We start from the raw sequence: 54,444 nt of genomic DNA on the forward strand, positions 1-54,444 counted from the left end.
CGCACCCGACGAGGAGGACGTGCGCCGGGCGCGCACCCTGGCGGTGGCGGCGGCGCTGCGCGTCCCGGTCGCCGTGGCGAGCGCGGCCGGCCCGGCGACGACCTACCCGCTCACGCGGGGCGGCTCGACCGTGCACGCCGCCGACGGGCGGCTGCTGGCGCGGGCCGGCCGCCGACCGGGCGAGGTCGTCGGCGCGACGCTGGTCCGCCCGGTCCGGCCGGTCCGCCCGTAGCCGGGGGCGGGCCGCTCAGTGCCAGAGCGGCGGACCGGCGACCTGGCGGCCCCGGCGCCGGTGACGCTTCACCACGACGAAGGCCACGACGAGCAGGAGGACCAGCAGGACCGGGACCTCGGAGAGCACCACGACCGCAGCGACGACCGCGAGCACGAGCAGCCACGGGTTCGGCCCGGAGCGCGACGGGCGCCCGGCACCCCGGGCCACCGTGGCCGGGGGCGGGGTCGGGCGGAAGCCGGCGACCGGCAGGTCGTGGAAGAGCAGGTCGAGGTCGGCCCGGGTGCGCGCGGACCAGGCCGCGTCCAGGCGGTCGGCGTGCTCGCCGTGGGAGAGCCGGCCGTGGGCGTAGTGCTCCCCCAGCGCAGCGGCGGCCTGCTCCCGCTCCTGGTCGCCGACCCGCAGCCGGGACGGGTGCTGCGGCCGGTCGGCCGGCCGGCTCATCGCGGGCCCTCGGCCTGCTCGCCGGCGATCTGGTCGGCGGTCCGGTCCGCGGCCGGGTCGGCCGGGTCGGCGGTGGCGTGCTCGCCGTCGGCGAGGATCCCGTACAGCTTGCGGCGGGTCTCGACGAGGACCGCGGCGGCGGCCGTCTTCTGCGTCTCCGAGCCGCTGGTGACGATCTGCCAGACGGCGCTCATCATCTGCCCGATCTCGGGCTTGAGGTCGCGCCACGACGCCCCGCTGCCGTCGCCGGCCGCCGCGTCCTGGTCGGCGCCGGGCCGGTGCTGCTGGAAGGGCGTCCAGACGGCCGCCAGCTCGGCGACGTGCTCGGCGACGTAGGCCTCGCCGGCCGCGGTGAGCCGCAGGCTCTTGCGGCCGAGTGTCTCGTCGGTGACGAGCAGGCCCTCGTCCTCGAGCTGGCTGATCGTCGGGTACACCGAGCCGGGGCTGGGGCGCCACGCCTCCTCGCTGCGCTCGGCGATCTGCTGGATCACCTGGTAGCCGTTGACCGGCTCGCCGCGCTCGGCGGCGGCGCGGACGACGTCGAGGATGGCCGAGCGGACGTCCCCGCGGCGGGCGCGCGGCTTCGCCTCGGGGCCGCCCTGGCCCATCCCGAAGAGGCCGGCGAGCCACGGCGGCGGTCCGCCGGCCGGCCCGCCGCCGGGCCCGAACGGCCCGCCCGCCGTACGACGCTGCTGCGCGCCCCACACGGCGTCGATGTGCTTGGCCCACTGGCCCGGGAATCCCTGGCTCATGACTGCTCCTCCGTCTCGGCGTCACGCTCTGCGTGCGGTCGCGACATTCGGTGAGTCAGTCGCGATATATCGTGAGCGTACGCCGACTGTCGAGCGGGGACAAGGGGAAGCCCGCGGCCGGGACAGGTGGGACAGGGGGCGGACCGTCTAGCGCGCGAGCCACTCCGCGTACGCGTCGAACGTGTAGGTCCGGCCGAGGAAGTCGGAGACGAGGTCGGCGGCGTCCTTGGCGCCGCCCGGGGCCAGCACGCGGTCGCGGTAGCGCGCCGCGACGACCGGGTCGGACATCGAGGCCGCGTCGAAGGCCGAGAACAGGTCCTTGGCGATCACCAGCGACCACATGTAGGTGTAGTAGGCCGACGAGTAGCCGCCGAGGTGCCCGAAGCTGGCGAAGAAGTGGGTGTCCTCGACGTAGGGGAAGGGCGAGTACCGCTCCTGCAGCTCGCGCATCCGGACGGTGAGGTCCTCGGGGCGGTCCTGGTGGAACCAGTAGGACACCGCGGCGTAGAACATCTGCGTCCGCGCGTGGTAGCCCTTGCCGAAGTCGTCGCCGGCGCGCATCCGCTCGACCAGGTCGGCCGGGATCGGCTCGCCCGAGGCGTCGGTGGCGAAGGTGCGCAGGACGTCGGCGTCCCACGCCCACTCCTCGAGCATCTGGCTGGGCGCCTCGACGAAGTCCCACTCGGTCGCCACCCCGGCGAAGCGGGTCCAGCGGCCGCGGCCGCCCAGGACGTGGTGGACCAGGTGCCCGAACTCGTGGAAGAGCGTGACCACGTGGTCGTGCTCCATCAGACCGCGCGAGAAGTTGCAGACCAGCACGCCCTCGGGCAGCTGCCTCCCCGCGACGCCCTCGGCGAGGGTGAACTGCGCGGCGTGCTTGTACTTGCCCTGGCGCGGGTGCAGGTCGAGGTAGATCCGGCCGAAGGGCTCGGTCACGTCGTCCCCGCCCCCGGCCGTGGTCGCGTCGTAGACGTCGTAGCAGGTGACGTCTTCGGCCCACACCGGCGCCGACGGGACGTGCTCGTAGCGCAGCCCGAACAACCGCCCGGTCACGTCGAGCAGGCCCTGGCGGACCTTGGCGGCGTCGAAGTAGGTGCGGACCTGCTGGGCGTCGACCTGCAGCTGCTCGCGACGCACGGCCTCCTCGTAGTACGACGCGTCGGGCTGGGCGACGACCTCGGCTCCGGGGTGGTCCTCCTGGTAGCGGGCCAGCAGCACCGCCAGGTCGCGGCGCATCGGCCCCTCGGCGGCCTCGGCGATCCGGTCGATGAAGGCCGGGATGGCCGCGCCTTCGCCGATCATCTTGACCGCCGCGTCGTACGATGCCCACCCGTCGAAGCCGACCAGGGTCGCCAGCTCGTGGCGCAGCGAGAAGAGCTCGTGCAGCAGCGCCTCGTTGGCGGGCCAGCCCCGGTTCAGGAACGCCTGGGTCATCTCGGCGCGGACGCCGGCGTCGTGGGCGAACATCCGCACCGGCACCGCGTCCGGGTAGTCGGTGGTGACGGTGACCAGGCCGTCGGCGTCGGCGGGGTGCTCCTCGAGCCAGTCCTCGGGCAGCCCGGCCAGCCGCTCGGGAGCCACCCGGACGGTCCGGACGTCGTCACGGATCTGCTTGCCGAAGGCCTGGTCCAGCTCGGTCAGCCGCTCGTTGATGGCGGTGATCCGCTGCCGGGTGGCCTCGTCCTGGTCCACGCCCGCACGACGGAAGTCGTCGAGGGTCTTCTCCAGCAGGCGGGAGGCCTCGGCGTCGAGGCCGGAGCCGTCGAGGCCGGCGAAGACCTCGTAGAGCTCCCGGTCGAGGCCGAGCCGGGTCAGCATCCGCATGACCTCCTGCTCGGCCTGCTCGGCGGCCTCGCGCACGCCCTCGAGGGGGTGCACGTTGCTGAACAGCGAACCCGTCGCGGCCACGCCGGACAGCGCGAGGTGCACCTCGTCCCACTGCCGCAGCGTCTCGAGCGCGTCGGTGGGCGGGGCGGCGCGGAGCGCGTCGACGAGGCCCCGTGCGCGTTCGAGGCCGGCGGTGGCCTCGGCCTGCACCCACTCCTGGGCGACCTCGACGGCGGGCAGGGACAGCGGGGCGGGGGAGCTCACCGGTTCACCCTGCCACGGCCGGGCCCCACCCCCGCGTCGGGGAGACGTCAGGGGTTGCGGCGCACGATCGCGACGTTGAGGGCCGTCGCGAACGCGTTCCAGCCGACGTACGGCGCCAGCGCCAGCGCGGCCCGGTCGTCACCGGCGGCGCGCGCCCGGCGGACGAGGTCGAGGGTCGAGGCCTGCAGCAGCACGATCTCGGCCAGCGCCCACCTCGGCTTCTCGGCGGTGAAGAACAGCCAGCACCATCCGGCGTTGAGGCCCATGTTCAGCCACAGCGCGCGCTCGACGTCGTGCCGGTCGTCGACCGGGACCCGCTCGAGCATCGAGGCGCCTGCGACCGCGGCCGCGGCGTAGAGCGCGGTCCACACCGGCCCGAAGACCGCGGCGGGAGGCTGCCAGGACGGCTTGCGCAGCGCGCGGTACCAGGGCGAGCCGGGCCTGGTCCCCAGCCCGCCGACGACCGCGCCGGCCAGGACGGGCGGGACCGTCCGCGCCAGGCGCCGCGGCAGGGCGAGGTGGTCGATCGAGGTCGTGGCGGGGGCGATCACGCAGGGGTCCTGACGGTGGTGGGGCGGGGGCGGGGGCGGTGGTGCGTCACCAGAACCGGCTCCCGGGGATGCCCTTGAACGGGCCGACGACGCGCGAGGTGATCCAGCCGCCGTAGAAGTCCCCCGGCTGCGGCACCACGACCTCGCCGTCGACCGAGCACAGGTCGACCGCGCCGGGCATGACCGCGACCATGCCGAGCAGGTCGCGGAAGCCGGGCGTCGGCTCGGGGTAGGTCCACGCGGCGCGCGGCGCGACGACCTCGCCCCGCTCGTCGCCGACCAGGTCGAAGTACGAGGCGACGCCCTTCCACTCGCAGAAGCTGGAGCCGACGGTGGGCCGCAGCGCGCCCTCGACGAAGTCGAGGACCGGGACGTAGTAGGTGGGCGGGTGGCTGGTCTCGAGCACGCGTACGGAGTGTGTCGTCGAGGCCACGGTGCGCCCGCCCAGGACGATGTCCACGCGCTCGGTGCTGTGGTCCAGCGCCGGCGGCCGGGGGTAGTCCCACACCGACTCCTGGCCGGGTCCGGGGGTCTCGGGCACAGGTCGACTCATGGCGCGGACGCTACCCCGCACCTCTCACCCACCGGTCTCGTCACCAGGCGGTGCGGGCGGCGACGAGCCCGGACGCGGCGACCAGCCGTCGTACGCCCTGCTCGTGCGCGGGGTCGGTGAGCAGCAGCAGCCCGCGACCCGGCGGCGCGGCCAGCGCGGCCACGAGGTCGGGGAGCGGCACGCCGCGGCAGCCCGGGGGCCAGCCGTGAGCCCCGGCCTCGACGTAGCTGTCGGCGACCCCGACCTCCGCGTCGTCGTACGAGACCAGGACGACGAAGTGGCCGACGTCCCACCCGGCGAGCGGGTGGTCGCGCGGCCAGGTCGGACCGGTGCGCAGGTTCGCCACCACGGCCACGGGGTCCCCGGCCTCGCGCAGGCCGACCAGCAGCCGGCCCCACGGGGCGGGGTCGGCACCGCGGCCGGCGGCGGGGACGGGCACGACGGCCACCGGCGCGACGTCGGGGAGGCCGGCGGCCAGCGGCGCGGCGTCGGTCCCGCTCCGCCCGGGGTCGTCGGCGCGGGGCAGGCCCTCCCAGGCGTCCGTGCGCAGCGGCGCCCCGACCGGACGCCAGGCCGGCTCGTCGTGGGGCCAGACCCGGGTCCCGGCCGCGAGGGCCAGGTCACCCAGGTCCGCGACGTCCGTGCCGTCGAGGAGGGCGTGCAGCGCCGAGCGGGCCGCGAACGGCCCGCAGAGCTGGTCCGGCTGGGGCAGCTGGGCGGGGTGCGCGGCCAGGACCCGGTCCGCGCCGGGCAGCAGCGCGGCCGGGTCGGGCCGGTCGGTGCCGGTCAGTACTGCCACCGCAGCGAGGCCACGACGTCCTCGACCCCGCGGTCGGCGGCCCAGGCGGCGTCGGCGGCCCGGCAGGCCGCGAAGGCGCCCAGCAGCTCCGCGCCGAGCACCTCGCGGACGAGGTCGCTGCCGAGCAGGTCGGCCTGCTGCTGCTCGAAGGACGTGGCCAGCGGTCGGATCCCGGCGGCCTCGCGGCGGGCCCCGTCCCAGGTGCCGACGTCCTCCTGGACCGGCGCCGGCGGCTCGAGACCGTCGCGGACCCCGGCCAGGCCGGCCGCGATCGTCACCGCGAGGGCGAGGTAGGGGTTGGCCGAGGCGTCGCAGGCCTTGAGCTCGACGTTAGTGACCTCGCTGCCGAGCAGCCGGCTCGCCGGCACGAGTCGGAGCGCGGCCTCGCGGTTCTCGACGCCCCAGAAGCCGTACGCGCCCGCCCAGTAGCCCGGCCGTCGCCGGAGCAGGGAGCCCGTGCTCGGGGCGGTGACCGCCGTGACACCGGGCAGCTCGCGCAGCAGCCCGGCCAGGTAACCGCGACCGACCGGGGACAGCCCGTGCTCGTCGCCGCCCGCGGCGGGGTCGCCGGTCAACGCGTTGCGGCCGGTCGCGGCGTCGACCAGGGAGGTGTGCAGGTGCCAGCCGTTGCCGGCGCCCGTGGTGCTGGCCAGCGGCGCGAAGCTGGCCCGCAGTCCGTGGGCCCGGGCGGCGGCGTGCACGGTCTGCCGGGTCAGCACCTGCGCGTCGGCCATCGTCAGCGCGTCGGCGACGTCGAGGGAGAGCTCGAGCTGCGCCTCGCCGTACTCCGCGTGCAGCTGCCCGACCCGCACGCCGTTGTCGCGCAGGTCGCGCAGCAGGGTCTCGACGAGGTCGTGGACGTCGAGCACCGCGTTGGCGGAGTACGCCGGGCCGCGCCGCGCGGGGTGCCAACCGCCGTCGTCGGTGTCGTGGGTCAGCACCATCTCGACCTCGAACCCGGCGCGCACCTCGAACCCGGCCTCGGCGGCCGCGGCCACCTGCCGCTCCAGCACGGCCCGCTGGTCGTACGGCCAGGGGTCGCCGTCGGCCGTGAGCTGGCGGCCGGGCACCCACGCCAGGCCGGGCTGGCCGGCCAGCGCCACGATGCTGTCGAGGTCCTCGACGACCGGCACCAGGCGTACGTCGCCGGACGGTGTGGCCAGGCCCTCGTGGGCGAAGGTGATGCCGTCGTGGGAGTCGAAGACGCCGAACGCGGCGGTGATCCCGACACCCCTGGTCAGCGCCGACGGCAGCTGCTCGAGCGGGACGACCCGCGAGCGCACGATGCCGTTGTTGTCGACCCAGCCGATGCTCACCCCGAGGACGCCGAGGCCCTCCAGCCGGGCGACGAGGGAGGCGGCATCGGGAGGCTGCGGGGCGGCGACGGGAGGCGTCATGCGGCGAAACTACCGCCCTGCGGTCACTGCGGGACGGCGCCGACCACGAGGCGTACATTCGCGCCACGTGCACCTCCGCGGACTCGTGGCCGACACCCGGCCCCTGCGCAACGACCACTTCCGGCGGCTGTGGCTGGCCAACATCGTCACCGTCGTCGGCGCCCAGCTCACCGTCGTGGCGGTGCCGGCGCAGATCTACGCCCAGACCGGCTCGTCGGCCTACGTCGGGCTGACCGGCGTCTTCGGGCTGGTGCCGCTGGTGGTCTTCGGTCTCTGGGGCGGGGCGCTGGCCGACGTCTTCGACCGCCGCACGCTGCTGGTGGTCACCACGACCGGGCTGATCGTGACCAGCGGGCTGTTCTACGTGCAGGCCGCGCTGGGGTCGACGGACGTGTGGCTGCTGCTGTCGCTGTTCGCGGTGCAGCAGGCGTTCTTCGCGGTCAACCAGCCCACCCGCAGCGCGGTGCTGCCACGCCTGCTCGAGCCCGGCCTGCTGCCGGCCGCCAACTCGCTGAACATGACCGTCATGCAGGCCGGCGCGATCGCCGGGCCCCTGGTGGCCGGCACGCTGATCCCGGTGGTCGGGTTCTCCTGGCTCTACCTGGTCGACACCATCACCCTGCTCGCGACGCTGTCCGCGGTCGTCCGGCTGCCGCCGCTGCCGATCGCGCGCGAGGAGGGGGCGGGGCCAGCCCGGACCCCCGGGCTGCGCTCGGTCGTCGAGGGCGTGGTCTACCTGCGCTCGCAGCCGGTGCTGATGATGTCGTTCGTCGTGGACGTCATCGCGATGGTCTTCGGGATGCCACGGGCCCTGTTCCCCCAGATCGCCGACGAGTCGTTCGGCGGACCGGCCGGCGGTGGGCTGGCCTTCGCGCTGCTGTTCGCGGCCATCCCGATCGGCGCGGTGCTCGGCGGCGTGTTCTCGGGGTGGGTCTCCCGGGTCGAGGCCCAGGGCCGCGCCGTCGTGGTCTGCATCCTGGTGTGGGGCGCGGCGATGACCGGCTTCGGCGTCGCGGTCGGCGTCGCGGGCCTCGGTGGTGGCTGGCAGCGCCCGATGCTGCTGGCGGCCGTGCTGATGCTGGTGGTCGGCGGCGCCGCCGACATGGCCTCCTCGGCGTTCCGCAGCTCGATGCTGCAGAGCGCCGCCTCCGACGCGGTGCGCGGGCGTCTGCAGGGCATCTTCATCGTGGTCGTGGCGGGTGGACCCAGGATCGCCGACGTCGGGCACGGCGTCGCGGCGGCGGCGGTCGGCACCGCGGTGGCCTCGGCCGGCGGGGGCCTTCTGGTGGTGGTGCTGACCGTGGCCGCCTCGCTCGCGGTGCCGTCGTTCGTGCGCTACCGGGTCACCCGGGCGCCGGTGGGCTGACGCCGGTGGGCCGAGGCGGCCGCACCCGCGCCCGGTCGAAGGTCCCGCCACCTCCCCGGGTGGGGCCCCCACCCTGTCGACTGCCTAGCGTCGGAGGATGACGAACTTCGGCTACACCCTGATGACCGAGCAGAGCGGACCGCGGGAGCTGGTGCGGTACGCCGTGGGCGCCGAGGAGGCCGGGTTCGACTTCGAGGTCAGCAGCGACCACTTCTCCCCGTGGTTGAAGGAGCAGGGTCACGCGCCGCACGCCTGGACGGTCCTCGGGGCGGTCGCCCACGCCACCGAGCGGGTCGGCCTGATGACCTACGTGACCTGCCCGACGATCCGCTACCACCCCGCGATCGTGGCCCAGAAGTCCGCGACGCTGCAGCTGCTCGCCGAGGGGCGCTTCACCCTCGGCCTCGGCAGCGGGGAGAACCTCAACGAGCACGTGGTGGGCGAGGGCTGGCCCGCGGTGAAGCAGCGGCTCGAGATGCTCGAGGAGGCGATCGAGATCATCCGGGCGCTGCACACCGGCGAGGTCGTCGACTTCAAGGGCGAGTACTTCGACGTCGCCTCCGCCCACCTCTGGGACGTGCCCGAGCAGGGCGTCCCGATCGGTGTCGCGGCCGCCGGCCCGCGCGGCATCGCGACCTTCGGACCCGTCGCCGACCACCTGATCTCCACCGACCCGTTCCCGAGCCTGATCGAGACCTGGAACGCCACCGAGGGCTGCGCCCGCATCGGGGACGGCGCCCGCGCCGTCGGCCAGATCCCGATCTGCTGGGGCCCCGACGAGGCCGAGGCCACCCGGGTGGCGCACGAGCAGTTTCGCTGGTTCGCCGGCGGGTGGAAGGTCAACGCCGACCTCCCCACCCCCGCGGGCTTCGCCGGCGCCACCCAGTTCGTCCGCGAGGAGGACGTCGCGCAGAACATCCCCTGCGGTCCGGACCTGGACAAGATCGTCGAGTCGGTCTCGGCCTTCTGGGAGGCCGGCTTCACCGACATCGCCCTGGTCCAGGTCGGCGACGCCCGCCAGGAGCAGTTCCTGGCCGAGGTCGCCGGGCCGCTGCTGGACAAGCTCCGCGCCGCCGCCCCCTGACCGAGGGCCTCAGCCCGGCTCGGTCATCCGCTCCAGCCGCTGTCGCAGCAGGTCGCGCCGCCGGGCGTTGCCGGTCAGGTCGACGTAGCGCTCCCGGTACGCCGCGAGCAGCGCGTCGTCGAGCCGCCGGACCGCGCCCGGCGGAAAGCGGTAGCCGAGCCGCTCGTTCAGGTCGTCGAGGACGCCGTCGCGCAGCACCTCGGCGAGCTCGTCGAACCGGGTGATCCCGAGCTCGAGCAGCAGCCCCGAGATCCACGCGTAGTGGTCGGTGCGCGACCAGCCGGCGTCGCCGTACTGCCCGGCGAGGAACGCTGCGAGCTCGCGGGGGTCCAACCGGGGGTCGTGCGGCTCGACCTCGACGACGCCGGCCCCGAGGGTGCCGCCCGTGCCGCCGGCGGTCCCGGCCGCGGGGTCCGCCGGCTGGGGCGCGGGGGTCCGCAACCGGTCGCGGATCGTCGAGAACTCCTGGTCGGCGAGCTCCAGCAGGCCGGCGGCCAGGGTGAAGCGACGGTCCAGGTCGCTGGCGTGCTCGGCGGGCACGCTGCCCTTGTAGCGGGCCTCGTGCTCGAACTCGGCCCACGCGTGCTGCAGGACCGTCCGCACCTGCACCTGGGCGACCAGCCCGCGCAGCTGCGCCCACTGCGGGTGGCTCTCCCGGGCCGCGTCCAGGCCGATCAGCAGGTGCCGGCTGGCGTAGCCGAACCGGCCCTCGCGCGCGGTGGCCAGGCCCATGTCGCGGTCGTCCTTCACGACGACCTGGTCGTCGAGCAGGTCGGCGACGGCGGCGACGTCGCCGCGGACGTAGGTGACGACGCGGACCCCGAGCTGGTCGGTGATGTCGTGCAGCGGCTCGGGGTAGGCAGCAGCCCCGCCTACCCGGCGCTCGGCCTTCTCGGCGAACGACGCCACGCTCTTGGTCCGTCCGGTGACCGAGAGGTAGTTGATCCCGGCCTCGTCGAGCACGGAGGTGACCAGCTCGACGAACGCCTGGCCGGCCTCGACCAGGGCGGGGCGGCGCTGGGCGTACTCCTGCACCGCCGCGCGGACCGGGTCCTCGAGCCGCCAGGTCCGTCCGCCCGGCGACCCGGACCCCCCGGGTGCCCCGGCGGGGGCCGGCAGCCGCTCGGGAGGCAGCGCCGGGGTGACGATGGTGCCCGTCTCGAGGTCGCCGTAGGTCGTCGTCCGCGTCGGGTGGTGCTCGGCGAACCACGCGACGTAGGCGCAGAGGACCGCGTCGACCTGGTCCTCGACCACCCGCAGCTGGCTCTTGCGGGTGGCGGTCTCGACCTGGCCGCGCAGGGTCGTCCAGGCCTCGTCGACCGTGACGACGGTCTCGACGTGCCCGACGAGCAGGAGCAGCTCGCGGCGCAGCAGGTCCAGGTCGCGACCGGGCTTGGCCTTGTACTTCAACGTCTTCGCGAGCCCGAAGAGCGCCACGCTCGCGGCGTGGGGGTAGACCTCGATCGCCCGGCGCGCGCGGCGGCTGCGCGGGTTGACGTCGAGCCCCAGCCTCTTGGAGACCCGGGCCGCGCGGGTGCCGTCGGCGAACTCCGGCTTGCCGGTGTTGGCCGGGTGCGCGCCGGCCTCGAAGCGCCGGAAGTCGCGACCCAGCGCCTGCTCGGCCGGACGCGAGCCCGTCGGGTTGACGACCACGATCGGGGCGTCGATCCCGACCAGGCACGGTCCCTCGACGTACGGCGCCAGCGCCTCGGCCACCTCGTCGTCGGTGCGCACCGTGCTGACGTGCAGCAGGCGCGCGTCGGCGTCGAGGACGGCCAGCCCCGTGGGGCTCTTCTCGCCCCAGGCCAGGTCGACGCCCACGAAGTGCACGTCCACACCCTGCCCTACCTCGCCGACAGGGCGGCCGACGCGTCCTAGCAGCCGGCGTACTCCCGGGCGATCGCCGCGCCGAGGCGGGCGTTGTGCCGCACCAGCGCGATGTTGGTGGTCAGGCTCGCGCCGTCGGTGAGCTCGACGATCCGGCCCAGCAGGTACGGCGTGACCTCCTTGCCGCGCAGGCCGCGGTCGTCGGCGTCGGCCAGGGCCCGGGCGATCACGCCGTCCATCTCCGCGGCCGGGATCTCGTCGGCCACCGGCACCGGGTTGGCCACCACGACACCGCCGGCCAGGCCGAGGTCCCACTTCGCGCGCATCACCGCGGCGACCTCGGCGGCCCCGTCGACGCGCATCGGGGCGCCGTGGCCGCTGCTGCGGGAGTAGAAGGAGGGGAACTCGTCGCTGCCCTCGACCAGGACCGGCACGCCCAGGGTCTCGAGCGCCTCGAGGGTCAGGCCGATGTCGAGGATGCTCTTGACCCCGGCCGAGACCACGGCGACGTCGGTGACGGCCAGCTCGGTGAGGTCGGCGGACAGGTCGAAGGTCTGCTGCGCCCCACGGTGGGCGCCGCCGAGGCCGCCGGTGACGAACGTGCGCACGCCCGCCAGCGCGGCCAGCCGCATCGTCGCGGCCACCGTCGTGGCCCCGTGCAGCCCGCGGGCCACGACGTACGGCAGGTCGCGGCGACTGACCTTGGTGACGCCGGGGTCGCTGGCCAGCAGCTCGAGGTCCTCGGGGGTCAGCCCCACCCGGGGCCGGCCGCCGAGCACCGCGACGGTGGCCGGGGTCGCGCCGGCGTCGCGGACGATGCCCTCCACCTCGACGGCCATCTCCACGTTGCGGGGGTACGGCATCCCGTGGCTGATGATCGTGCTCTCCAGCGCGACGACGGGCCGGCCCTCGGCCAGGGCTGCGGCCACCTCGTCGGACAGGGTCAGCATCGGGTGCGGGGTGCTCACAGCAGGCTCCTCACGAGGGCGTCGGACAGGTCGGGGCGCACGGTGTGGGGGCCGGCGACGGTCAGCGCGGCGGCGGCCTGGCCGTACGCCGCGGCCTCCTCGGGCGCGGCGCCCGCGAGCAGGGCGTGGCAGTACGCCGCCAGCAGGGCGTCGCCGGCGCCGGTGGCGTCGACGACCTCGACGTCGACCGACGCGTGGTGGGTCAGCCCGTCGGGCGTGCTGAGCAGGGACCCCTCCGGGCCCATCCGGACCCACACCTGCTCCACGCCCCGGGCGTGCAGGGAGGCCACCTGCTCCTCCAGGCCGGGCGGGTCGGGGTCGTCCTCGGGGACACTCAGCGCCGCCAGCTCGGCGATGTTCGGGGTGACGGTCCGCACGGGCCACCGGTCGAGCACCGGCGCGAGCACGCGCGCCTTCGGGACGCTGACCGGCTCCAGCACCACGGCGGTCCCGTGCCGCGCGGCGAGCCCCAGCGCCGCGTCGACCGCGGCCGCGGTCAGGTTCCCGTCGACGACGACCAGCGCGGCACCGGCCACCGCCGTCTCCGCCGCCGCCACGTCCGCGGGCCCGAGCAGCTCGGTGGCGCGCATGTCGGAGACCGCCACCACAAGCTCGCCGTCGCTGTCGACCACCGCGGTGTAGCTGCCGGTGGCGGCACCCACCCGGCGCACCAGGTCGACATCCACCCCGGCCGCCCGGGTCTGCTCCAGCAGGCGGGCGCCGCCGTCGTCCTGGCCCACGGCGGCGACCAGGCGGACGGGCGTGCCGAGGCGGGCGAGGTTCTCCGCCACGTTGCGGCCCACGCCGCCGGGGGTGCGCACCACGCGGCCCGGGTTGCTCGTGCCGGCCACCGCCCGGGTGGTGCTGCGGGCCAGCACGTCGAGGTTGGCGCCACCGAAAACCACTACGCCGCGACGGTCCACCTGCGTCACCCTAGGGCTGCCGATGACTACGGCTGTCGGCGGCGGTCCCTACGCTTGCCGTGCCTCGCGGGAGGCGCCGACGTGACACCGAGGAGAGCGATGACCGACATGATCCGGGCCGAGGGCCTGGTCAAGAGCTACGGCAAGGTCAAGGCCCTGCGCGGGCTCGACCTGGTCGTGCCCGAGGGCACCGTGCTGGCCCTGCTGGGCCCCAACGGCGCCGGCAAGACGACCGCGGTCAAGCTGCTGGCCACGCTGCAGAAGCCGGACGAAGGCCGGGCGGAGGTCGCCGGGGTCGACGTCGTGGGCGACCCGGACGGGGTACGCGCCCGGATCGGCCTGTCCGGGCAGTACGCCGCGGTCGACGAGCAGCTCACCGGCTTCGAGAACCTCGAGATGGTCGGGCGCCTCTACGGCCTCGGCAGGGCCGCCTCGCGGCGCCGCGCGACCGAGCTCCTGGAGCGCTTCGACCTGGCCGAGGCCGGCGGCCGGCCCTCGAAGACCTACTCGGGCGGCATGCGCCGACGCCTCGACCTGGCCGGGGCGCTGGTCGCCGCGCCGCCGGTGCTCATCCTCGACGAGCCCACCACGGGCCTGGACGTCCGCAGCCGCCAGCAGATGTGGGACGTGATCCGCGAGCTCGTGGGCTCGGGCGCCACCCTGCTGCTGACCACGCAGTACCTCGAGGAGGCCGACCGGCTGGCCGACGACATCGTGGTGATCGACCACGGCACGGCGATCGCGCGCGGCACCGCCGACGAGCTCAAGGCCCAGACCGGTGGCGAGCGGGTCGAGGTGGTCCTCGCCGACACCTCGAGGCGCCCCGAGGCGCTGCGGCTGCTCGGCGAGGTGGCCATCGGCGAGGTCCGCGACAGCGACAACGGTCGCGGCCTGGTCGCCCCGGTCGACGGTGGCACCCGCTCGCTGTCGCGGGTGCTGCAGGCCTTCGAGGGCGCCGGGCTCGAGCTGCTCGACGTCGGTCTGCGGCGACCGACCCTCGACGACGTGTTCCTCACCCTGACCGGGCGCACCAGCGACGACGACGAGGCCACGACGGACACGAAGACCGGCACGAACGAGAACGCGAGGGCCTCCCGATGAGCACCGTGACCAGCACCGGCAGCAGCACCCCGACCCCGCCGCGCCGCGGCGGACCGGCCCGCGCCGCCTCCGACGGGTGGGTGGTCGCCAAGCGCAACCTGATCAAGATCAAGCGGGTGCCCGAGGTCCTCGTCTTCGTGCTGATCTCGCCGATCATGTTCGTGCTGCTCTTCGCCTACGTCTTCGGCGGGGCGATCGACCCGGGCGGCGACGTGCCGTACCGCGAGTTCCTGATCGGCGGCATCTTCGCCCAGACCGTCGTCTTCGGCGCCACCTTCACCGGCGCCGGCATCGCCGAGGACATGCAGAAGGGGATCATCGACCGGTTCCGCTCGTTGCCGATGTCCCCCTCGGCGGTCCTGGTGGGCCGGACCGCCTCGGACGTGGTCTACAACGTGCTGTCGCTGATCATCATGGCGCTGACCGGGCTGGTGGTCGGGTGGCGCGCCCGCGAGGGCGTGATCGACATGCTCGCCGGGTTCCTGCTGCTGCTGGTCTTCGCCTACGCGATCAGCTGGGTGATGGCCTGGGTCGGCCTGCTGGTGCCGAGCGTCGAGGTCATCAACAACGCCTCCTTCATCGTGATCTTCCCGCTCACGTTCGTCTCGAACGCCTTCGTCCCCCTGGAGTCCTTCTCCAGCGGCCTGCGGGTGTTCGTCGAGTGGAACCCGGTCTCGGCGCTGACCCAGGCCTCGCGTGAGCTGTTCGGCAACATCGATCCCTCCGTGCCTGCGCCCGACGTGTGGTCCCTGCAGCACCCCGCCCTCTACACGCTGCTGTGGGTGCTGCTGATCCTGGTCGTCTTCGTGCCGCTGTCGGTGCGCCAGTACGCCCGGGCCAGCTCGAAGTGACCGCCGCGAGCGGCGCCACCGGCCCCTCCTAGGCTGGTCGCATGCCCTCCCCCGTCGACACCACCACCGACGTCGCGCCCCTCGACGTCGTCCAGCGGTTCTGGATCGCCCTGCAGACCGGCGACACCGCCGGCGCGGTGGCGCTGCTCGACGAGGACGTCGTGTGGCGCAACACCGGCCTGCCGACCCTGCGCGGCCGCCGGGTGGGGGCGGTGCTGGAGGGCCTCGACGCCCGCGGGGTCGCGGTCGAGGTCGTGATGCGCCACATCGCGACCTCGGGCGACGTGGTGCTGACCGACCGGGTCGACACGATCCGGACCGGGCCCCTGGCCACCAGCTTCCCGGTGCAGGGCACCTTCGAGGTGCGCCGCGGCCGGATCGTGCTCTGGGACGACCACTTCACCTGGGGCTCGATCGGGCTGGCGACCGCGGGCGCGGTCGGCGGCGCGCTGACCGGTCTCGTCGGTGGCCTCAGCGACGCAGCGCGCCGGCTGCGGCCCGGACGCTGAGCCGGCCGCGGGGGGCGACCGGGGCCGGCGGCACCGGGTCACCCGGCCACAGCCGGACCGGGAGCGCGTCCACGCCGTAGACAGCCGAGAGGTCGCGCCACGGCAGGGTCGTCTCGTCCTGGGTGAGCGCGAGGTCGGGGAAGCGGTGGGCCAGGCCGCGCAGCGCCGCGCGCAGCTCCATCCGCGCCAGCTCCGCGCCCAGGCAGCGGTGCATGCCCCAGCCGAAGGCGAGGTGCCGGCCGGGCTCCCGGGCCGGGTCGAACCGGTCGTCGCCGCCGGTGAGCCGCCGGTCGCGGTCGGCGGCCAGGAGGGACACCCCGACGCAGTCGCCCTCGCGGATGGTGCGCCCGCCCAGCTCGACGTCGCGGCGGGCGAACCGCAGGAACGCGATCTGCACCACGGAGAGGTGGCGCAGCATCTCCTCGACGACCGCGTCGACGTCCTCGTCGCTGCCCCGCAGTCGGTGCACCGCCTCGGGCGACCCGGCGAGCAGGTAGGCGCCGAGCGCGATCATCGACGCGCTGGTCTCGTAGCCGCCGAGGAAGACGCCGTCGGCCAGGCCGCCGAGGGTCACGTCGTCGAGCCGGTCGCCGTGGTCGCGCAGCAGCGCACCGATCAGGCCCTCCCCGGGGTTGGCCCGCTGCCGGGCGACGGCCTCGATCAGGAACTCCCGGGTCTCGGCGGCCGCACCGAACACCCCGGCGCCGCCCTGGGTGAGGTCGAAGCGGGCCGCCCCGAGGGCACGGAACGCCGCGCGGTCCTCGACGGGGAGCCCGAGCAGCTCGCAGATGACCTCGAAGGGCACCGGGAACGCGTACTCGGCGACGAGGTCGACCTCGGGGCCGGCCGCGGCCGCGGCGTCGAGACGCGCCTCGACGATCTCGTCGATGCGCGGGGCCAGCCGGGCCAGGCGTCGGCGGGTGAACTCCGGGGTCAGGCAGCGCCGCAGCTCGGTGTGCAGCGGCGCGTCGGTCATCCCGAGCCCGCCGATCTGCTCGGAGTCGCCACGCCCGTCCTGGGAGACGAACTGGCCGAGGTCGTTGCTCCAGGAGGTGGCGTCCCCGAGCACCGTGCGGGCCTCGTCGTAGCCGCTGACCAGCCAGATGCCCTTGCCGAAGAGGGTGGTCAGCCGGCGTACCGGCTCCTCCTCGCGCGCCCGTCCCAGGGCCGGCAGGGGGTCCACGCCGTGGCGGCGCACCGGGAGCGTGATCGAGGCCGGCAGGAAGCGGAGGGTCCGGAGGTCGATGCCGCTCCGCCCGGCCCGCCGCAGCAGCAGCGGTCCGACGGTGCGCGACAGGGTGCTCGGGATCCGCACGCGCCTAGTCCACCACGTCACCGGCCCCGCGGGGGTCAGGCCCCCCGGGGCCGGTGCCGATCGGTCAGGACCGGGGACCCGACCCGCGGCCCTCGTCGGGGGCCTCGTCGGGGTCCGAGGTGCGGCCCTGGGTCAGCCGCAGCTCGCGCGCGCGGCGTCGGTCGGTGTCGCGCTTGCGCTCGGCCTTGACGATGTTGCGGGTGTCGCGGGCGGGCAGCTGAAGCTCGTCCTCGGCCGGCATGCCGGCCTGGAGCTGGCGGGCCCGCTCGAGCTCGGAGTCGATCTCGGCGCCGAAGAGCAGCGCCAGGTTGGTGATCCAGAGCCAGAGCAGGAAGACGATCACGCCGGCCAGGGAGCCGTAGGTCTTGCCGTAGCTGGAGAACCCGGCGACGTAGAACCCGAAGGCGGCCGAGGCCAGCACCCACACCAGGATCGCGACGCCGGCCCCCACGGAGATCCACTTGAAGCGGGGCTGCTTGATGTTCGGCGTGGCGTAGTAGAGCAGCGCCACGATCGTCCCGACGACCAGCAGGATCACCGGCCACTTGGCGATGTTCCAGACCAGGACGACCGACTCGCCCAGCCCGAGGGCGTTGCCGACCGCGGAGGCGGCCGGACCGGTCAGCACCAGCGCGAGCAGCACCAGCGCGGCGAGCGCGACCGTCACCACGGTGACCAGGAGCATCACCGGGCGCAGCTTCCAGACCGGGCGGCCCTCCTCGACCTCGAGGATCCGGTTCATCGCCCGCCCGAAGGCGTTGACGTACCCCGACGCCGACCACAGGGCCGTGGCCAGGCCGACCACGAGGGCGACGCCGGCGCCGGGCGCGGTGGCCAGGCCCTCGAGGATCGGCTGGATCGTCGGGACGACGGACCCGGCCCCGACGTCGCGCAGGACCTGCAGGATCGCGTCGACGGTGTCCGGGCCCTGGCCCACCAGGCCCACAAGGGAGAGCAGGGCGATCAGACCGGGGAACAGCGCGAGCACGGCGTAGTAGGTCAGCGCGGCCGCGAGGTCGGTGCACTGGTCCTCGCCGAACTCGCGGAAGGAGGCGCGGAGGACGTACTTCTTCGACGGACTGGTCAGGTCCGTGGGGTCGTCCGGCTTGGCCGGGTTCTCGGGGTGGGGCGGGGTGGCCCGGTCCTCGGTCCCGGTGCCGCTGGTGGTGCTCGTGCTGTCGGCCATCGTCAGCGGCGCCGACGCCACACGACGAGGACCACGAGCAGGGCCACGACCGTGCCGGCCGCGACCGCGATCTCGGTGCCGCGCTCGTCGCGGAGCTCGGTGACCTTCTCGGTGGTGCGGGTCTTGACGTCGAGCTTCGCGCCGAGGGCGTCGACGGTCTCGGCCAGGCGCTCGCGGGTCTCCTCGAGGTCGGCCTCGATCCGGGCGACCTCGGGGCTGGTCGGCTTCGCGGCGGACGAGTCGTCGCCGGTGGGGTTCTGGTCAGCCACGGTGGGTGCCTTCCTTGAGGGTGGCGACGTCGCGCTGGACGCCGCGCTGGGTGGCGGGCACGGCCGGGGTGGCCTGGGTGACCTGCTTCTTGCCGAGCAGGGCCGCGACGCCGGCGACGGCGAGCAGGACGGCGCCGACGATCAGCGCCGCCAGCCACACGTCGAGGACGACGGCGAGCCCGGCGATCGCGGCCGCGACCAGCGCGCCGACGCCGTACAGCGCGATCACGCCGGCGCCGCCGAACAGGCCGGCACCGATGCCGGCGTGCTTGACGGTGTCGCTCAGCTCGGCCTTCGCCAGCGCCATCTCGCCGCGGACGAGCTCACGGGTCTGCTCGGTGAGGTCGTGGACCAGCCGGCCGGTGGTGGGCTCACCGCCGGCGGGGGTGCCGGTGCTGCCGGTCGAGGTGCTGCCCGAGCCGCTCGTGGCGCTCATCGGGTCGGTCCGTCCGGCTGGCCCGGGTCGGCCGGGAAGGCCGGGGGCGCCACGTCGCCCGGGGTCACGCCGGAGTCCGGGACCGCGTCGGTGGACGGGATGACCGGTCCGGTCGAGGACTTCTCGTCGCTGCTGGAGGACACCTTGTCCTGCACGCCGGCCTTGGCCGACCCGGCAGCCTGCTTGGCGCTGCTCGTCGCCTGCTGGGCGAGGTCGCCGGCCTGGCTGGCGGCGGTCGAGGCCGCGTCCTTGGCCACGTCGGCGGCCTGGTCCTTGCGGGTCTGGACGCGCGGGTCGCGCCACACCTTGCCGGCCGTGGCGGCGATCTGGTCGTAGCGGTCGCGACCGGCGCGAGCGCCGAGCACGTACCCGGCGGCTCCGGCCGCCAGCATCGTCAACTTGCCCATGGGTCTGTTCCTCTCGTCGGGGGGCGGGACCAGGGGCGCCCGAGCTGCGGGGGTCCGCCTGCCTCGGGTCGCGGTCCGCGCCAGACCCCCACCGTCGCAGCGGTCTGGACCGGCCCACCACCTGCCTGGGGGTGGATCGGGCGCGGGCGGCGGTCTTGGATGAGACGGTGACCGACCCCGTTCCCGCCGGCGATGCCCCGTCCTCCACCGGCGTCGACCCGGTCCTGCGCTGGCGCGCGGCGGCCGACCGGGTCTGCGACCTGGTCCTCGCCGTCGCGGCCGAGACCCCCGCGCTGCTCGAGCAGCACGTGCCCGCCTGCCCGGACTGGACCGCGCGGGACCTGCTGTCCCACATGGTCGGCCTCGCCACCGACGTGCTCGACGGCGACGAGCCCGACGACCACAACCCGGGGTGGACCGACCGGCAGGTGGCGCAGCGGCGGTCCCGCGACGTCACCGAGCTGGTCGCGGAGTGGCGCGCGCACGCCGACGACCTGGTGGCGTGGATGCGCGAGCACGGGTCCCGGCCGCTGAACGATGTCGTCATCCACGAGCAGGACCTGCGCGGCGCCCTCGCCCGGCCGGGGGCGCGAGACACCCCCGAGCTGGGCGTCGTGCGGGAGAGGATGGCCGACCGGTTCGCCGGCAAGGTGGCCGACCTGCCGCCGATCGCGCTCGTGGGGCCCGGCTGGACCTGGGCCAGCGCAGGCTCGGCCGAGGACGCGCCGACCCGGCTCGAGGCCGACGACTTCGACCTGGCCCGCGCACTGTCGTCCCGGCGTACCGAGGCGCAGCTGCGGTCGTGGACCGTGCGCGGCGACGTGGGGCCGTACCTCCCGGCGCTGGCCGGGCTGGGCGACCTGCCGGCCACCCCGCTGCCGGAGTAGCCGCCGGCCCGCGGCGCACCCGCCCGTCAGCGCGTCAGCGCGAGCACCTTGTCGTCGTCGCCCGCGGGGTCGCCGCGGCCGTCGGTGTTGGAGGTCGTGAGCAGCAGCCCGCCGTCCGCGGCGGGCAGGACGGTGCGCAGCCGGCCGTACTCGCCCGCGACGTGGGACACCGGCTGGCCGACGGGCTCGCCGGCCGCGGCCGGGAGCGGCACCTCCCACAGGATCGCGCCGCGCAGGGAGGCCAGCCACAACGAGCCGTCCCACACCGTCAGTCCGGACGGCGAGGCGTCGCCGGTGCGCCACACCGCGGCGGGGTCCAGGTAGTCCTCGTCCGCGACGTCCTCACCGCCGCTGCCCTCCACCTCGGGCCAGCCGTAGTTGCCACCGGCCTCGACGAGGTTGATCTCGTCCCACGCGGCGTCGCCGAACTCCGCCTCCCAGAGCCGGCCCTCGTCGTCGAGCGCGAGGCCCTGGACGTTGCGGTGGCCCGAGCTGTAGACCGCGGTCCCGCCGGGGTTGCCGGGCGCCGGCTCCCCGTCGAGGGTGACCCGCAGGACCTTGCCCGACAACGAGTCGGGGTCCTGGGCGCTCGCGGGGTCGCCGTTGTCACCGGTGCCGACGTAGAGCAACTCGTCGGGGCCCACCAGCAGCCGCCCGCCCTGGTGGTACCCCGCGCCGGTCGGGATCCCGGTGAGCACCGGCTCGGGCTCGCCGAGCCGGTCGCCGTCCCAGTCCATCGACACGACCCGGGCGTCCTGCTCGCCGGTGTAGTAGGCCAGCAGCCGGTCCTGGCCGGGCGGCATCGCCAGCCCCAGCAGGCCGGACTCGCTGCCGGTCACCACGCCCGGGACCGTCGTCACCGTGGTCTGCTCGCCGGTGCCACGGTCGACCCGCAGGATCTCGGCGGTGTCCCGCTCGGCCACGAGCAGGTCGCCGTCGTCGAGCTCGACGACGCCCCAGGGGCTGGTGATCCCGGACGCCACCTCGTCGACGGCGAGCTCGTCGGTCGCCACGTCCTCGGGGGTGCCGGTGGCCACCGCCCCCGACGGTGCGTTCGCGCGGCCCCCGGTGTCGGGGTCGTCGCCCGAGGTGATGCTGTCGTCGCCGCAGGCGGCGAGCAGCCCCAGGGCGAGCACCGCGGCGACGGCCCCGCCCGTACGACGGGTGGTGCGGCTCCGCGGAAGGCTCATGGCTCCCAGCGTGCCGACACCCCCCAAGGCGGGTCCGGGGCGGCGCTCAGCCGGCGGCGTCCAGGTGCGCGCGCACCGCGGTCAGGACCTCCTCGGGCCGCTGCTCGGCGAGGAAGTGGCCGGACGGCACCGCGTGGCCGACCGCGGCGGGGAACCACGTCCGCCACACCTCCACCGGGTCGGCCCGGGCGCCCACGACGCCCTTCTCGCCCCACAGCACCAGGGCCGGCAGGTCGACGGTGCGGCGCCGGTCGGCACGGTCGTGCTCGAGGTCGGTGCGGGCGCCGGCCCGGTAGTCCTCGCACCAGGCATGGACCACCGACGGCACGCGGGCGGCGCCGGCGTACTCCTCCAGCGCGGCGGTCGTCATCCCACCGGTGCCGCCGAGCGCGCCCAGGGCGTGGTCGAGCCAGGCCTGGGGGTCTGCGTCGATCAGCCGCTCGGGCAGGCCGCCGCCCTGGATGAGGAAGGTCCAGTGGAAGTAGCGCCGGGCCAGCCAGGCGTCCATCTGCTCCCACACGTCGAGGGTGGGCAGGATGTCGAGCAGGGCGACCGAGCGGGCGAGGCCCGGGTGGTCCAGGACCAGCCGGTGGGCGGTGCGCGCCCCGCGGTCGTGACCCACGACGTGCACACCGGTGGGGTCGAGCCCCAGCGCCTCGAGGACCCGCGGCTGGTCGGCGGCCATCGCACGGAAGGTCATCTCGCCGTCGTGGCAGGTCGAGGCGCCGTACCCCCGCAGGTCCGGGGCGACCACGGTGAACCCGTCCGCGACGAGGGCCGGCGCGACGTGGTGCCACATCGCGCTGGTCTGGGGATAGCCGTGCAGCAGCAGCACGACGCCACGGGTCCCCGGGGCCGTCCGGGACGAGCGGCCGCGGACGGTCGCGCCGTCCACCTCGACCGTGAACGGGTCCAGCCCCGGGAGGAGGACGTCGTCAGCGGGCTGCTCGTGGGTGGGCGGCTCGTGGGTGGGCGGCTCGTGGGTGGGCGGCTCGCGGTCGGTCACGTGGGCGAACCTAGGCGAGCCGACCGGCGCCCGCCACGCCCAGCCGCGACCTGGGGCCGGCCCGGATCCTCAGGCCCAGGCGGCGGCGACCCGCTCGGCGACGTCGGCCGCCTGGCGGAGCCCGGTACGCGCGGCGTCGGCGCGGTGCGCGAAGTCGAGCACGTTGCGGCCGATGTCGCTCAGCGCCTGGGCGTCCGGCACCACGACGGCCGAGCGGGTGCAGCCGGTGCGCGCGAGCTGGGCCGGGATCGACGTCGCCCGCGAGAACGCGCGCGGCAGCGGGGCCACGACGACCACGTCGTCGTAGCCGGTGGCGAGGTCGACGTTGGCGGTCGAGCGGAAGCCGCCGTCCAGGTAGTGCCGGTCGCCGACGGCCACGGTCGGCCACACCAGCGGGACCGCGCAGCTGGCGGCGACGGCGCGCACCAGCGGGACGCCGTTGACGCCCGCGGCGCGGTCGAAGACGGTGAACCGGCCGGTCTCGGCCTCGACCGCGGTGATCTTCAGCTCCCGCTCGGGCCACTCCTCCCAGGGGACGATCCCGCGGATGACCTCCACCCGCTCCTCCCGGTCCCCGGGGTGCCGCATCGCCTTGCGCCCGAGCCGGGCCCGCTTGCGCTCGGCGTCGCCGGGCAGCAGGAACGGCGGGACCAGCCGGGCGATCGTCCCCGGGCCCATCCGGGCCGTCGGGCCGGGCTCCGGCGGCTCGAGCTGGGAGTCGTACAACCCCGCCAGGTCGGTGCCCTCCGCCGGCGCGCAGCGCAGCAGCGAGCCGACGATCGAGCCGGCCGAGGTGCCGACCACCAGGTCGGCGTCGGTGAGGTCGACCCCGGCGCGGGCCAGGCCGTGCAGGAGGCCGAGCTCCCAGGCGATCCCGGTGATGCCGCCGCCGCCGAGGACGAGTGCGCGTCTGGTCACCCGGCGAGGCTAGCCACCACCCCCAGCGCCGCCCACGCCCCCCACGCCGCCCCCGACGCCGCCCCCGACCAGCGCGAGGGCCGCGACGGAGGCGACCAGCACGACCGGCACCAGCACCAGCCCGGACGCGGCGAACGACCGGGCGGTGACCTCGAGCCCCCGCGCCCGGCAGCGCTCACGCCACAGCAGCGTCGCCAACGACCCCCACACCAGGACCAGCGGCCCGGCGTTCACCCCGACGAGCACCGCGAGCAGCCGGGGCACGGAGTCGCCGGCGGCCGGCTCCAGGGCGAGGTACGCCGGCAGGTTGTTGACCAGGTTGGCCGCCCCGGCCGACGTCGCCGCCAGCCGCAGCAGGTCGGTGAAGCCGCCGCCCTCGCCGGCCACGGCGGCCGTGACCCGGCCCAGGCCGTGCTCGTCGGCCGCGGCGACGACCAGGAACAACCCGGTCACGGTCAGCACCAGGCGCCACGGCAGCGCCCGGGACCAGGTGCCGCGCGACGGCAGCGCGCGGCGGCGTACGCCCGCGACCACCGCGAGAGCCGCCGCGGCCAGCACCGCGGCCACCGCGACGTCGGCACCGGCCAGCACGGCCGTGGCGAACGCGAGCACCGCCACCAGCGCGGCGGCGAGGAGCACGGCGTCCTCGACCGGCCGGGGTGCGGGCACGACGTAGCGCCCGCGCAGCTCGCGGCGGTGCCGCACCGCGAGGACCACGACGGTCGCGACCACGGCGGCCGCGGCCGGGGCAGCCGCCCGCGCCGCGTACTCCGCCGGGTGCAGGTCGAGCGTGCGCAGCGCCAGCAGGTTGGTCAGGTTCGAGACCGGCAGCAGCAGGCTGGCGGTGTTGGCCAGCCACACGGTGGCCATCGCGAACGGCAGCGGTGGGAGCCCCAGCCGGGCGCACAGCGTGAGCACGACCGGGGTCAGCAGCACCGCGGTCGTGTCCAGGCTGAGCAGCACCGTGGTCGTGGTGGCCAGCGCGACCACCACGCCGAACAGCAGCCACGTCCGACCACCCGCCAGCCGGGCGGCCAGGTCGGCGGCGAGGTCGAACAGGCCCGCGCTCTCGCACAGCTCGGCCAGCAGGGTCAGCGCCACCAGGAAGACCAGCACCGGGCCGACCCGGACCAGCACCGCCTCCGCCGACGCCGGGGCGAGCACCCCGGTGGCGACCACGACCACCCCGGCCAGGGCGCTCAGCAGCCACAGCGGTGCCGAACGACGTCGCACGACTCATCCCTCCCCTGGACCCCGCAGGACCGCGGCGGAGCCTACGACGCCCTGCCAGGATCGGCCCGTGACGACGCCACGGTGGGACGGTGCCCGCAACCTGCGCGACCTCGGGGGCCTGCCCCTGGTCGGCGGCGGCCGGACCCGCGCCGGGCAGGTCTACCGGTCGGCGGCACCGGCGACGATGACCGACCGCGGGTGGCGCGAGGCCGCCGCCGCGGGACTGGTCCGGGTCGTCGACCTGCGCAACGCCGAGGAGCGCGAGGGCGGCCCGCACCCCGCGCCGCCGGGCGTCAAGGTGGTCCACGCCCCGGTGGAGGACCCGCACGACGAGGCGTACCTCGAGGAGGTCGGTCCCTGGCTCGACCACCCCCACGGCTGGGCGCCGACGGTCCGTCGCTTCCCGGACCTGGTCGCCACCGCGGTCGCCGCGGTCGCCGAGGCGCCGGGCCCGGTGCTGCTGCACTGCCAGGGCGGCCGGGACCGGGCCGGGATGCTGTCGGCGCTGGTGCTCGCGGTGGCCGGAGTCGAGACCGACGCGGTGGTCGCCGACTACGCAGGCGGCTTCCGGGGCGCGGCCGGCCATCCCGGGCACGGTCTGGCCTGGGACACCGCCGCCGGGGCCTGGGTGCCCCGGACGGACCCGGTCCCGACCGCTGCCGTGCTCGAGGAGAGGGTCGCCGCCCGGCTGCCCGACGCCCGGGCGTACCTGGAGGGCACGGACGTGCCCGCCGCGCTGCTCGCCGCCGGGGTCCCGTACGCGTCGCTGACCGCCCTGCGCGCCCGGCTCGACGGCGGCGCCCGCTGATCCGGACCGGTCGGGGCGGGTGGAAAGAAACGCGTACGGGTGGTCCGCACCCGGCCTACCCTTCGAAGCACCCACCCCCCGAGGACCACCCCATGCCCGCCATCCCGACACCGCCGCCGGCGCAGGCTGCGGCGCTGAGCGACCTGCACCGCGTGCTGCTCCTGGTCAACAGCGGCCGCGGTCTGCACGACGTGCTGCGCGCCGCCGCCGAGGGCGTGCGCGACGTGCTCGGCTTCGCCGGCGTGGCGGTCAACCTGCACAGCGCCTGCGGCTTCTTCGAGACCGTGGTCGTGGTCGGGCCGGGCACCGAGGCGGTCGCCGGGAGCCGGCACCGGGTCGAGGACGTCGAGGCCGAGCTCGACGCGGCCGACCAGTGGGGCCTGCTGCGCTTCGTCCCGGCCGGGCGCTACGACCTCCCGGAGGACGCCGCCGTGTGGCGCACCAGCGAGCCGGCGCTGGACGAGCCGGACGCGTGGCAGCCCGACGACGCCCTCTACGCGCCCCTGTGCGGCGCCGACGGCCAGCTGCTGGGGGTGCTCGGTCTCGACCTGCCCCTTGACGGACGCCGGCCGGGTCCCGAGGCCCGGGCCATCCTGGAGATCTACGCGGTGCAGATCGGCCTGGCGGTGGGCCAGGCGCGCGAGCGCGAGCGGCTGGAGGAGCGGGTCCGGCTGTCCGCGGCGGTACGCCGACTGGTCGCGACCGCCTCGGACTCCCTGGAGCTCGCCGAGGTGCTGCCGGCCTGCGTCCCGCCGCTGCTGGAGGGCTTCCGCGCCGAGAAGGCCTGGGTCCGCCTCTTCGCCGACGAGGGTGGCGCCTGGGAGGCGGTGAACTACCCGGCCGACCTCGGCCGGACCCTGCACCACTCGGCCGCCGCCGACCAGGGCTGGCCCGAGCTCGACGAGGCGCGGGCGTTCGCGTCGGCCTGGCGCGTCGCCGGCGCCTGCTGGGAGGCCCAGCGCACGGTGGTCATCGACGAGCACCGGTTCGAGGACGACGACGGCGTGGTCCCCGCGACCAGCCGCCGGCGCGTCGTGGACTGGCTCCGGGCCCTCGGCCACGCCCAGTTCGTGATGGTCCCGCTGGGCTCGGGGCGCCAGTGCCTGGGCTACGTCGTGCTGAGCCGCGCCGAGCGGGCCGGGGCGTGGACCGAGGCCGAGGAGGACGCCGCGCTCGACGTCGCCCGCGAGCTCGGGCGGGTGATCGGCACCGCGCGGGTCCGGATGCGCGAGCACGAGCTGCTGCGCCGGCTCGAGCGGCTCGACGCCCACCGCACCGAGGTCATCACCACCGTCGTGCACGAGCTGAAGAACCCGCTCGCGGCCATCCTCGGCAACCTCGAGATGGTCCGCGACGACCCGACCGTCATCGACCGGGCCCACCAGGCGATCCAGGCCAGCGGCGAGCGGATGCTGGCGCTGGTGCAGGACATGCTCACCCTCACCCGGCTGCGCGAGCCGGCGACGGTCGAGCACGTCCCGGTCGACCTCACCGCGGTGGTCGTCGCCGTCGTCGACCAGCTGGCCGCCCAGGCCGGGCGGGCCGGGGTGGGCGTGGACCTCTCGGGTGCGCGCCCGGGCGTGCGGGTGACCGGCGACGGCGAGGAGCTGGAGCAGCTCGTGCTCAACCTCGCCTCCAACGCGATCAAGTTCAGCGACGCCGGCGACATGGTGCGCCTGGAGGTCGGCACGGACCCGGACGGACGCGCGGTGCTGCGGGTGACCGACGAGGGCATCGGCATCTCGCCCGAGGACCGGGAGGGGCTGTTCACCGAGTTCGACCGGGGCACCGACCCCGAGGCGCGACGTCGCCCGGGCAGCGGCCTGGGCCTGGCCATCGCCGGACGGGTGGCCGAGCGCCACGGGGGCCGGATCGAGGTCGGCTCGCAGCCCGGCCGCGGCAGCACGTTCACCGTACGGCTCCCCTCGGCCGGCTGACCCGGGCGAGGACCGGCCGGTGCGGACCTGGGACTAAGGGTCACCTAACCTCTGCGGGTGACCCCCGACGAGATGCGCCGCCCGATGCGGACCCTGGGCGGTCGCTACCGCCAGCACCGCCCCCGCCTGGTGGCCGCCGTCGCCGCGTCGACGGTCAACAAGGTCGCCGACGTCGTGCCCGAGCTGCTGATCGGCGCCGCGGTCGACGTGGTCGTGCGTGGCGACGGGTCCCTGGTCGGCACCCTGCTCGGCGTCGAGTCCCGCTACGCCCAGCTGGCGTGGCTGGCCGCCTTCAACGTCGTGGTGTGGGTGATCGAGTCCGCCAGCGAGTACGCCGCCAGCCGGCTGTGGCGCGGGCTGTCCCAGCGGGTCGAGCACCAGCTGCGGATCGAGGCGTACGACCACGTGCAGCACCTCGACGTCGGCTGGCACGAGTCCCGCCCCTCGGGCGCGACCCTGGCGACGCTGAACGACGACGTGAACCGGCTCGAGGAGTTCCTGGACTTCGGGGCGCCGGCGATCCTCCAGACCGCGCTGAACATCCTGCTGGTGGGCGCGGTGTTCGCGGTGGCGTCCTGGGAGCTGCTGGTGCTGGCGTTCCTGCCGATCCCGCTGATCATCCTCGGCTCGCTGCGCTTCCAGCGGCGCCTCGCGCCGCTCTACGACCGGGTCCGCGCCAGCGTCGCCGACCTCTCCGACACCCTCACCGCCAACCTCGGCGGGATCACCACGATCAAGGCGTTCACCGCCGAGGACCGCGAGCGCGAGCGGCTCGCGGTGACCAGCGCGGAGTACCGCGACGCCAACCTGCAGGCCATCCGCTCCTCGGCGCTCTTCGTCCCGCTGGTCCGGATGGCGATCCTCGTCGGCTTCACCTGCACCCTGCTCTTCGGCGGGTGGGCCGCGCTGAACGGCACCCTCGAGGTCGGGCTCTACTCCGTCCTGGTCTTCATGACCCAGCGCCTGCTGTGGCCGCTGACCGACGTCGCCGAGGTGCTCGACCTCTACCAGAAGTCGCGGGCCTCGACCGTGCGCATCCTGCGGCTGCTCGACGAGGAGTCGACCGTGGTGCCCGGCACGACCCTGCTGACCCGGCCGACCTCCGGGCGGATCGAGCTCCGCGGGGTCCGGGCCGGCTACGCCGACCACCCCGACGTGCTGCACGGCCTCGACCTGGTCGTGCCGGCCGGGGAGACCCACGCGGTCGTCGGCTCGACGGGTGCCGGCAAGTCGACCCTGCTGCGCCTCGTGCTGCGCTTCGAGGACCCCCGCGCGGGCCACGTGCTGCTCGACGGCGTCGACGTGCGCGAGCTCGACTGGGACTCCCTGCGCGGGGCGATCGGCTACGTCGCCCAGGACGTCTACCTCTTCGCCGGCAGCGTCGCCGACAACATCCGCTACGGCCGGCCGGAGGCGACCGACGCCGAGGTCCGTGAGGCCGCGGACGCCGCGGAGTCGACCTCCTTCATCGAGGCGTTGCCCCAGGGCTGGGACACCCTGGTCGGCGAGCGCGGGGTAACGCTGTCCGGCGGGCAGCGCCAGCGGCTCGCGCTGGCCAGGGCGATCCTGCGCGACCCGGCCGTGCTCGTGCTCGACGAGGCCACCTCGGCGGTCGACAACGAGACCGAGGCCGCGATCCAGCGCTCGCTGGGGGTCGTCACCGCCCGGCGTACGGCGCTGGTGGTCGCCCACCGCCTGTCCACGGTGCGGCACGCGGACCGGATCTGGGTGCTCGACGCCGGTCTGGTGGTCGAGTCCGGCACGCACGACGACCTGGTCGCGGCCGGCGGGACCTACGCCGCGCTGTGGGGCGTGCAGACCGGCGAGGCCGCGCCGGCGCGCTGAGGCCTGGTGGTCGTCGGGCGGGGCGGCGGCCCGCGACCGCGGGACGTCATACGTTCGCGCGGTCGGCCACGGCGCCGACCGCATGACGTCCCGGTGGCGGCCGACGTGACGTCGCCCGGTGCGGTCGTCGTGGGCGACACGCGGTCCTCGTGCGCTGAGCCGGGTCAGCCGACCCGGTCGTCGCCGTCGATCTCGGTGCCGCGGCGGTCGACCCCGGTGACCAGCGCGTACGTCGCGCCCGCCAGGGCCGCACCGACGACCGGCGCGAGGAGGAACAGCCACACCTGACCGAGCGCGGCGAGGTCGAACCACGCCACGGCCAGCGAGCGGGCCGGGTTGACCGAGGTGTTCGAGACCGGGATCGAGATCAGGTGGATCAGGGTCAGCGCCAGGCCGATCGCCAGCGGGCCGAAGCCGGCGGGGGCGCGGCGGTCCGTCACGCCGAGGATGACGTAGAGGAACACGAAGGTCAGGACGGCCTCGGCCACCGCGACGGCGAGCAGCGAGTACCCGGTCGGGGACAGGTCGCCGTACCCGTTGGTGGCGAAGCCGTCGGCCAGGGAGAACCCGCTGCGGCCCGACGCGACGACGTAGAGCACGAGCGCGCCCAGCGACCCGCCGGCGGCCTGGGCGACGACGTAGCCGGGGACGTCCCTCCAGGCGAACCTGCCGGCGACGGCGAGGCCGACGGAGACGGCCGGGTTGAAGTGCGCCCCTGACACGTGGCCCACCGCGTAGGCCATGGTCAGCACGGCCAGGCCGAAGGCCAGCGAGATGCCGACGAACCCGACCTCGTCCCCGGCCAGGACGGCGGTGCCGCAGCCGGCGAGGACCAGCCAGAAGGTGCCCAGCGCCTCCACGGGAAGGCGACGGGCCAGCGACGGGGTCGCGGTCCCGGTCGGGGGTGCGGGACGGGTGGGGGTGCGGGTGCTCATCAGTGCCTCCTGGGGACGCCGTCGTCCCCCTCGGGAAGTCCGGCTCCGTGCCGGCTGACGATCAGTCGTCCCCGACCCGCCGACCGTCACGCGCACCGGGCGTGAGCCCGCCCACAACCCGCCCCCGCTGGGCCGACCGTCAGCCGTCGGCCTCCATGGCCGCCACGAAGTCCCGCTTGACCGCACGCCAGTCCTCGTCGGTCATCGTCCGTCGCCAGTACGGCGAGCAGGACATGTCGGCGCGGGTCATGCCGCGCTCGACCAGCAGGTGGCGGCGCACCGCGCGGACCTCGTCGGCCTCGCCGTGCACGAACGCCTGCACCCGCCCGGCGGCCGGGTCGGGCAGGGCCGCCCCGCGGACGGCCTCGGCCAGCAGGTCGACGTCCCCGTCGTCCCCGCGGCGGTGCAGCCACACCAGGTCCAGGTCGCCGGTCGAGTCCAGGGGCACCTCGTGCCCGGGTCCGTCGCAGAGCAGCCGGACCACGGCGCGCGCCCCCGGGGGGACCGCCCGCAGCGAGGCCGCGATCGCGGGGAGGGCGGACTCGTCGCCCGCCATCAGGTGCACCTCGGCGCCCGGCTCCGGGCGGTAGCCGCCGCTGGGCCCCTCCCACACGAGCACGTCCCCGGGCTGCGCCGTCGCCGCCCACCGCCCCGCGGCACCGGTGTCGCCGTGCACCACGAAGTCGATGCTCAGCGCGTGCCGCTCGGCGTCCCAGTCGGCCACGGTGTAGCGCCGACGCGCGGGCCAGGTCTCCCGTGGGTGCTGCTCGCGCACCTCGGCGGGGTCGAAGACCACGTCGTACGGCGCCCCGTCCGGCCGGAGCGCCAGGTTGACGTACGCGTCGGTCTCGGGCCCCCTCTCGAAGCCGGCGAGGTCCTCGCCGCCGAGCACCACCCGGACCAGGGTCGGGGTGAGCCAGCGGGTCTCGGTGACGCGTGCGTGCAACGCAGAGTTCCTCTCGGAGCGGGCCGGCGCGGGGCCGCCGGCCCGACGAGCCTAGACCCGGTTTCTGAGCCGCGGCTGTGCGTCACCGCCCTCTACGCTGGCGCCATGAGCGCGGTGGACCAGCAGCAGCCCGTCGACGGCCGGGGCGGCGTCGACGGCCCCGAGGAGGACCTGTCGGCCTACGACATCAGCCTGCGCCCGTACGGCGTGGGCCTCGTCGTGCTCGGCGCCCTCGGGCTGCTCGCCGCCTTCACGCTGACCGTCGACAAGCTGAAGCTGCTCGCCGACCCGTCCTTCACGCCGGCCTGCGACATCAACCCGATCGTGTCCTGCGGCTCGGTGATGGCCAGCGACCAGGCCGAGGTGTTCGGGTTCCCGAACTCGCTGCTCGGGCTGATCGGCTTCGCGGCCGTCGTGGCCCTCGGCCTCTCCCTGGCCCTCGGCGCCCGGCTGCCACGCACGGTGCTCGCCGGACTCGCCCTCGGCGGCCTCGCCGGGCTCGTGTTCGTGCACTGGCTGGCCTTCCAGACCCTCTACGAGATCAACGCCCTCTGCCCGTGGTGCCTGGTGGTGTGGGCGGTGACGATCCCGACGGCGGTGTGGTCGACGCTGGTGGCCGCCGGGGCCGGCACCTCGCGCTCGCCCCGCGTCGTGGAGAAGCTGTGGAACGTGCGGTACCTGATCGTGCTCGGCTGGTACCTGCTCCTCGCGGGCGCGATCCTCGAGCGGTTCTGGGACTACTGGGTCACCCTGCTCTGACCCGCCGGACACCTCAGAGCGTGGGCAGCCAGTCCACCTGACCGGCCAGCACGGCGTACCCGACGAAGGCGCCGATGTCGAGGAACGTGTGGGCGACCACCAGCGGGGTGACCCGCTGCCAGCGGCGGTAGAGCCAGCCGAAGAGCAGCCCCATCGCGAGGTTGCCGACGAACCCGCCGAGGCCCTGGTAGAGGTGGTAGCTGCCGCGCAGCAGGGCGGCCAGCCCGATCGCGCTCGCGTCGCCGAGGCCGGCCTGGCGCAGCCGGACCTGGACGAACCCGAGCACCACGAACTCCTCCACCACGGAGTTCTGCAGCGCCGAGAGGACCAGCACGGGGTAGCGCCACCACTCCTCGGGCAGGCCCTGGGCGACCACGGTGAGGTTCGTGCCGAGCGCGAAGGTCGCCAGGTAGAACACCACGCCCAGCGACCCGACGCCGAGCGCGATCACCGCGCCGGAGCCGAGGTCGCGCCACCCGGCGCCGCGGAACCACACCTCGCGCACCCGGGTGCCCGAGCGGACGAGGAGGTAGGCGCACAGCAGCACCGGGACGACCGCGAACCCCATCCGCAGCAGCTGGTAGGCGAGGTCGAACCACGGACGGTCCGGCGTGACCGAGGTGTTCAGCGTGGCGGCCTGCTCCGACAGCGCACCCGGTGCCGTGACGGCCTCCAGCAGGTTCACCACGGAGTAGACCGCGGAGCGGCCCAGCGAGAGCAGCAGCACCAGCACGACCTCGAGGACCAGCACCGCCCGGGCCAGCTCGGGCACGCCTCCCGGGACGGGGCTGTCGCGGCGCAGCGCGGCCCGGGCGCGGGCCAGGCGGGGGGTCCGGGTCGTCGCGGCGGCAGTGGTCACCGGACCAGGATGCCCGGGGTGGCTGAGAGACCGGTGAGCGCCGGGGCCGGGTGGGTAGGTCAGTACGCCGTGATCCGCAGCGTCCGGAGCTTGGCGTAGAGGGTCGTGCGCGAGATGCCCAGCGCCGCCGCGGCCCGGACCTTGTTGCCGCCGTGCTGGTCGAGCGCGGCCACGATCGCGTCGCGCTCGGCGCGCTCCAGCGGGGCGAGGGTGCGGGCGCCGTCGCGGGAGCGGTACGCCTCGGGCAGGTGGTCCACGGTGATCGGGCCGAGCCCACGATCCCGGACGGCGTGCTCGAGCACGGCGCGCAGCTCGCGCAGGTTGCCCGGCCAGGACTGGGCGCCGAGCGCGGCCAGGGCGGAGGGGGCGAGGTGGACCGAGGCGTCGCAGCCGAGGTCGACCAGCTGGGTCGCGACCAGGTCGGGTAGGTCGGCGGTGCGGGCGGCCAGCGGCGCCAGCTCGGTGCGGTCGGTGCAGGCCGAGACCAGTGCCGCGGCCCGGCCGACGAGGTCGTCGACCGGCCCCGAGATCAGCACCACCCGGGGCGCCGTCGCGGTGGCGACGTGGGAGGCCACGAGGTCGACGAGGTGGTCGGGGAGCAGGTCGACCCCGTCCACGCAGACCGTGCCCTGCCCGGCCCGGACCAGGGAGGCGAAGTCGCGCGACCACGCCTGCGGGCCGTCGAGCAGGGCGCGCGCCGCGGTCAGCACCGCCACCCGGTGGTCGCCGGCGAGCCGGGCGGCGTACGTGGTGCGGCCGGTGCCCGGCGCGCCCGCGACGAGCGCGGGGCCGGTCGCGACCCGGCTCACCGGGGTGGTCCGGTTGCGGGGGCTGCGCGGACGGGCCAGCGGCTCGACGTGGACCAGGGACCCGCCGCGGGTGCGCGGCACGTGCTCCACGCGGACCCGGGCGGCCACCCCGGACTCCAGGGTGATCTCGCGGGACAGCCCGGTGCTGCCGACGTCCTGGGCCAGCATCCGGAGCAGGGTCAGGTCGACCTGGCCGAGCAGGTCGAGCGCGGTCCGGTTCGACATCGTCAGGTCGTCCAGCATCGCCACGACCGCCCGGCGCCGCCCGGACGCGGCCTGGAAGGCGTGCAGCAGCTCGGTCTCGCTGACCCGGCTGCCGTCGAGCAGCCGCTGCTCGATGTCGGCGACCGCCCGGGCGACCACCGGGCGCAGGAGGGGGTCGGCGGACGTCGCGACGCAGGTGATGTCGAGGACGCCCTCGATCCGGCGGGTGACCGGGTGGAAGATCGGGTGGCCGTAGCAGCTGAAGTCGCGCAGCGGCACCGCGTAGTGCTCCGAGCCGTGCACCGCGATCCGCTCCCGGGTCTCCAGGACGGTGCCGGGGGCGTTGGTGCCGACCGCCTCCTCGAGCATGCTGACCCCGACGGCGACCCCCAGGTCGTCGAAGGCGCGCTCCAGGCCCCGGGTGCCGCACCACCGCTGCGCGACGCGGCCGTCCCGGTCGACCAGCAGGGTGCTGAAGACGGTCTCGCTGAGCTGGTCGCCGAGGTCGTCGAGCACTGGCGTGGCCGCGGCCATCAGCGGGCTCCGCAGGTCGACCTCGGCGTAGGTCAGGCCCTGGAGGGCCGAGGCGGGGTCGACGCCGGCGAGACCGGCGCGGCGCCACGAGTCGGCGATCGGTGCGCGCATCTCGTCGGTGAGGCTCACCGGCGTCCCCCTCGTGCCTGACGTCCGAGCCGTGCTGGTGTGGTCGCGGTCACAGTAGCCCGCGGTCCCGACCGCCTGTCCAGAACCTGAACACCCGTGCGCCCCACGACCTGCGACGGTGACCGGAGTCACAGCGTCGCGGACCGCGGCGTACCGGTCCCCGACCCGAGGAGCACGCATGAAGACCCAGGCCGCCGTCGTCTACGAAGCAGGCAAGCGCATCGAGATCGAGGAGCTGACCCTCGACAAGCCCCAGGCGGGCGAGGTCCTCATCCGCTACACCCACGCCGGGCTCTGCCACTCCGACGTGCACATCGCCCACGGCGACCTCGAGGCCCGGCTGCCGATGGTGCTCGGCCACGAGGGCGCCGGGATCATCGAGGAGGTCGGCCCGGGCGTGACCCGCGTGAAGGTCGGCGACCACGTGGTCTGCTCCTTCATCCCCAACTGCGGGTCCTGCCGCTACTGCGCCAACGGCCAGCAGTCGATCTGCGACATGGGCGCGACCATCCTCGAGGGCTACCTGCCCGGCGAGCGGTTCCCGATCACCGGCCCCCGGGGGCAGTACGGCGCGATGTGCATGCTCGGCACCTTCAGCCAGTACGGCGTGATCCACCAGAACTCCTGCGTCCCGGTCGACGACGACCTCCCGCTCGACAAGGCCGTGCTCGTCGGCTGCGGCGTGCCGACCGGCTGGGGCTCGGCGGTCAACACCGCCGACGTCAAGGCCGGCCAGACCGTCGTGGTGATCGGCGTCGGCGGCATCGGCATCAACGCCGTGCAGGGCGCCGCCCTCTCGGGCGCGAAGAACGTGATCGCGGTCGACCCGCTGGCCAACAAGCGCGAGAAGGCGATGGAGCTGGGCGCCACCCACGCGTTCGCCAGCACCGGCGAGGCGATGGAGACGCTGACCAACCTGACCCGCGGCCAGATGGCCGACTCCGCCATCCTGACCCCCGGCCTGATGACCTCCGAGATCGTCGGCGAGGGCTTCAACGCCGTCGGCAAGGGCGGCGTGGTCGTGCTCACCGGTCTCAACAAGCTCGACGAGATGAACATCCAGCTGCCCGGTTCGGTGATGACGCTCTACCGCAAGCAGCTCAAGGGCAGCCTGTTCGGCGACTGCAACCCGACCACCGACATCCCCCGGATCCTCGGCCTCTACCAGTCCGGCGACATCAAGCTCGACGAGATCATCACCAGGACCTACACCCTGGACCAGGTCAACGAGGGCTACGACGACCTGCTCAACGGCGAGAACGTCCGCGGCGTCGTCGTCCACAGCCACTGACCATCGACGGTCCTGGACAGCGAGGAGAACCCACACCGATGACGAGACTCCCCTCCGGGGCGGCGGGCTCGACCCCCGCCCCGGAGGTGGTCGGCCGGGCGCGGGAGAGCGAGCTGCTCGAGGCCGCGCTGCGCAGCGGCGCCCACGTCGTGCTGGAGGGCCCCCCGGGCACCGGCAAGTCGACGCTGCTGCGCGAGGTCGCCCGCCGCCGTGACTCCGCCTTCGTCCTCGTCGAGGGCAACGCCGAGCTGACGCCCGCCCGACTGGTGGGCCACTTCGACCCCGCCCTCGTGCTCGAGCGCGGCTACGCCGTCGACGTCTTCGTCGACGGCCCCCTGCTCGACGCCCTGCGCGAGGGCGGGCTGCTCTACGTCGAGGAGCTCAACCGGGTCCCCGAGGAGACGCTGAACACCCTGCTCACGGTGATGTCCGAGCGCGAGATCACCGTCCCGCGGCTCGGGGTCGTCCGGGCCGAGCCCGGGTTCGGCATGGTCGCCGCGATGAACCCGTACGACGCCGTGGGCACCGCCCGCGTCTCCAGCGCCGTCTACGACCGGACCTGCCGGATCACCATGGGCTACCAGTCCGCGGAGGCCGAGGAGCAGATCGTGGCCGGGCGGTGCCCGCTGCCCTCGCCCGGGTGGGGCGCGGCCGCGGTCGCGCTGGTGCGGGCCACCCGCAGCCACCCGGAGATCCGGGTGGGGTCCTCGGTACGGGGCGCGATCGACCTCGCCGGCATGGCCCACGAGCTCGCGCGCTCGCGCGGCGTCGCGCCCGACGACTGGGACGCCGGCCTGGACTCCGCGCTGGTGGCGCTGAGCGGGCGGGTCCGGGTCGACGAGGCGTCGCAGCGGACGGCCGAGCAGGTCATCGAGGAGCTCTACGTCGAGCACTTCGGTCCCCGCCCCGAGGACGGCTCCGACGAGCGCGGGGAGGGCGAGCCACCGGGGGAAGCCTGAGCCCGCCCCCCGCCGGGGCGGGCCCCTCCGCCGCGCCGCCGACCCCCGCCCCGGGCGAGCCGCGCGAGTCACGCCGCGGGCGCCCCGAGCGCTCCACCCCGCGGGCCGAGCTGTCCGGCCACGCCCGCTTCGCCGAGCTCTCCCCCGAGCTCGGCGAGCTCGACGTCGACGCGCTCCGTGAGGCGCTCGGCGAGGACCCCGACGAGGTGCTGCCGCTGCTCGCCGCGATGAGCCGGGCCACCGACGAGCAGCTGCGCGCCAAGGTCCAGGCCCTGGTCCCGCGCCTGGTGCTGGACCGTGCCCGGTCGGGGTCGCGGGGCGTACGGGGTCCGGCCGGCTGCGGCGGCGCCCGGCGCACCTGGGCGGCGACCTGGACGTCGACGCCTCCCTGGAGGCGATCGCGGGCGCGCGCGCCGCCGGCGCCCGGCCGTCGCTGGAGGACCTCACCGCCACCTCGTGGCAGCGTCCCGACACCGCGGTCTGCCTGCTCCTGGACCGGTCGGGCTCGATGGACGGCCCGCGCCTGGTCACCGCGGCGATGGCGGCCGCCGCGGTCGCGCTGCGCTCCTCGGGCGAGCTGGCCGTGGTCGCCTTCGACCGGCGCGCCGAGGTGGTGGTCGAGCTGCTGGCGCCCGTGCCCCCGCTGCGGACCGTCGAGCGGGTGCTCGGCCTGCGTGGTCACGGGATGACGTCGCTGGACGCGGCGCTGCGGGCCGCGCGCGACCAGCTGGCGCCGGCCCGGGCGGCCCGGAGGGTCACGGTGCTGCTCTCGGACTGCCGCGCCACCGACGACCTCGACCCCACCGCCGCGGCCCGGGCGCTGGACGAGCTGGTGGTGCTTGCCCCGGCGTCCGACGACGAGGAGGCCCGCCGCTTCGCGCGGTCCGTCGACGCCCGGGTGGCCAGCATCGAGCGCCTGGACGACCTGCCGCCGGCGCTCGACCTGCTGCTGGGGGACGGTTCGGGCTGAGTCGACCGGCTGGGGGCGGGTCGGTGGGCGGTGCTTGACGGGCAGGTCTCGACCTCAGCCCGCCCCGAACGCCCGCAGCCGCTTGCGGTCGAGCTTGCCCACCGAGGTGAGCGGGATCTGCTCGACCACGTGGACCTCGCGGGGGTACTTCACCGCGGAGAGGTGCTCGCGGGCGTACGCGCGCACGGCGTCGGGGTCCAGCGCCGCGCCGGCGGCCGGCTGGACGTAGGCCACGACCTCCTCGCCGTGGACGTCGTCGGGGCGACCCACGACGGCGGCGTTGGCGATGTCGGGGTGGGCCATCAGGACCTCCTCGACGTCACGGGGGTAGACGTTGAAGCCGCCGCGGATGATCAGGTCCTTGATCCGGTCGACGACGTAGAGGTAGCCGTCGGCGTCGACCCGGCCGACGTCGCCGGTGTGCAGCCACCCGTCGCGCAGCGTGCTGGCGGTCGCGTCCGGTGCCTGCCAGTAGCCCTGCATCAGCGACGGGCCCTGGACGCAGATCTCCCCGTCCTCCCCGGTCGGCACCTCGCGACCGTCGGGCGCGGTGATCCTCAGGGAGATGCCGTGCACCGGTCGGCCCACGCTCCCCCGCCGTACCGCCCCGAGCGGGGTGCTGGAGATCAGCGCCGCGGTCTCGGTGCAGCCGTAGCCCTCGGCGACCTCGACGTGCGGCAGCCGGCGGGCCAGCTGCTCGACGACCTCCTCGGCCAGCGGGGCGCTGCCCGAGGAGAGCCGCTGCAGGGCGGACAGGTCGTGCTCCTCCAGCGGCTGGGTGAGCAGCGAGCGGAGCATCGCCGGGACCACGGGGCCGACGTGCACGCCCTCGGAGGCCACCAGGCGGAGGTAGGCGGCGGGCTCGAACCACCGCATCAGCACGGTCGTCCCGGCCTGGGTGGCGTGCAGGCCCATCGTCGAGACCATCAGCCCGAAGACGTGGGCCAGCGGCAGCGGCAGGATCGAGACGGTGTGCCCCGGGTCGGTGGAGTTCAGCACCGACGCCCACGCGGCCGCCGACAGCGCGTCGTGGCTGAGCATGACGCCCTTGGACCGCCCGGTGGTCCCGCCGGTGTAGAGCAGCGCCCCCAGCCCGGTCGGGTCGACGTCGGCGGGCGCGGCCTCGTCCTGGCCGACCAGGTCGGCGAAGGCGACCGTGCCCTCGACCGGCTCCCCCGCGACGACGACGTGCCGGAGGGTCGCCACCCCGCGGGCTGCGCCGAGGACCTTGCCGGCGAACTCCGGGGTGGTCACCACGACCACCGCCTCGCTGTCCACCAGGACGTGGCGCAGCTCGTCCTCGCTGACCAGGAACAGCACCGGGGTGGTGACCGCGCCCAGCCACCAGACCGCCTGGTAGCTCACGGTGACCTCGGGGCAGTTGGCCATCAGCACCACCACCCGGTCGCCGGGCCGCACGCCCAGCCCGGCCAGCCCGCCGGCCACGGCCCGGGCCTGGCGGCCCAGCTCGGCCGAGGTCCACCGCGCGCCCTCGAAGACGGTGGTCGTGTCCTCGCCCCACCGCTCCCAGGCGTCGGCGGCCAGCCGCGCCAGCGGCCGCCCGGTCGGACTGGTCAGCATCTGCGACGGCTCCACGACCACGCTCCCTCTCGCCCCGGCCGACCTCGTCGTCGACCCCGGCGAACCTACCCCCGGTCGACGTCCGGGAGCCGGGAACGCGCCTCGACGACGGGGCCGTTCCGACCGCCAGGCGGGACCTCCGCCCTGTCGCGGCTCCCTAGGATCCGAGCATGAGCTGGACGGCGATGGTCACCGCGGTGCTGCTCGCGACCGAGTACGTCCTGAAGCTCGCCGCCGTGGGCACCGTGCCCGAGGGCCGCCGGCCGGCGTCGTCGTCGGCCTGGCTGCTGCTCATCCTCTTCGTGCCGGTGGTCGGGTTCCCGCTCTACTGGATGATCGGCAGCCCGTGGGTGCGCGGGCGCCGGATCGAGGTCCAGCGCCAGGCCACCGGCTTCATCGGCGAGCAGACCCGGACGCTGCCGACGGTGCCGTGGGGCGCGGAGCCCTCACCGGGGCTGGCCAGCATCCTGCGGATGAACCGGCACCTGACCGGCATCCCGTGCGTGACCGGGGCCGACGAGGGCCTGTTCGGCGACACCGCCGAGACGTTCGCGGCGATGACCGGGGCGGTGGCGGACGCACGGTGCTACGTCCAGGTCGAGTTCTACATCGCCTCCTGGGACGAGGCCACCGACGCCTTCTTCACCGCGCTCTGCGCGGCCGCAGGCCGCGGGGTCGAGGTGCGGATGCTGATGGACCACCTCGGCTCCCGCTCGTACCCCGGCTGGAAGGAGCTGCAGCGGCGGCTGACCGCGGCCGGCGTCGCGTGGGAGCTGATGATGCCGATCCGCCCCCTGCGCCGGCAGTGGCGCCGCCCGGACCTGCGCAACCACCGCAAGCTGCTCGTCGTGGACGGCGAGACCGCGTTCGTGGGCTCGCACAACCTGATCGGGCCGGCGTACGGCAGCGCCCGCAACGCCCGCGAGGGGCGGCGGTGGAAGGACCTGACCCTGCAGGTCAGCGGTGACGTGGTGCTGTCGGTGGAGGCCGTCTTCGCGACCGACTGGTACACCGAGACCGGGCAGGTGCTCGACTTCGAGACCCACTTCGTCGACAAGCCCGACCTGCTGCCGGGCGACCTCGACGGGCGGGCGAACGCGATGCAGGTGGTGGCCTCGGGGCCGGGCTCCCCAGCGAGCCGAACCTGCGCCTGTTCACCTCGCTGGTGCACCTGGCCACCGAGCACGTCTCGATCACCAGCCCCTACTTCGTGCCGGACGAGGCGCTGCTGTCGGCGATCACCACCGCGGCCCATCGCGGGGTCCGGGTGGAGCTGTTCGTGGGCGAGGAGGCCGACCAGTTCCTGGTCGGGCACGCCCAGCGGTCCTACTACAGCGGCCTGCTCGAGGCCGGGGTGGTCATCCACCTCTACCCGGCGCCGGCGGTGCTGCACGCGAAGTACCTCACCGTCGACGACACGGTCGGGGTGATCGGCTCGTCCAACATGGACTTCCGCTCGTTCGCGCTCACCTACGAGGTGATGCTGCTCGGCTTCGGCGGCGCCCTGGTGCGCCGGCTGCAGGAGCACGACGACGAGCAGCGCGCGGCGTCGCGGGTGCTGACGGTCGCCGAGTGGCAGCAGCGTCCGTGGCACCGGCGCTACGTCGACAACGTGTGCCGGCTGACGGCCGCCCTGATGTGAGCACGGACGGGGTACGTCCGGGACCGGTCAGCTCCCGCAGTACGCCGCGAGGTGCTCGCCGGTGATCGTCGCGCGGGAGGCGACCAGGTCGGCGGGCGTGCCCTCGAAGACCACCAGTCCACCGTCGTGGCCGGCGCCCGGACCGAGGTCGATGATCCAGTCGGCGTGCGCCATCACGGCCTGGTGGTGCTCGATCACCACGACCGTCTTCCCGGCGTCGACGAGGCGGTCGAGCAGGCCCAGGAGGTTCTCGACGTCGGCGAGGTGCAGGCCGGTCGTCGGCTCGTCGAGCACGTAGGTCACGCCCTGCTCGGCCATCCGGGTGGCGAGCTTGATCCGCTGCCGCTCCCCGCCCGAGAGCGTGGTGAGCGGCTGGCCGAGGGTCAGGTACCCCAGGCCGACGTCGACCAGGTTGACGAGGATCTTGTGGGCGGCCGGCACCCGGGCGTCGCCGCTGCCGAAGAACTCCTCGGCGACGGCGACCGACATGGCCAGGACCTCGCTGATGTCCTTGCCACCGAAGGTGTAGTCGAGCACGGAGGAGTCGAAGCGGCGCCCCTCGCACAGCTCGCACGGGGTCGAGACGCCGCCCATGATCCCGAGGTCCGAGAAGATCACCCCGGCGCCGTTGCAGCTCGGGCAGGCGCCCTCGGAGTTGGCGCTGAACAGCGCCGGCTTCACCCCGTTGGCCTTGGCGAAGGCCTTGCGGATCGGTTCCAGCAACCCGGTGTACGTCGCCGGGTTGCTGCGCCGCGACCCCTTGATGCCGCTCTGGTCGACCACCACGACGCCCTCGCGCCCCGCGAGCGAGCCGTGGATCAGCGAGCTCTTGCCGGAGCCCGCGACGCCGGTGACCACGGTGAGCACGCCCAGCGGCACGTCGACGTCGACGTCGCGCAGGTTGTGGGTGCTCGCCCCGCGCACCTCGAGCACGCCGGTCGGGGTGCGGAGGTCCTCCTTGGGCGAGACCCGGTCGTCGAGGTGGCGCCCGGTGAGCGTGTCGCTGGCCCGGAGGCCGGCGACGGTGCCCTCGAAGACGATCTCGCCGCCCGCCGTACCGGCCCGGGGGCCGAGGTCGACGACGTGGTCGGCGATCGCGATCGCCTCGGGCTTGTGCTCGACGACCAGGACGGTGTTGCCCTTGTCGCGCAGCTGGAGGAGCAGCTCGTTCATCCGCTGCACGTCGTGGGGGTGCAGTCCGATGGTCGGCTCGTCGAAGACGTAGGTGACGTCGGTGAGGGAGGACCCGAGGTGGCGGATCATCTTGGTGCGCTGGGCCTCGCCGCCCGAGAGCGTGCCGGCGGGGCGGTCCAGGGACAGGTAGCCCAGGCCGATCTCGACGAACGAGTCGAGCGTGTGGCCCAGCGTCGCCAGCAGCGGCGCCACCGACGGCTCGTCGAGTCCCCGCACCCAGGTGGCGAGGTCGCTGATCTGCATCGCGCAGGCGTCCGCGATGCTCACCCCGCCGATCGTCGAGGACCGGGCGGCCTCGGTGAGCCGGGTGCCGGCGCAGTCGGGGCAGGTCGTGAAGGTGACGGCGCGCTCGACGAAGGCCCGGACGTGCGGCTGCATCGCGTCGACGTCCTTGGCCAGGAACGACTTCTTGATCTGCGGGATCAGCCCGAGGTAGGTGAGGTTGATGCCGTCGATCTTGAGCTTGGTCGGCTCCTTGTGGAGGAGGTCGTCGAGCTCGCGGGCGGAGTAGTCGCGGATCGGCTTGTCGGCGTCGAGGAAGCCGCAGCCGCGGAAGATCCGGCCGTACCAGCCCTCCATGCTGTACCCGGGGATCCGCAGCGCGCCGTCGTTGAGCGACAGGCTGTCGTCGTAGAGGGCGGTCAGGTCGATGTCGTTGACCGACCCGCGGCCCTCGCAGTGCGGGCACATGCCGCCGGTGATCGTGAAGGAGCGTCGCTCCTTGGTCTCCCGTCCGGCCTTCGTCGTCGTCACCGCACCGGCGCCCGAGATCGAGGCGACGTTGAAGGAGTACGCCTGCGGCCCCCCGATGCTCGGCTCGCCCAGCCGGCTGAACAGCCGGCGCAGCATCGCGTTGGCGTCCGTGGCGGTGCCGACCGTGGAGCGCGGCGAGGCACCCATCCGCTCCTGGTCGACGATGATCGCGGTGGTCAGCCCCTCCAGGACGTCGACGTCGGGGCGCGCCTGGCTGGGCATGAAGCCCTGCACGAACGCGCTGTAGGTCTCGTTGATCATCCGCTGCGACTCCGCGGCGATGGTGGCGAAGACCAGCGAGCTCTTGCCCGACCCGGAGACCCCGGTGAAGACCGTCAGCCGCCGCTTGGGCAGCTCGACGCTGACGTCCTTGAGGTTGTTCTCGCGGGCGCCGTGGACGCGGATGAGGTCGTGGGTGTCGGCGGGGTGCGGGGTCGTCGTCATGGCGATCGTCAGTGTCCTGCGGCGCGGGGGTCGGTGTCGAGGGCCGCCCACAGGAGGCTGTCGCGCCACACGCCGCGGGCCAGGAGGTGGCCGCGCATCCGGCCCTCAAGGAGCAGGCCCGCCTTCGCCAGCACCCGGGCCGAGGCGGTGTTGTCGGGGTGGCAGGTGGCCTCCACGCGGCGGATCCCGTGCTCCTCGAAGGCGCGCGCCACCAGCCAGGTCGCCACCTCGGTGCCGTACCCGACGCCCTGGTGGGAGGGACCGACCAGGTAGCCGACCCGGGCCCGCCGGTGCGTCGCGCTGACGACGTCGAGGCTCGCCGAGCCGATGCCCGTGCCGTCGGCCAGGGTCACCGCCCAGGTCCAGGGCGACGGCGCCGCGCCCTCCGCGGTGGCCTCGCCCAGGAACGCGGCGGTGTCGTCGTCGCTGTTCGGGCCCCAGTCGGTGTAGCGGGTGACGACCGGGTCCGAGGCGATCGGGTGCAGCCAGGCGTGGTCGGCGCCCACGAACGGCCGGAACCGCAACCGGGCCGTCGTGAGGCTCATGGCGAGTCCGCGACGAGCGCCCGCAGCCCGCGGTCGACGAAGTCGAGGAGCCAGGTGAAGCTCTCGTCGACGTCGGTGTCGAGCTGGAAGCCGCGGGCCAGCTCGAGGTCGGCGAAGCCGTGGAGCATGCTGCGCAGCATCCGCATCGCGTGCACCTCCTGGGCGGGGTCCAGCCGGTACCCGTGCAGCACGGCGGCGAACGAGGCCAGGAACCGGGCGGTGGGAACCTCCAGCGGGTCGTCGGAGCCGGTACGGCGGCCGGCGTTGATCGCGGCGTACCGACCGGGGTGCTCGTTCACGAAGGCCCGCATCGCCCGGGCGGCGGCGGCGAGCGCCTCACGGGCCGAGCGGCCCTGGGTGGCGTCGCGGATGGTGTCGCTGAGCTCGTGGGCGGCCAGGACCGCGATCCGGTGGGCGAGGTCGTCGAGGCCCTCGACGTGCTTGTAGAGCGAGGGGGTGCGGACGCCGAGCCGGTCGGCCACCTTCCCCATGCTGAGGTGGTCGAACCCGGTCTCGTCGGCCAGGTCGGCGGCCGCCTCGACGACGGTGGCCGGTGCCAGGCCGGCCCTAGGCACGCGGGAGCGTCCGGGCCAGGAAGGGCAGCGTCAGCGCGACGACCTCGTCGGGGGTCTGCGTGTGCGGGTAGTGCCCGGCGCCCTCGATGACGGCGATCTCGCCCACGCCGTCGGGGAGGTCGGCCAGGATGAGCTCCGCCTCGGCGACCGGGTCGGCCCAGTCGGGGTCCAGGCTGCCCTCCACCACCAGCACGGGGCAGGAGACGTCCGGCAGGCGCGCGCCCGCGTCCGCCGGGCTCGACCCGCCCATCGCCTTGAGGACCTTCATCCGGCCGTCCTCGTCGAGCGTCGTCACGATCCGGGCCAGCTCCGCGTCCCAGTCGGCCGGCTTCTCGGGCACGGCCGGGTCGAGGTACCTCGCCCACCCGCGCGAGCTCCCCGTGGTGACGGCCCACACCAGCCGGAGCGTCCCGGTGCGGTAGCGCCTGTTCCGCAGCAGGCCGCCGAGGCTGACGGACTGCGTGCGGGTGAAGGGCGCCAGCTCGATGACCCCGGTGACCACGTCGGGTGCGGTGGCGGCCGCGATCGTCGCCGCGCCGCCGCTGATCGACTGGCCCATGATCACGGCCGGGCCGCCGAGGTGACGGACGAGGGCGACGAGGTCGCCGGCGATGTCGGTGCGGCTGTAGCCGTCCCAGCCCAGGCTGGAGTCGCCACAGCCGCGCAGGTCGACGTTGGCGACCCGGTAGCCGGCCGCCACCAGGGCGGGGACCACGAAGCGGTAGGAGTGCCGGGTGTCGCCCATCCCGTGGGCGAGGACGACCAGGGGCCCCTCGCCCTCGAGGTCGTAGGCGAGTGAGTGCTGGTCGATGCTCAGGTGGTGGGTCATGGCGGACTCCAGGGTCGTTAGCTAATTCTCTTAGCCTGAGGCTAACCTCATTAGCCGTTCAGGTCAAGGAGGTGGTGCCGCACGACCCGCCGGCGCAGGGTCGGCGAGGCCACCACCTCGTACCCGACGTCGAGGAACACCTGGAGCAGTCCCACCGAGGCCTCGTCCCAGATCACCGTCTTCCCGGGCACCGGCTCCGTCGGGTAGCCCTCCAGGACGTGGGCGCCGACCTGCCGGCCGTGCTCGACGGTGGCGGCCGCCAGCTCGTACATCAGCCCCTGCCGACGGAAGCCCTTGCGGACGACGAAGCAGGTCACCGACCACACGCCCCCGAGGTCGGGATCCATCCGCATCCACGGCGCCTTGCGGCTCCACACCCGGGGGTAGTTCTCCCGCGGCTCGACCGCGACCCAGCCGGCCGGTTCACCGTCGAGGTAGCCGAGGAGACCGGACGTGGGCCCGTCGGTGCCGCACCCGGTCTGCTCCAGCAGGGCGGCGTCCCGCTGCTCCTGGGTGGTGTCACGCCAGATCCAGCCGGGGGCCTTCAGCGCCTGGCAGCGGCACTTGCCGGCGCCACCCGTGTCGAACACCGCCTCGACGTCCTCCGTCGTGCACTGGTTGGCCGGTCTCCAGGTGAACTCGGGCATGCAGCACGCTAGCCCGGATCGGGCGTCCTGGCCCGGGCCCGTGGCCTAGGCGGTCGTGCGTCGGTAGACGGCGGTCGCGGCGACGTACGCGACGACCAGGAGGCCGACGCACCACCCGAGGGCGACCCAGAGGTCGCCACCGACCGGCTGCCCGGCGAACAGGCTCCGGATCGTGTCCACGACCGAGGTGACCGGTTGGTGCTCGGCGAAGGCCCGGACCGGCCCGGGCATGGTGTCGGTCGGCACGAACGCGGAGCTGAGGAAGGGCAGGAGGATCAGCGGGTAGGAGAACGCGCTGGCGCCCTCGACCGAGCTCGCGGTCAGGCCCGGCACCACGGCGAACCAGGTCAGGGCCAGGGTGAAGAGGACCAGGACGCCCGCCACCGCGAGCCACGCGGCCACGCCCGCCCCCGAGCGGAAGCCCATGAGCAGGGCGACCAGCACGACGACCACCAGCGAGACCAGGTTCGCCACCAGCGAGGTCAGCACGTGGGCCCAGAGCACCGCCGAGCGCGCGATCGGCATGGACTGGAACCGTTCGAGGATGCCGCCCCTGAGGTCCAGGAACAGCCGGTAGGCGGTGTAGGCGATCCCCGAGGCGACGGTGATCAGCAGGATGCCGGGCAGCAGGTAGTCGACGTACGCGCCCTCACCGGTCTCGACCGCCCCGCCGAAGACGTAGACGAACAGCAGCAGGAAGGCGATCGGCATGACGGCGGTCGTGATGATCGTGTCCGGGCTCCGGACCACGTGGCGCAGGGAGCGTCCGGTGAGGGCGACGGTGTCACCGAGGGCGTGCGCGATCATCGCTGCCCCCTCTCCGTGGGGCCGTGCGGGACCCGGGGTGCGGGGCTGCCGCCGGCCGTGTCCGGGGCGCCGGTGAGCGCGAGGAAGACGTCCTCCAGGCTCGGCTGCTTCTCGACGCGCTCGACCCGGGCCGGCGGGAGCAGCCGCCGCAGCTCGGCGAGGGTGCCGTCCACGATGATCCGGCCCTCGTGCAGGATCGCGATCCGGTCGGCGAGGTGCTCGGCCTCGTCGAGGTACTGGGTGGTGAGCAGGACCGTGGTGCCCTGCGCCGCGAGGTCCTTGACGGTGCGCCACACCTCGAGTCGTGCCTGGGGGTCGAGCCCGGTGGTGGGCTCGTCGAGGAAGACGACCGGCGGGCTCCCGATCAGGCTCATCGCGATGTCGAGGCGCCGGCGCATGCCGCCGGAGTACGTCGCCACCCGTCGCCCGCCCGCGTCGGCGAGCGAGAAGCGCGCCAGCAGGTCGTCGGCGATCCGCTTCGGCGCTGCGAGGTGACGCAGACGCGCCATCAGGGTCAGGTTCTCCCGTCCGGTGAGGATCTCGTCGACGGCGGCGAACTGCCCGGTCAGGCTGATCGACCCGCGCACCTGCGCGGCCTGCGCACCGACGTCGTACCCGACCACGCTGGCGGTCCCCGCGTCGGCCTCGAGCAGCGTCGCCAGGATCTTGACGACCGTCGTCTTGCCCGCGCCGTTGGAGCCCAGCAGCGCGAGGACCGTGCCCGGGGCCACGTCGAGGTCCACACCGCGGAGCACCGGGAGCCCCCGGAAGGACTTCTCCAGGCCCCGCACGCTGATCGCCGGGACGGCGGCCTCGGCGCTGGCCTCGGCGGTGGCCGCCGGGGCGTTCATCCCTCGGTCCTCCGGCCGGCGTCGCCGGTCGCGTCGTCGATCGCCTTCGAGAGGCGGGCGCGCTCCTCGTCGATCCACTCCTTGCCCGAGTACGCCCGGGCGAACGCCTCCGCGAACTCCACCGGGTCGTCGCCGACGACCGCGCGTACCGGGGTGCCGTCGAGCGCGGCGCGTTCCCAGAGATCGGCGTGGTCGGCGACCATCCTGACCAGGGTGTCACCGTCGGTGAACCCACCGGCGTAGGTGAGGTACCGGTCGACCGCCTTCGCGGCTCCTCGGTACGGCTCGTCCAGGGCCTCGATGCGGGCGACGGCCCGCCGGTACTGCCTCTTCTGCTCCAGCGACCCGGTGAGGGTCTCGATCCATCGTGCGACCATGGTCAGGTGCCTTCTTCCTGCGGGTGTCCCGCGTCGTGGCGGAGCCGTTCGAGACGCTCGGCGAGGAAGCTCCAGGTCCTCCAGAACTCGGTGAGGTCGTCTCGTCCCTGCGCGTTGAGCGTGTAGACCTTGCGGGGTGGCCCCTTCTCGGACGGGACCTTCTCCACGTCCACCAGGCCGCGCTGCTCGATCCGGACGAGCAGCGCGTAGACGGTGCCCTCGGCGAGGTCGGCGAAGCCCTCCTCCCGCAACCGCGCGGTGATCTCGTAGCCGTACGCCGGCCTCACGGACAGGATCGCCAGCACGATGCCCTCGAGCGTCCCCTTCAGCAGCTCGGTCATCTGCTTGCCCACGACGGCACCTCCCTGGCTCACTACTCAACGTTGCTGACTACCAGTACATAGTAGTACTGAATAGCGATGGCGCAAGCCCCGGCCGAGGCGGATCCGAGGGGGCGTCGACCGATGAGTGCTGGTGCGCGGTCGGGTCGGCAGGTGGCAGGGGCGCCGTCGCCCGACCCGCCCGCCGCTCCACGAGGAGGCACCTGACCATGATCGACGGACTGATGGCGCAGTGCACCGTCACCGACCTCGAGCGCGCCGAGGACTGGTACGCGCGTCTCCTCGGCCGGGGCCCGGACGCTCGCCCGATGGCTGGCCTGCTCGAGTGGCACCTCGGCGACGCGTACGGCCTCCAGGTGTGGCGGGAGTCGGAGCGCGCCGGGCAGTCGTCGGTGGTGCTGACAGAGACAGCCCTCGACGAGGCTGCGGCGCACGCGTCCCACGTGGGGATCGACCACGACGGCCCACGACCGGGGGTGGGGCCAGGATCCTGCAGCTGGTCGATCCCGACGGCAACCGGGTGGTGATGACCGGGCCCTGACCGGCCGGCAGGGCTGGGGGCCGCCTGCGGTGCGCGCGACGCGGGGCGGCGGCGGGGCGGGTTCGCCGCGACCGTGCTGGTGGGAGGCGTTGCCACACCGGGCCGCGGGGTGCATCGTGCCGACCATGCTGAGACTCGGGGCGGTCGTGATGAGGGTGTCCGCCATCGACCGGGCGCGCGCCTTCTGGTCCGCGGCGCTCGCCCTCGAGGGCGCCCCGCACCAGCCCGCGTTCCTCCTGCCGGGGGACGCAGCACCAGGCACCCGTCTCCATCTCGACGAGGAGGACCGGATGCACCTCGACCTGTGGGCCGACGACGAGGCCGACCAGCGGGTGCAGGTGGAGCGGCTGGTCTCGCTCGGCGCTCGACGGGTCGAGTGGGACTACCCGGAGGGAGCGGACTTCGTCGTGCTGGCCGACCCGGACGGCAACCTGTTCTGCGTCATCGCCTGACGCGACCCCGGGGTCAGTGCGCCATGTCGACGAAGCGTGAGTAGTGGCCCTGGAAGGCCACCGTGATGTCACGGGTCGCGCCGTTGCGGTGCTTGGCCACGATCAGGTCGGCCTCACCGGGGCGGGTCGACTCCTTCTCGTAGGCGTCGTCGCGGTGCAGCAGGATCACCATGTCGGCGTCCTGTTCGAGCGAGCCCGACTCGCGGAGGTCGCTCATCATCGGGCGCTTGTCACCGCGCTGCTCGGGACCACGGTTGAGCTGCGACAGCGCGATGATCGGCAGCTGCAGCTCCTTGGCCAGCAGCTTGATCTGGCGGGAGAACTCCGAGACCTCGAGCTGGCGGGACTCGACCTTGCGGCCGGACGTCATCAGCTGCATGTAGTCGATCACGATCAGCTTGAGGTCGTGGCGCTGCTTGAGCCGGCGGGCCTTGGCCCGGATCTCCATCATCGTCATGTTGGGCGAGTCGTCGATGAACATCGGCGCCGACGACACCCGGCCCATGTGACGCGCGAGCTTGTCCCAGTCGGCCTGGTCCATCTTGCCGTTGCGGATGTGGTTCAGCGGCACCTTCGCCTCGGCCGACAGCAGCCGCATCGTGATCTCGGAACGCGTCATCTCGAGGCTGAAGAAGACGCTGGCCAGGTTGTTGTGGATGGACGCCGCGCGGCAGAAGTCCAGAGCCAGGGTCGACTTGCCCATCGCGGGACGAGCCGCCACGATCACCATCTGCCCGGAGTGCAGACCGTTCGTCAGGTCGTCGAGGTCGGCGAAGCCGGTGGGCACGCCGTAGAGCCCGGCCTCGCGGTTGCCGATGGCCTCGATCTCGTCGAGGACGCCGTCCATGATGTCGGCCAGCGGCGCGAAGTCCTCGCTGCTGCGCTTGTCGGTGACGGTGTAGATCTCGGCCTGGGCGCGGTCGACGACGTCGTCGACCTGGCCCTCCCCGGCGTACCCGATCTGCACGATCTTGGTGCCGGCGTCGACGAGGCGGCGCAGGATCGCCTTCTCCCGGACGATCTCGGCGTAGAACTGGGCGTTGGCCGCGATCGGGACGTTGGAGGCCAGGGTGTGCAGGTACGGCGCGCCGCCGACGCGCTGCAGGTGGCCCTGGCGCTGCAGCTCGGCCGAGACGGTGACCATGTCGACCGGCTCGCCGCGGCCGAACAGGTCGATCACCGCGTCGTGGATGGTCTCGTGCGAGGGGCGGTAGTAGTCCGTGCCGCGCAGGACCTCGGAGACGTCGGCGATCGCGTCCTTGGAGATCAGCATCGCGCCGAGCACGGACTGCTCGGCGGCCATGTCCTGCGGGGGCGTGCGAGCCCCCGCCGAGGACGACGGCGCCTCCCCCGGCGCGTAGGGCATCGGCCCGTCGCCCCACTCCTCGAAGGGGGGTTCGGCGAAGCGGTCCTGGGACTCGGTCACGCTCACGCGGCGGCCTCCTCGGCGGGTCGGCGGGACAGGTCGTGGGGGGTGCTGGGCGACCTCGGGACCGACGCTAGGGCCGGGCACCGACAGCGCTCCCAGCCCGACCGGAACCGCGACCGTACGGCCGCGCGGAGGTCTCCACCTAACCCGTTGTCCACAGGACCTGTGGATAACCTGGGGACAACTCGGGAAGACGTGCCGGAACCTGTGGGGTGAGTGTGGGCGACCCTGTGGACGACACGCCGTCCCGATCCCCAACACCCCGCCTGACCTGCTGTGATACGCCAGGCCGCATGTGGAACTGAGAAAGTTCGGTCCCACCGACGTTTACCCGCCGTCCATGTCAAGACCCTCTGCACGTCGACGACAGGGCCGGACCTAAGTCAGACTTTCCACAGACAGACCCCCGTTATCCACCGGGCCGATCCGGCCCTTGTCAAGCAGGAGCCAGGTGCGCACCCCACCCGCCCGCGCTGACCTGCGAGGACACCGCAGGCGCCACGACCGCGAGATCGTCCGGCTCGCCGTGCCGGCCTTCCTGGCCCTCGTCGCGGAGCCCCTCTTCCTGCTCGGCGACGCCGCCGTGGTCGGCCACCTGGGCACGGTCCCGCTGGCCGGACTGGGCGTCGCGGCCACCGTGCTGCAGACCGTGGTCGGGCTCTGCGTGTTCCTGGCGTACGGCACCACCGCCAGCGTGGCCCGCCGGGTCGGCGCCGGCGACCGGGCCGGGGCGCTGGCCCAGGGCGTCGACGGGATCTGGCTGGCCGTGCTCATCGGCGTCGTGGCCACCGGCGGCCTGCTGGCGCTCGCGGGCCCCCTGGTCGGGGTCTTCGGCGCCGAGGCCGCGGTCGAGGACGCGGCGCTCACGTACCTGCGCATCGCCGCGCTCGGGACCACCCCGCTGCTGGTCATGCTGGCCGCGACCGGCGTCCTGCGCGGCTTCCAGGACGTCCGCACCCCGCTGGTCGTCGCCGTCGTGGGCAACGTGGTCAACCTCGCCCTCAACGTCCTGCTGGTCTTCGGCGCCGGCCCGGTGCCCGCCCTCGGCATCGCCGGCTCCGCGATCGGCTCGGTGGTCGCCCAGGTCCTCAGCGCCGCGGCGCTGGTGGCGGTCGTCGTGCGCGGCGCCCGCCGCGAGGGCGCCTCGCTGCGCCCCGACACCCGCGGGGTCCGCGAGGCCGCCCGGGCCGCAGGGCCGCTGGTGGTGCGCACCCTCACCCTGCGCGCCGCGCTGCTGGTCACGACGTACGCCGTCGCGCTCGCCCCGGCCACCGAGCGCACCGTCGACCTGGCCACCCACCAGCTGGCGATGACCCTGTGGACGTTCCTGGCGTTCGTGCTGGACGCCATCGCGATCGCCGCGCAGGCCATCACCGGCCGCTACCTCGGGGCCGGGGACGTCGAGGGCACCCGGGCGGTGACCCGGCGGATGGTGCGGTGGGGCGTGGTCAGCGGCGTGGTCACCGGGGTGCTGCTGGCCGGCGCCGCCCCGCTGCTGGGCCCGCTGTTCAGCAGCGACGCCCAGGTGCACGAGCGCCTGGTCCCGGTGCTGCTCGTCGCCGCGCTGGCCCAGCCGCTGGCCGGTGTCGTGTTCGTCCTCGACGGCGTCCTGATCGGCGCCGGGGACGGGGCCTACCTCGCCCGGGCCGGGGCCCTGGTCCTGCTCGCGCACGCCCCCGTCGTGCTGCTCGTGGCCGGCGCCGGTGGTGGCCTGGTGGGGGTGTGGGCGGTGTTCTCGTTCGTCTTCATGGGCGCCCGCGGCCTGGCCCTGGTCCACCGCGAGCGCGGTGACACCTGGCTGGTCACCGGCGCCGGCCGCTGACCGGCCCGCGGCAGGCGTCCCGGCCGTGCCAGCATGAGCGCGTGCAGCCGCTGCTGGTCGCCGCGCTCGGGCTCCTCCTGGTCTCCCTCCGGGTGGAGACCGGCGGGTTCGACGCCACCCCCGACCCGCTCGGCTGGGCGCTGGTCGTGCTCGCCGTCGCCCGGCTCCCGCGGGGGCTGCCGCACCGCACCGCCGTGCTCGCCCTGGCCGCGCTCGCCGGGACGACCTCGTTGGCCCTGGTGCTGCCCGGGACGACCTCCCGCCTGGCTGCGGACCCCGCCCTGGCCTGGGCGGCCTCGCTGCCGGCCCTCGCCGCCACCGGCACCCTGCTGCACTCCCTGACCACGGCGTCGCGGGACGCGGGCGACCCCGCCGCGGCCGGCTGGCTCGGCTCGCTGCGCACCCTCACCGTCGCGGTGGCCGTGCTGCCGGCCGTGGTGCTGGGCGCCGGCGTCGGCGCGCTCGCGGGGCCCACGGCAGGCCTGGCCCAGCTCGCCGCGATCGGGACCGTGGCGGTGCTCCTGGTCTACGCCGGTCGGCCCTGGGCACGGCGGGGTGCAGCACCGGGCCGGACCACCCCGGTGTGAGCACGACGACGGCCGCCCCCCGGAGGGGACGGCCGTCGCGGTGGTGCGGGTGGTGCGGGTGGCTCGGTCAGGCGGGGACGACGCTGAGCGTCACCGTGGCCGAGACCTCCTCGTGGAGCCGCACACCGACGGTGTGGTGGCCCAGCGACTTGATCGGGTTGCCGAGCACGATCGTGCGCTTGTCGATCTTCTCGCCGGACGCGGTGCCGATCGCCGAGGCGATGTCACCGGTGGTGACGGCGCCGAACAGACGGCCTCCGGCACCGGCGCGGACCGGCAGGTCGACCGTCGAGCCCTCGAGCGAGGCCTTGACCTCGACCGCGTGGTCACGGTCGCGCACGGCGCGGGCGCCACGGGCGGCCTTGATGGACTCGACGGTCTTCTCGCCGCCGCGGGTCCACACGAGGGCCTCGCCACGGGGGACGAGGTAGTTGCGGCCGTAGCCGGGCTTGACGTCCACGACGTCCCCGGGGGCACCGAGGCCGTCGACCTCCTGGGTGAGGATCAGCTTCATGTCGTCAGTCCTCTCAGCGACCGGTCGCGGTGTACGGCAGCAGGGCGACCTCGCGGGCGTTCTTCACGGCCGTGGCGACGTCGCGCTGGTGCTGGACACAGTTGCCCGTGACCCGACGCGCGCGGATCTTGCCGCGGTCGGAGATGAACTTGCGGAGCAGGGCGGCGTCCTTGTAGTCGACACCGGTCGCCTTCTCCTTGCAGAACTGGCAAACCTTCTTCTTCGGCTTGCGGACCACTGGCTTGGCCATTGTGGGGCTCTCCTTCGATGAGCCCGGTCCGTCGTGGTGTCACGGACCGGAATGGTGGATGGGTGCTGGATCAGAAGGGGGGCTCTTCCGAGCCGACGCCCGGAGCCCCCCAGGGGTCGGCCTGCTGGCCACCGGCGGGGCGCTGCTGGCCACCCTGCGCAGGAGTGGCCCACGGGTCGTCCCCGCCGTACGAGCCGCCGCCGGAGCCGCCCTGGTTGCCCTGGCCGCCCTGGCCGCCGCCGGAGCCGCCCTGCGGGGCGCCCCCGCCGTAGCCGCCGCCACCCTGGCCGTTGCCGCCGGAGCGGCTGGCCCGGGTGACCTTGGCCGTGGCGTACTTCAGCGACGGCCCGACCTCCTCGACCTCGAGCTCGACGACGGTACGCTTCTCGCCCTCACGCGTCTCGTAGGAGCGCTGCTTGAGCCGCCCCTGCACGACGACGCGCATCCCCTTCTGCAGGGACTCGGCGACGTTCTCCGCGGCCTGACGCCACACCGAGCAGGAGAGGAACAGGCCTTCGCCGTCCTTCCACTCGTTGGTGTTCTTGTCGAAGGTGCGCGGCGTCGACGCGATCCGGAAGTTCGCCACGGCCGCCCCGGAGGGCGTGAAGCGAAGCTCGGGGTCGTCGACGAGGTTGCCGACGACGGTGATGACGGTCTCGCCTGCCATGGGTCTCTCCTGGGTCGAGGTGGTGCGGTGTCCGGTGCGGTGTCCGCCGATCGTGCCGTGCCTCGCCGACAGCCGTCACCGGCTGTCCACAGGCAGGGCTGCGATCAGTGGGCGTCGGGCCGGAGGACCTTGGTACGCAGGATCGACTCGTTCAGGGTGAGCTGGCGGTCGAACTCCTTGACCGTGGCCGGCTCGGCCTGCAGCGTGACGACGGCGTAGATGCCCTCGGCGTTCTTCTTGACCTCGTAGGCCAGGCGCCGACGGCCCCAGACGTCGAGGTTGTCGATCGTGCCGCCGTCCTTGCGGATGACGTTGA

At 74.5% G+C, this 54,444-nt stretch carries 57 protein-coding genes and 1 pseudogene (2 of these 58 running past the window's edge); 20 read left to right on the plus strand and 38 right to left on the minus strand.

Annotated elements, in window-relative coordinates; genetic code table 11:
• Positions 1-232, plus strand: the end of a protein-coding gene (locus ENKNEFLB_RS21830) for a carbon-nitrogen hydrolase family protein (RefSeq protein WP_214057264.1). It extends 506 nt beyond the left edge of the window; 232 of the gene's 738 nt are visible here — the last part of the coding sequence; its start codon lies beyond the left edge, outside the window; its stop codon occupies positions 230-232.
• Between the two features lie 15 nt (positions 233-247).
• Here ENKNEFLB_RS21830 and ENKNEFLB_RS21835 read toward each other — a convergent pair whose 3' ends face one another.
• The 7 genes from ENKNEFLB_RS21835 to ENKNEFLB_RS21865 form a co-directional block, all read right to left on the minus strand.
• Positions 248-676 carry a DUF1707 SHOCT-like domain-containing protein gene (locus ENKNEFLB_RS21835; protein ID WP_214057265.1) on the minus strand — a complete coding sequence of 143 codons (429 nt, stop codon included), beginning with the start codon at positions 674-676 and terminating at the stop codon, positions 248-250.
• Positions 673-1,428: a PadR family transcriptional regulator gene (locus tag ENKNEFLB_RS21840; RefSeq protein WP_214057266.1), complete on the minus strand. Its 756-nt coding sequence runs from the start codon at positions 1,426-1,428 to the stop codon at positions 673-675. The genes ENKNEFLB_RS21835 and ENKNEFLB_RS21840 overlap by 4 nt, the downstream gene beginning before the upstream one ends.
• 147 nt (positions 1,429-1,575) lie before the next feature.
• The gene (locus ENKNEFLB_RS21845; protein WP_214057267.1) at positions 1,576-3,519 is read right to left on the minus strand and encodes a M3 family metallopeptidase; all 1,944 of its coding nucleotides are present in this window, start codon (positions 3,517-3,519) and stop codon (positions 1,576-1,578) included.
• 47 nt (positions 3,520-3,566) lie between these two features.
• The gene (locus tag ENKNEFLB_RS21850) at positions 3,567-4,070 is read right to left on the minus strand and encodes a TspO/MBR family protein (protein WP_214057268.1); all 504 of its coding nucleotides are present in this window, start codon (positions 4,068-4,070) and stop codon (positions 3,567-3,569) included.
• Positions 4,071-4,116: 46 nt separating this feature from the next.
• Positions 4,117-4,623, minus strand: a complete 507-nt coding sequence (locus ENKNEFLB_RS21855; RefSeq protein ID WP_214057269.1) for a DUF427 domain-containing protein — start codon at positions 4,621-4,623, stop codon at positions 4,117-4,119.
• A gap of 40 nt (positions 4,624-4,663) precedes the next feature.
• Positions 4,664-5,422, minus strand: coding sequence for a DUF6885 family protein (locus ENKNEFLB_RS21860; RefSeq protein WP_214057270.1), 759 nt, complete (start codon positions 5,420-5,422; stop codon positions 4,664-4,666).
• Positions 5,410-6,819, minus strand: a complete 1,410-nt coding sequence (locus tag ENKNEFLB_RS21865) for a type I glutamate--ammonia ligase (RefSeq protein WP_214057271.1) — start codon at positions 6,817-6,819, stop codon at positions 5,410-5,412. Before ENKNEFLB_RS21865 ends, ENKNEFLB_RS21860 begins: the two co-directional genes overlap by 13 nt.
• A gap of 67 nt (positions 6,820-6,886) precedes the next feature.
• Here ENKNEFLB_RS21865 and ENKNEFLB_RS21870 point away from each other — a divergent pair, with 67 nt between their 5' ends.
• Together ENKNEFLB_RS21870 and ENKNEFLB_RS21875 are read left to right on the plus strand one after the other, a co-directional pair.
• Positions 6,887-8,185: an MFS transporter gene (locus ENKNEFLB_RS21870; protein ID WP_246535737.1), complete on the plus strand. Its 1,299-nt coding sequence runs from the start codon at positions 6,887-6,889 to the stop codon at positions 8,183-8,185.
• A gap of 97 nt (positions 8,186-8,282) precedes the next feature.
• The gene (locus ENKNEFLB_RS21875; protein WP_214057273.1) at positions 8,283-9,269 is read left to right on the plus strand and encodes a TIGR03557 family F420-dependent LLM class oxidoreductase; all 987 of its coding nucleotides are present in this window, start codon (positions 8,283-8,285) and stop codon (positions 9,267-9,269) included.
• Between the two features lie 9 nt (positions 9,270-9,278).
• On the opposite strand, the gene ENKNEFLB_RS21880 is transcribed toward ENKNEFLB_RS21875, so the two are convergent.
• From ENKNEFLB_RS21880 to ENKNEFLB_RS21890, 3 genes are read right to left on the minus strand one after another with little or no spacing between them, the layout of a single operon-like run.
• Positions 9,279-11,105, minus strand: a complete 1,827-nt coding sequence (locus ENKNEFLB_RS21880) for a DUF429 domain-containing protein (protein WP_275955929.1) — start codon at positions 11,103-11,105, stop codon at positions 9,279-9,281.
• Positions 11,106-11,143: 38 nt separating this feature from the next.
• Positions 11,144-12,064, minus strand: coding sequence for a pseudouridine-5'-phosphate glycosidase (locus tag ENKNEFLB_RS21885; protein WP_246535738.1), 921 nt, complete (start codon positions 12,062-12,064; stop codon positions 11,144-11,146).
• Positions 12,061-12,987, minus strand: a complete 927-nt coding sequence (locus ENKNEFLB_RS21890) for a carbohydrate kinase family protein (protein WP_246535739.1) — start codon at positions 12,985-12,987, stop codon at positions 12,061-12,063. The genes ENKNEFLB_RS21885 and ENKNEFLB_RS21890 overlap by 4 nt, the downstream gene beginning before the upstream one ends.
• A 99-nt stretch (positions 12,988-13,086) precedes the next feature.
• On the opposite strand from ENKNEFLB_RS21890, the gene ENKNEFLB_RS21895 reads away from it, so the two are divergent.
• The 3 genes from ENKNEFLB_RS21895 to ENKNEFLB_RS21905 are packed head-to-tail and all read left to right on the plus strand — an operon-like array spanning position 13,087 to position 15,448.
• The gene (locus tag ENKNEFLB_RS21895; protein ID WP_214057274.1) at positions 13,087-14,088 is read left to right on the plus strand and encodes an ATP-binding cassette domain-containing protein; all 1,002 of its coding nucleotides are present in this window, start codon (positions 13,087-13,089) and stop codon (positions 14,086-14,088) included.
• Entirely contained in the window at positions 14,085-14,939 is an 855-nt protein-coding gene (locus ENKNEFLB_RS21900; RefSeq protein WP_214057275.1) for an ABC transporter permease, read from the plus strand. The genes ENKNEFLB_RS21895 and ENKNEFLB_RS21900 overlap by 4 nt, the downstream gene beginning before the upstream one ends.
• A gap of 41 nt (positions 14,940-14,980) precedes the next feature.
• Positions 14,981-15,448 carry a limonene-1,2-epoxide hydrolase family protein gene (locus tag ENKNEFLB_RS21905; protein WP_214057276.1) on the plus strand — a complete coding sequence of 156 codons (468 nt, stop codon included), beginning with the start codon at positions 14,981-14,983 and terminating at the stop codon, positions 15,446-15,448.
• Here the strand turns inward: ENKNEFLB_RS21905 and ENKNEFLB_RS21910 are convergent.
• The 5 genes from ENKNEFLB_RS21910 to ENKNEFLB_RS21930 form a co-directional block, all read right to left on the minus strand.
• Positions 15,411-16,763 (minus strand): cytochrome P450, encoded by a 1,353-nt coding sequence (locus ENKNEFLB_RS21910; RefSeq protein ID WP_214057277.1) that lies wholly within the window; start codon positions 16,761-16,763, stop codon positions 15,411-15,413. The two genes, ENKNEFLB_RS21905 and ENKNEFLB_RS21910, sit on opposite strands and share 38 nt — an antisense overlap.
• A 64-nt stretch (positions 16,764-16,827) precedes the next feature.
• On the minus strand, positions 16,828-17,949 hold the full coding sequence (locus tag ENKNEFLB_RS21915) for a YihY/virulence factor BrkB family protein (RefSeq protein WP_214057278.1): 1,122 nt from the start codon (positions 17,947-17,949) through the stop codon (positions 16,828-16,830).
• A 2-nt stretch (positions 17,950-17,951) separates the two neighbouring features.
• Positions 17,952-18,218 (minus strand): DUF3618 domain-containing protein, encoded by a 267-nt coding sequence (locus tag ENKNEFLB_RS21920; RefSeq protein ID WP_214057279.1) that lies wholly within the window; start codon positions 18,216-18,218, stop codon positions 17,952-17,954.
• Positions 18,211-18,654, minus strand: a complete 444-nt coding sequence (locus ENKNEFLB_RS21925) for a phage holin family protein (RefSeq protein WP_214057280.1) — start codon at positions 18,652-18,654, stop codon at positions 18,211-18,213. The genes ENKNEFLB_RS21920 and ENKNEFLB_RS21925 overlap by 8 nt, the downstream gene beginning before the upstream one ends.
• The gene (locus ENKNEFLB_RS21930) at positions 18,651-19,061 is read right to left on the minus strand and encodes a hypothetical protein (protein WP_214057281.1); all 411 of its coding nucleotides are present in this window, start codon (positions 19,059-19,061) and stop codon (positions 18,651-18,653) included. The genes ENKNEFLB_RS21925 and ENKNEFLB_RS21930 overlap by 4 nt, the downstream gene beginning before the upstream one ends.
• A gap of 167 nt (positions 19,062-19,228) precedes the next feature.
• Between ENKNEFLB_RS21930 and ENKNEFLB_RS21935 the strand changes: the two genes are divergently transcribed.
• Positions 19,229-19,948, plus strand: coding sequence for a maleylpyruvate isomerase N-terminal domain-containing protein (locus ENKNEFLB_RS21935; RefSeq protein ID WP_214057282.1), 720 nt, complete (start codon positions 19,229-19,231; stop codon positions 19,946-19,948).
• A 26-nt stretch (positions 19,949-19,974) separates the two neighbouring features.
• Here ENKNEFLB_RS21935 and ENKNEFLB_RS21940 read toward each other — a convergent pair whose 3' ends face one another.
• The 4 genes from ENKNEFLB_RS21940 to ENKNEFLB_RS21955 all read right to left on the minus strand — a co-directional run bounded on the left by ENKNEFLB_RS21940 (position 19,975) and on the right by ENKNEFLB_RS21955 (position 24,295).
• A complete protein-coding gene (locus tag ENKNEFLB_RS21940) occupies positions 19,975-21,138 on the minus strand; it encodes a PQQ-dependent sugar dehydrogenase (protein ID WP_214057283.1) in 1,164 nt (387 codons plus the stop codon).
• 46 nt (positions 21,139-21,184) lie between these two features.
• Positions 21,185-22,144, minus strand: coding sequence for an alpha/beta fold hydrolase (locus ENKNEFLB_RS21945; RefSeq protein ID WP_214057284.1), 960 nt, complete (start codon positions 22,142-22,144; stop codon positions 21,185-21,187).
• Between the two features lie 69 nt (positions 22,145-22,213).
• Positions 22,214-23,062, minus strand: a complete 849-nt coding sequence (locus ENKNEFLB_RS21950) for a patatin-like phospholipase family protein (RefSeq protein WP_214057285.1) — start codon at positions 23,060-23,062, stop codon at positions 22,214-22,216.
• Between the two features lie 9 nt (positions 23,063-23,071).
• The gene (locus ENKNEFLB_RS21955) at positions 23,072-24,295 is read right to left on the minus strand and encodes an SLC13 family permease (RefSeq protein ID WP_246535740.1); all 1,224 of its coding nucleotides are present in this window, start codon (positions 24,293-24,295) and stop codon (positions 23,072-23,074) included.
• 67 nt (positions 24,296-24,362) lie between these two features.
• On the opposite strand from ENKNEFLB_RS21955, the gene ENKNEFLB_RS21960 reads away from it, so the two are divergent.
• From ENKNEFLB_RS21960 to ENKNEFLB_RS21970, 3 genes are all read left to right on the plus strand, one after another.
• Complete coding sequence (locus tag ENKNEFLB_RS21960; protein ID WP_214057286.1) at positions 24,363-25,103, plus strand: tyrosine-protein phosphatase; 741 nt, start codon at positions 24,363-24,365, stop codon at positions 25,101-25,103.
• Between the two features lie 92 nt (positions 25,104-25,195).
• Complete coding sequence (locus ENKNEFLB_RS21965; RefSeq protein ID WP_214057287.1) at positions 25,196-27,040, plus strand: sensor histidine kinase; 1,845 nt, start codon at positions 25,196-25,198, stop codon at positions 27,038-27,040.
• A gap of 57 nt (positions 27,041-27,097) precedes the next feature.
• Positions 27,098-28,885 carry an ABC transporter ATP-binding protein gene (locus ENKNEFLB_RS21970; protein WP_246535741.1) on the plus strand — a complete coding sequence of 596 codons (1,788 nt, stop codon included), beginning with the start codon at positions 27,098-27,100 and terminating at the stop codon, positions 28,883-28,885.
• A gap of 164 nt (positions 28,886-29,049) precedes the next feature.
• Here ENKNEFLB_RS21970 and aqpZ read toward each other — a convergent pair whose 3' ends face one another.
• Positions 29,050-29,820, minus strand: a complete 771-nt coding sequence (aqpZ, locus tag ENKNEFLB_RS21975; protein ID WP_214057288.1) for an aquaporin Z — start codon at positions 29,818-29,820, stop codon at positions 29,050-29,052.
• Positions 29,821-29,959: 139 nt separating this feature from the next.
• Positions 29,960-30,766, minus strand: coding sequence for a siderophore-interacting protein (locus ENKNEFLB_RS21980; protein WP_214057289.1), 807 nt, complete (start codon positions 30,764-30,766; stop codon positions 29,960-29,962).
• A gap of 105 nt (positions 30,767-30,871) precedes the next feature.
• Here ENKNEFLB_RS21980 and ENKNEFLB_RS21985 point away from each other — a divergent pair, with 105 nt between their 5' ends.
• Positions 30,872-31,525: a vitamin K epoxide reductase family protein gene (locus ENKNEFLB_RS21985; RefSeq protein ID WP_214057290.1), complete on the plus strand. Its 654-nt coding sequence runs from the start codon at positions 30,872-30,874 to the stop codon at positions 31,523-31,525.
• Between the two features lie 13 nt (positions 31,526-31,538).
• Here the strand turns inward: ENKNEFLB_RS21985 and ENKNEFLB_RS21990 are convergent, their stop codons facing one another.
• Both ENKNEFLB_RS21990 and ENKNEFLB_RS21995 read right to left on the minus strand, forming a co-directional pair.
• Complete coding sequence (locus tag ENKNEFLB_RS21990) at positions 31,539-32,384, minus strand: CPBP family intramembrane glutamic endopeptidase (RefSeq protein ID WP_246535742.1); 846 nt, start codon at positions 32,382-32,384, stop codon at positions 31,539-31,541.
• Between the two features lie 59 nt (positions 32,385-32,443).
• On the minus strand, positions 32,444-34,060 hold the full coding sequence (locus ENKNEFLB_RS21995; protein ID WP_214057291.1) for a sigma-54-dependent Fis family transcriptional regulator: 1,617 nt from the start codon (positions 34,058-34,060) through the stop codon (positions 32,444-32,446).
• A 178-nt stretch (positions 34,061-34,238) separates the two neighbouring features.
• Here ENKNEFLB_RS21995 and ENKNEFLB_RS22000 point away from each other — a divergent pair, with 178 nt between their 5' ends.
• The 3 genes from ENKNEFLB_RS22000 to ENKNEFLB_RS22010 all read left to right on the plus strand — a co-directional run bounded on the left by ENKNEFLB_RS22000 (position 34,239) and on the right by ENKNEFLB_RS22010 (position 37,280).
• Positions 34,239-35,351, plus strand: a complete 1,113-nt coding sequence (locus tag ENKNEFLB_RS22000; RefSeq protein WP_214057292.1) for an NDMA-dependent alcohol dehydrogenase — start codon at positions 34,239-34,241, stop codon at positions 35,349-35,351.
• A gap of 38 nt (positions 35,352-35,389) precedes the next feature.
• A complete protein-coding gene (locus ENKNEFLB_RS22005) occupies positions 35,390-36,310 on the plus strand; it encodes an AAA family ATPase (RefSeq protein WP_214057293.1) in 921 nt (306 codons plus the stop codon).
• Positions 36,311-36,647: 337 nt separating this feature from the next.
• Positions 36,648-37,280, plus strand: coding sequence for a VWA domain-containing protein (locus ENKNEFLB_RS22010; protein ID WP_214059678.1), 633 nt, complete (start codon positions 36,648-36,650; stop codon positions 37,278-37,280).
• A gap of 54 nt (positions 37,281-37,334) precedes the next feature.
• Here ENKNEFLB_RS22010 and ENKNEFLB_RS22015 read toward each other — a convergent pair whose 3' ends face one another.
• Positions 37,335-38,861 carry a class I adenylate-forming enzyme family protein gene (locus tag ENKNEFLB_RS22015; RefSeq protein ID WP_214057294.1) on the minus strand — a complete coding sequence of 509 codons (1,527 nt, stop codon included), beginning with the start codon at positions 38,859-38,861 and terminating at the stop codon, positions 37,335-37,337.
• 185 nt (positions 38,862-39,046) lie between these two features.
• Here ENKNEFLB_RS22015 and ENKNEFLB_RS22770 point away from each other — a divergent pair.
• Both ENKNEFLB_RS22770 and ENKNEFLB_RS22775 read left to right on the plus strand, forming a co-directional pair.
• A pseudogene (locus tag ENKNEFLB_RS22770) lies at positions 39,047-39,721 on the plus strand (PLDc N-terminal domain-containing protein); the annotation flags it as partial.
• A gap of 350 nt (positions 39,722-40,071) precedes the next feature.
• Positions 40,072-40,503, plus strand: coding sequence for a phospholipase D-like domain-containing protein (locus ENKNEFLB_RS22775; protein ID WP_246535743.1), 432 nt, complete (start codon positions 40,072-40,074; stop codon positions 40,501-40,503).
• Positions 40,504-40,530: 27 nt separating this feature from the next.
• Here ENKNEFLB_RS22775 and ENKNEFLB_RS22025 read toward each other — a convergent pair whose 3' ends face one another.
• The 9 genes from ENKNEFLB_RS22025 to ENKNEFLB_RS22065 are packed head-to-tail and all read right to left on the minus strand — an operon-like array spanning position 40,531 to position 47,866.
• Positions 40,531-42,894 (minus strand): excinuclease ABC subunit UvrA, encoded by a 2,364-nt coding sequence (locus ENKNEFLB_RS22025; protein WP_214057295.1) that lies wholly within the window; start codon positions 42,892-42,894, stop codon positions 40,531-40,533.
• An 8-nt stretch (positions 42,895-42,902) separates the two neighbouring features.
• Positions 42,903-43,439 (minus strand): GNAT family N-acetyltransferase, encoded by a 537-nt coding sequence (locus ENKNEFLB_RS22030; protein ID WP_214057296.1) that lies wholly within the window; start codon positions 43,437-43,439, stop codon positions 42,903-42,905.
• Entirely contained in the window at positions 43,436-44,014 is a 579-nt protein-coding gene (locus ENKNEFLB_RS22035; protein ID WP_214057297.1) for a TetR/AcrR family transcriptional regulator, read from the minus strand. Before ENKNEFLB_RS22035 ends, ENKNEFLB_RS22030 begins: the two co-directional genes overlap by 4 nt.
• Positions 44,007-44,843, minus strand: a complete 837-nt coding sequence (locus ENKNEFLB_RS22040) for an alpha/beta fold hydrolase (protein WP_214057298.1) — start codon at positions 44,841-44,843, stop codon at positions 44,007-44,009. Before ENKNEFLB_RS22040 ends, ENKNEFLB_RS22035 begins: the two co-directional genes overlap by 8 nt.
• A gap of 50 nt (positions 44,844-44,893) precedes the next feature.
• Positions 44,894-45,490: a GNAT family N-acetyltransferase gene (locus ENKNEFLB_RS22045; RefSeq protein ID WP_214057299.1), complete on the minus strand. Its 597-nt coding sequence runs from the start codon at positions 45,488-45,490 to the stop codon at positions 44,894-44,896.
• Between the two features lie 45 nt (positions 45,491-45,535).
• The gene (locus ENKNEFLB_RS22050) at positions 45,536-46,297 is read right to left on the minus strand and encodes an ABC transporter permease (protein ID WP_214057300.1); all 762 of its coding nucleotides are present in this window, start codon (positions 46,295-46,297) and stop codon (positions 45,536-45,538) included.
• Positions 46,294-47,148: an ABC transporter ATP-binding protein gene (locus tag ENKNEFLB_RS22055; protein ID WP_214057301.1), complete on the minus strand. Its 855-nt coding sequence runs from the start codon at positions 47,146-47,148 to the stop codon at positions 46,294-46,296. The genes ENKNEFLB_RS22050 and ENKNEFLB_RS22055 overlap by 4 nt, the downstream gene beginning before the upstream one ends.
• Entirely contained in the window at positions 47,145-47,525 is a 381-nt protein-coding gene (locus tag ENKNEFLB_RS22060; protein WP_214057302.1) for a DUF1048 domain-containing protein, read from the minus strand. The genes ENKNEFLB_RS22055 and ENKNEFLB_RS22060 overlap by 4 nt, the downstream gene beginning before the upstream one ends.
• Before the next feature lie 2 nt (positions 47,526-47,527).
• Positions 47,528-47,866: a PadR family transcriptional regulator gene (locus ENKNEFLB_RS22065; RefSeq protein WP_214059679.1), complete on the minus strand. Its 339-nt coding sequence runs from the start codon at positions 47,864-47,866 to the stop codon at positions 47,528-47,530.
• A gap of 209 nt (positions 47,867-48,075) precedes the next feature.
• On the opposite strand from ENKNEFLB_RS22065, the gene ENKNEFLB_RS22070 reads away from it, so the two are divergent.
• Complete coding sequence (locus ENKNEFLB_RS22070; protein ID WP_214057303.1) at positions 48,076-48,393, plus strand: hypothetical protein; 318 nt, start codon at positions 48,076-48,078, stop codon at positions 48,391-48,393.
• A gap of 139 nt (positions 48,394-48,532) precedes the next feature.
• Positions 48,533-48,859 carry a VOC family protein gene (locus ENKNEFLB_RS22075; protein WP_214057304.1) on the plus strand — a complete coding sequence of 109 codons (327 nt, stop codon included), beginning with the start codon at positions 48,533-48,535 and terminating at the stop codon, positions 48,857-48,859.
• 13 nt (positions 48,860-48,872) lie between these two features.
• Here ENKNEFLB_RS22075 and dnaB read toward each other — a convergent pair whose 3' ends face one another.
• Positions 48,873-50,225, minus strand: coding sequence for a replicative DNA helicase (dnaB, locus tag ENKNEFLB_RS22080; RefSeq protein ID WP_214059680.1), 1,353 nt, complete (start codon positions 50,223-50,225; stop codon positions 48,873-48,875).
• Between the two features lie 514 nt (positions 50,226-50,739).
• Between dnaB and ENKNEFLB_RS22085 the strand changes: the two genes are divergently transcribed.
• Positions 50,740-52,110 carry an MATE family efflux transporter gene (locus tag ENKNEFLB_RS22085; RefSeq protein ID WP_214057305.1) on the plus strand — a complete coding sequence of 457 codons (1,371 nt, stop codon included), beginning with the start codon at positions 50,740-50,742 and terminating at the stop codon, positions 52,108-52,110.
• 41 nt (positions 52,111-52,151) lie between these two features.
• A complete protein-coding gene (locus tag ENKNEFLB_RS22090) occupies positions 52,152-52,697 on the plus strand; it encodes a hypothetical protein (RefSeq protein ID WP_214057306.1) in 546 nt (181 codons plus the stop codon).
• Positions 52,698-52,764: 67 nt separating this feature from the next.
• Here ENKNEFLB_RS22090 and rplI read toward each other — a convergent pair whose 3' ends face one another.
• The 4 genes from rplI to rpsF all read right to left on the minus strand — a co-directional run.
• Complete coding sequence (gene rplI, locus ENKNEFLB_RS22095) at positions 52,765-53,211, minus strand: 50S ribosomal protein L9 (RefSeq protein WP_214057307.1); 447 nt, start codon at positions 53,209-53,211, stop codon at positions 52,765-52,767.
• Positions 53,212-53,224: 13 nt separating this feature from the next.
• A complete protein-coding gene (gene rpsR / locus ENKNEFLB_RS22100; RefSeq protein WP_160007736.1) occupies positions 53,225-53,461 on the minus strand; it encodes a 30S ribosomal protein S18 in 237 nt (78 codons plus the stop codon).
• 70 nt (positions 53,462-53,531) lie between these two features.
• Positions 53,532-54,128 carry a single-stranded DNA-binding protein gene (locus tag ENKNEFLB_RS22105; protein ID WP_214057308.1) on the minus strand — a complete coding sequence of 199 codons (597 nt, stop codon included), beginning with the start codon at positions 54,126-54,128 and terminating at the stop codon, positions 53,532-53,534.
• Between the two features lie 104 nt (positions 54,129-54,232).
• Positions 54,233-54,444, minus strand: the 3' portion of a protein-coding gene (gene rpsF, locus ENKNEFLB_RS22110) for a 30S ribosomal protein S6 (protein ID WP_214057309.1). It continues 79 nt past the right edge of the window; the window shows 212 of its 291 coding nt (coding positions 80-291); its start codon lies beyond the right edge, outside the window — the gene reads right to left on this strand; it ends in the stop codon at positions 54,233-54,235.

It is taken from the genome of Nocardioides aquaticus, assembly GCF_018459925.1.
Classification (GTDB): Bacteria; Actinomycetota; Actinomycetes; order Propionibacteriales; family Nocardioidaceae; genus Nocardioides; species Nocardioides aquaticus.

Coding starts and splice junctions, on each gene's coding strand:
- ENKNEFLB_RS21835 (WP_214057265.1), bottom strand. CDS start 676: ATGAGCCGGCCGGCCGACCGGCCGCAGCACCCGTCCCGGCTGCGGGTC.
- ENKNEFLB_RS21840 (WP_214057266.1), bottom strand. CDS start 1,428: ATGAGCCAGGGATTCCCGGGCCAGTGGGCCAAGCACATCGACGCCGTG.
- ENKNEFLB_RS21855 (WP_214057269.1), bottom strand. CDS start 4,623: ATGAGTCGACCTGTGCCCGAGACCCCCGGACCCGGCCAGGAGTCGGTG.
- ENKNEFLB_RS21865 (WP_214057271.1), bottom strand. CDS start 6,819: ATGACGCCTCCCGTCGCCGCCCCGCAGCCTCCCGATGCCGCCTCCCTC.
- ENKNEFLB_RS21875 (WP_214057273.1), top strand. CDS start 8,283: ATGACGAACTTCGGCTACACCCTGATGACCGAGCAGAGCGGACCGCGG.
- ENKNEFLB_RS21895 (WP_214057274.1), top strand. CDS start 13,087: ATGACCGACATGATCCGGGCCGAGGGCCTGGTCAAGAGCTACGGCAAG.
- ENKNEFLB_RS21900 (WP_214057275.1), top strand. CDS start 14,085: ATGAGCACCGTGACCAGCACCGGCAGCAGCACCCCGACCCCGCCGCGC.
- ENKNEFLB_RS21905 (WP_214057276.1), top strand. CDS start 14,981: ATGCCCTCCCCCGTCGACACCACCACCGACGTCGCGCCCCTCGACGTC.
- ENKNEFLB_RS21915 (WP_214057278.1), bottom strand. CDS start 17,949: ATGGCCGACAGCACGAGCACCACCAGCGGCACCGGGACCGAGGACCGG.
- ENKNEFLB_RS21925 (WP_214057280.1), bottom strand. CDS start 18,654: ATGAGCGCCACGAGCGGCTCGGGCAGCACCTCGACCGGCAGCACCGGC.
- ENKNEFLB_RS21930 (WP_214057281.1), bottom strand. CDS start 19,061: ATGGGCAAGTTGACGATGCTGGCGGCCGGAGCCGCCGGGTACGTGCTC.
- ENKNEFLB_RS21940 (WP_214057283.1), bottom strand. CDS start 21,138: ATGAGCCTTCCGCGGAGCCGCACCACCCGTCGTACGGGCGGGGCCGTC.
- ENKNEFLB_RS21965 (WP_214057287.1), top strand. CDS start 25,196: ATGCCCGCCATCCCGACACCGCCGCCGGCGCAGGCTGCGGCGCTGAGC.
- aqpZ (WP_214057288.1), bottom strand. CDS start 29,820: ATGAGCACCCGCACCCCCACCCGTCCCGCACCCCCGACCGGGACCGCG.
- ENKNEFLB_RS21985 (WP_214057290.1), top strand. CDS start 30,872: ATGAGCGCGGTGGACCAGCAGCAGCCCGTCGACGGCCGGGGCGGCGTC.
- ENKNEFLB_RS22000 (WP_214057292.1), top strand. CDS start 34,239: ATGAAGACCCAGGCCGCCGTCGTCTACGAAGCAGGCAAGCGCATCGAG.
- ENKNEFLB_RS22005 (WP_214057293.1), top strand. CDS start 35,390: ATGACGAGACTCCCCTCCGGGGCGGCGGGCTCGACCCCCGCCCCGGAG.
- ENKNEFLB_RS22015 (WP_214057294.1), bottom strand. CDS start 38,861: ATGCTGACCAGTCCGACCGGGCGGCCGCTGGCGCGGCTGGCCGCCGAC.
- ENKNEFLB_RS22025 (WP_214057295.1), bottom strand. CDS start 42,894: ATGACGACGACCCCGCACCCCGCCGACACCCACGACCTCATCCGCGTC.
- ENKNEFLB_RS22030 (WP_214057296.1), bottom strand. CDS start 43,439: ATGAGCCTCACGACGGCCCGGTTGCGGTTCCGGCCGTTCGTGGGCGCC.
- ENKNEFLB_RS22040 (WP_214057298.1), bottom strand. CDS start 44,843: ATGACCCACCACCTGAGCATCGACCAGCACTCACTCGCCTACGACCTC.
- ENKNEFLB_RS22045 (WP_214057299.1), bottom strand. CDS start 45,490: ATGCCCGAGTTCACCTGGAGACCGGCCAACCAGTGCACGACGGAGGAC.
- ENKNEFLB_RS22050 (WP_214057300.1), bottom strand. CDS start 46,297: ATGATCGCGCACGCCCTCGGTGACACCGTCGCCCTCACCGGACGCTCC.
- ENKNEFLB_RS22055 (WP_214057301.1), bottom strand. CDS start 47,148: ATGAACGCCCCGGCGGCCACCGCCGAGGCCAGCGCCGAGGCCGCCGTC.
- ENKNEFLB_RS22060 (WP_214057302.1), bottom strand. CDS start 47,525: ATGGTCGCACGATGGATCGAGACCCTCACCGGGTCGCTGGAGCAGAAG.
- ENKNEFLB_RS22065 (WP_214059679.1), bottom strand. CDS start 47,866: ATGACCGAGCTGCTGAAGGGGACGCTCGAGGGCATCGTGCTGGCGATC.
- ENKNEFLB_RS22070 (WP_214057303.1), top strand. CDS start 48,076: ATGATCGACGGACTGATGGCGCAGTGCACCGTCACCGACCTCGAGCGC.
- ENKNEFLB_RS22075 (WP_214057304.1), top strand. CDS start 48,533: ATGCTGAGACTCGGGGCGGTCGTGATGAGGGTGTCCGCCATCGACCGG.
- dnaB (WP_214059680.1), bottom strand. CDS start 50,225: ATGCCCTACGCGCCGGGGGAGGCGCCGTCGTCCTCGGCGGGGGCTCGC.
- rplI (WP_214057307.1), bottom strand. CDS start 53,211: ATGAAGCTGATCCTCACCCAGGAGGTCGACGGCCTCGGTGCCCCCGGG.
- rpsR (WP_160007736.1), bottom strand. CDS start 53,461: ATGGCCAAGCCAGTGGTCCGCAAGCCGAAGAAGAAGGTTTGCCAGTTC.
- ENKNEFLB_RS22105 (WP_214057308.1), bottom strand. CDS start 54,128: ATGGCAGGCGAGACCGTCATCACCGTCGTCGGCAACCTCGTCGACGAC.